Raw genomic sequence first — 57,671 nt, forward strand, 5'->3', positions numbered from 1 at the left:
AATCCTGAAATCCGGGGTGCCTCCTCCACATCACCACTATTACGTAAATTTTCTTGAAGAAGTTTACGGCTAACTGTCCAATGCGTCTTAAAAAGTTGGTTAAAGAGGCGTTGCTTTTGTTTGATGCTAAGTTGGTGATTATCAATCCTAACGTTATTCAATTCATTCAAAACCATAAATTTCTGATAGGTTAAGCTCTCTAATGGCAAGACATCTTCACCAATCAAATAAGTATCTGTTGTCTTCATTCGTTGAATAAAAGCGTTCGCTGACCCAATCCGATCTACTTTATCTTCAAAGTTCCAGGGCGTGATTTCACTAGAGTCTTTTTTTGTTTTACGCACCATCCATGCAAATTGTCCCGTCGCCGTTTGAGCTTGTTTTTCCGGTGTAATCATTGGACCTACGTAATAAGGAACTCTGAAACAAACTAATTCATCAAGTTTATATGAGTGTGCTCCCCGATGGGACACTACCGGATTTTCTGCTCCTAAGAAGGGGTAATACTGCTTCTGATTATTAATAATTAAATCTAATTCCTGTTGCTGAATCTGATATGGGATAACTCCATTTTCCTTAGTTCGCTGCTTGGGCATAAAGTTTTCCAAATCAATTTCATGACTGATTTTTTCAGCCAAATCACTGTGGTCGTCCTTCAAAACCTTACCGAGCTCCTTATAGAAGTCATCAGCAATTTCAGCCTTTCCTTTTTCATCGCCATCAATGTAGTGGTCGTAAGATAAACGAATGGCTTCACGCTTTTTGTCCTCTGTCTGTTCATCCGCATATTCTTTGAGCCATTTCAAGTGTTTAGCATGTGTATTATACTTTTCAACCATGCTTTGGGAGAAGTACTGCCCACTAGGAATAATCTCTGTTAGTTGAATGGCCGCTTGAAAATCAACTAGCTTCTCAATCAACTCATGGTCCGTTGTATCCAGCTCTCCTTCAATGTCAGGTAAGTTATCTTCAATATCAGCTAGACTAAAGGTCCACGTCTTTTGATCCGCCTTGGCAATATCTTTTCCCATTAACACATAGAGTTTTGTTTTCAATCCTAAAATAGATTTCGCTAGTTCTGTATACACCGGTTTATAATCTTTAGGACTAGTGGGTAAAGCCATTAACTGCTTAACCATTTCTCTTTGTCGGTCTGCTCGACTTCGTGAGGTATCCAAGACCAATTGAGTGATCTCGTCTAAATTCTCTGTTGGTAATACCGGACCTTCCTCATCAAAAAGTGTTTCCCAAAGCCCATTGATTTCATCAAACCGTTCCCCAAAATCTAACTTTCCTGGTTTAAACGTACTAGGTGCCCCATGGCGCAAGAAATTTCCACGATACTTAACAATGTGGTGAATTGCTAAATAAATCTCACGAATATCAAACTTGCGGTGTTTAGTCATCAATGCCCAACGTAAATGATAAATCGTTGGGTAAGCCTTATAGAAATCCTTATCTGGCAAATCATCGAATAAACGGTAAGGTTCTTGAAACCGTTCGTCCTGTGCAGCAAGGTTTGATTCCTTTTGACGGGCAAAGAAATTGGGATCAAGCGATGAGATTGGCCCATCGAAAATCTCACGCAACAATCGCAAACGCCACCGACGACGACTGAGCCGACGACGAGTCGTTCGGAATCCCCGGCGCTCTTCTGCCGTTTGGCCTTCTTCGAATAACCGTGTTCCTAGTCCCATCTGTCCTTTAACCCGGATAATATGGCCATTTTCATCGACCACACTCCAACCTATAGAGCTCGTTCCAATATCCAATCCAATACCATACTTTTTCTTCATGGCGATAACGTCCCACTTTCTTCCGTCAGCTTCTACTTTGGGTGTTATATTTCTGGCGGATAATCTCAGTTTATGCTGTTTTATCAGCCTTGTCTATATTTTCACGAGTAGTTAATTATTTGTAACTAAAACTATTATTTTCATGACTGATCATTCAACTACACAGCTAGCTTTTGTATGGCAAACTCATTATAAAAATATTAATATCAGCACCTTCTCGCCACCCATTTCTTCTATAGACTGCCCCCAATCGCCGTCCCCTCGCCCCTAAAATACTTTTAATTTTCCTGTTGACAAACTGAAGTCTGCCGACTAGTATTAGAGCCATATTAGAAATACACGAACGCAATACCAGGAAGAGTAGCGGTTCCCGCTAAGTTCAGAGACCACCGGTAGCTGAAAAGGTGGCTTACAACGGAACCGCGAAGATGAGCCTGGTGGCTAGCAATCAGTGAAAGCTGTTTGCCCGACTTGAAGCCCGTTACCGCTTCCGACTTTTGGCAACAGAAGTTACGGAGATGGTGGATGTGAGTCCCCCATAAATCAAGGTGGCACCGCGAGTGAAATCGTCCTTATGTTTAAGCATAAGGGCGATATTTTTTTACATATTTTTTGAGGAGATGTTTGGAATGAAACGTAAGGGAACTCTATTCACGATTGCAGCATTAAGTTTGTTAACACTGGCCGGTTGTGGCAGCCAGACCAGCAGTAGTAGTGCTAGCGGTAAGTACGCTGCCAGTCAGGTATTGAACTGGACCGAGTCATCCGAGCTGGCTTCCTCCGACCTCGCACAGGCCACCGACACGCTCAGCTTCACCGTTTTACAGAACACGCAAGAGGGGCTCTACCGGCTCAACAGCAAGGGGACGCCAGCCAACGCCCTTGCCACCAGCACCAAGGTCACGAACGGTGGCAAGACGTACACCTTCAACCTGCGCAAGGGGGTCAAATGGTCCAACGGTGATCCCGTACAGGCCAAAGACTTCGTTTATTCCTGGCAACGGACCGTCGCACCTAAGACTGCCTCGCAAGACGCTTTCTACCTCTTCCAAGTCAAGAACGCCGAAGCCGTCAACAAGGGGAAGAAGCCGCTGAGTGCCCTGGGCATCACCGCTACTGGCAAATACAAGCTGACTGTTCAGCTCACTAAGCCCGTTTCCTACTTCAAGAAACTATTGGCTTGGCCCCTCTTCTACCCGTTGAACCAAAAGGCCGTCGACAAATACGGCAAGAAATACGGCACTAGTTCCGCCACGACCGTCTACAACGGGCCATTCCGGTTGACCAAATGGAACGGGACCGGCAAGTCTTGGACCTTAGCGAAGAATCCAACCTACTGGGATAAGAAGGCCGTTCATTTGACCAAGATCAACGAGGTCGTGACCGAAAGTACCACGACCAGCTACAACCTCTTCAACGCCAAGAAGACCGACGAAACCTTGCTGAGTGGACAACAGATCAAAAACAACAAGAACAGCAAGGACTTCGTTAAACGCCTCCCAACTGGCTCCGAACGACTTGACCTAAACCAAAACAAGGTCAAAGCCTTCAAGAACACCGACGTCCGCAAGGCATTCTCATTAGCCATCGACCGTAGCCAACTGGTCAACGACGTGCTGCAAGACGGTTCCGTTGCCTCCAAAGGGTTCGTCCCATCCGGCATGGGGAACAACCCCAAGACTGGCGAAGCCTTCAACCAAGAGGCCTACGTCAAGACCGCATCAAGTTACAATTTGAAACAAGCCAAGACCCTACTGGCCAAGGGACTGAAGCAGACCGGTGACAAGAAGCTCAACGTCACCCTCTCCGTTTCCGACACCGACACCAACAAGCAGACCGCTGAGTTCCTCCAGAGCTCACTGGAAAAGCTGCCTAACGTCAAGGTCAGCATCAAGACAGTGCCTTACGTTCAACTGATCACGCAACAAAACAACGGAAACTACGAACTGACTCTGAGTGGCTGGCAATCCGTCTTCGCCGACCCAATCAACTTCCTGGATGTCTTTGAATCCACCTCTAGCTACAACACGACCGGCTGGAAGAGCACCGAATTCGACAACCTCCTCGATGAAGCCGAAAACCAAGACGGCAACAAACCAACTGAACGTTGGGCCAAATTGGTCAAGGCGGAACAGGTCTTGATGAACGAGCAAGGTACGATCCCACTGTATCAATCCGCCAAGTCACAACTGTTACGCAACACGGTCAAGAACATCAACTACAACCCAGCCGGTGTTCCTTATGACTTCAAGACGACTTACATTGCGAAGTAACCGCGTCTTGACCCTGTAAAATTAGTAAAGACTCCTGCGGCACCTCGATTTCTACAGGGCGGCAGTCATCGTTCCCCCCGTCGACGACTGCCGCCCTGATAAAGAAATTATATACAATAGAAGAAACAGGCCCCAACCGGCGTTTGAAGTGCGCTCCGGTTGGGGCCTGTTTCTGTATTTTTTAAACTGCTGGCTAAACGACTAAAACGGCCGTTAGCGCTGATCTGACAAGAATGATCGTCACTTATTTTACCGGCAACGTCCGCACCGTTTCTCGTTCGACCACCTGGATCGGCGTCACCTGTTGCGGGTGCTGGTCCGGTGCCAACAACTGACGAACGCCGGCGGCCCCCATGTCATAGAAGTTCTGCGACACGCTGGTCAGCTGTGGTTGCACCAACTCACACATCTCCGTGCCGTCAATGCTGACGATGGAAAGGTCCGTTGGCACGGCTAGGCCGAGATTGCGGGCCTGATTCAATACACCGATGGCCGCCATGTCGCTCCCAGCAACCACGCCCGTTAGACCAGACGTGACGCCGTACGCGGCCATCGCCTCACGCCCGGCCTCATAGCTGTAAACGCCCGGTTGAACCCACTCAGCTTGCGGCGTCACCCCCGCATCGCGCAGTGCGCTTTCGTAACCGGCCAACCGGAAGCGGCCCGTGTGCGAGTCACTGTCGACCGCTGCTAACCCAATCTGCCGGTGCCCCGCCTTTAACAAGGTCTGGGTCGCTTGGTAACCGACCTGCCAGTCATCCGACGCAATCGATGGCAAGTCACCATCATCAAAAGCAATTGACAGAAAGCAGTATGGCGTTTGGGCGCCCTGCAACAGCTGGAGATTCTCCGGGGTCAGATTGAGCGACAAGAGTAAGATTCCCATGACTGGCCGTTCAATCACCGTCAATAGGGCCTTGCGTTGGGCTTCGGGGTCAGTGATTCCAGCGTAAACGATGATCACGTGTAACCCGTGAGCTGCCGCGGTATCTTGAATCCCGGTAATGATCTGACTCGAAAAGTTAGTCTTGACCGAGTTGACGACGACAGCAATCACGTTGCTGTGCTGCGTCACCAGTTCCGCTGCCGCCGTATTCTTCCGGTAGCCCAATTTCAACGCAGCTGCCTGAACCTTTTCCGCCGTGGTCGGTCCGTAAAAAGCCGTCTTATTGGCCAATACCCGTGACACGGTTGCCGGTGATACGCCAGCCAACCGCGCAATATCCTTAATCGTCGCCGCCATCTGGCCGCCTCCTCTGCTTGTAACCCGATATTCTGTTTTCAATTTTACCCGTTTCCATTGGGAAATTAAAGCGAAATTCTTAATTTTAAGCAAACGTTTGTTTAATTGGTCTCAAGGCATTGTCAGCGCTTACTAAAAATGCTAGAATGTCCTTTGTAAGCGGTTGCGCAAAAACTTCAAGCAACCCATTCAGCGCTAATTCAGTAACTAATTTTAGGAGGGTTTCACATGGAAAAAAAGTGGTGGCAAAATGCCGTCGTCTATCAAGTTTATCCCCGTAGTTTTCAAGACAGTGATGGTGACGGGGTCGGTGATTTGGCCGGACTGACTGAACGCCTGCCGTACATTAAGAAGTTAGGGGCCGATGTCATCTGGCTCAACCCCATCTACAAGTCACCGGACCACGACAACGGTTACGACATCAGCGATTACCGGAGCGTGCAGCCCGTCTATGGCAACATGGCCCAGTTTGAAACGATGCTCGCCACCGCACACAAATTAGGTCTGAAACTCCTGATGGACTTGGTCGTCAACCACACCTCCGATCAACACGACTGGTTCCAAAAGAGTCGTCAGTCTAAGGACAATCCCTATTCCGACTACTACATCTGGCGCGACCCCGTTGACGGTCATGAACCCAACAACTGGGGCTCCTACTTCAACGGTTCGACCTGGACCTTTGAACCTAAACGAAACCAGTACTACTTGCACCTGTTCGCCCCTAGCCAACCCGACCTGAACTGGGAAAACCCGAAGGTCCATGATGAAGTTTGGGACCTCATGCGTTTCTGGCTCGACAAAGGCGTCGACGGCTTCCGGATGGACGTGATCAGTCTTATTTCTAAGCCAGCCGGTCTGCCTGACGCCCCTAAAGCACCCGGTGCCGTCTACGGTGATGTCGAAGCCGTGGTTGCTAACGGACCTAAACTAAACGACTACCTCCACGAAATGCACGACAAGGTGCTCTCCCACTACGACGTGATGACCGTCGGTGAAATGCCGGGGGCCACTGCCGAAGGGGCCATTACCTACACCGGCTTGGATGCCAACGAACTGAACATGATCTTCCAGTCCGCTCACGTTGGTTTATCTGCCAACCCCGACAAGCGTTTAGGCAAGTGGAACGATGCGCCCGTTAAGCTAACGGAATTAAAGAAAGCCTTATCCGACTGGCAATACGCCCTCGATGGTAAGGGCTGGAACAGTCTCTTCTGGGACAACCATGACCAACCCCGTGCCGTTTCACGTTTCGGTAATGACAGTGATCAGTACCGTGATGTTTCGGCGAAGATGTTGGCCACGACGCTACACATGCTCCAAGGAACGCCGTACGTCTATGAAGGCGAAGAACTCGGCATGACCAACGTTCACTACACCAGTCTCGATCAATACGAGGACTTGGAAAGTTTGAACGCCTACGATGAAAACGTCACGAAGGAAAAGATCGTCGACAAGGCAACCATGCTGAAATACCTCAGTCACATTTCACGGGACAACGCCCGGACGCCAATGCACTGGGATGATTCCAAGAACGCTGGCTTCACCACCGGGACACCTTGGTTCGCGCTGAACCCGAACTACACGACGATCAACGCCAAGGAAGAACTCGACCGCGACGATTCCGTCTTCAACTACTACCGGCAGTTGATTGCGCTTCGTCACAGCCACGATCTCATCGTTCTCGGGGATTACGAAGAACTCGATCCCGCTGACGACCAAGTCTTCGCCTACCGTCGGCACTACAACGGCCAAACCCTGCTGGTCATCAACAACTTCACCGACCAAACGGTGACCCGCGACTACGACCAAGGCAACGCCAGCGAAAAGCTGATTGGCAACTACGCCGACGACCAAGGCACCACGTTCCGCCCTTATGAATCCAAGGTTTACTTGTTTAAGTAATCCTGTTGGACCTCAGTGGCAGTATATTTTCGCATCGTTGACGACCAATCTCAGGTCAAGCTGAAGGAATGGTATTCTACTACCTAATTGCCACCACTTTTAGTAGCCGTGAGTGAGTCAAATTTGGACCCAGCCGTGGGATTTTTCAAGCGCTTTGCCTTGAAAAATGGCGTCTTTGAGACAGTGCTTTTCTGGCTCAAAGCGAGGTCAAAGACCGCTCCTCAGGCTTTGACCGTCCTCCCCACCGCGTTCCGGTCCAAATTTGGCGAACGGTAAGGCGGCTCTTCCACAATGTTGCATTTTTTAAGTTAATCAAAAATCACCTGCACCGTCACGACTGAGAGCGTGAGCTGCAGGTGATTTTTGTGATAGCGACGACCGCCTTCAAATGGGTGATGTATAGTCAGACCATTTCAACGTGGCGTTCGCCGCCTCACTAGTTGTAGTCTACCTTTTAGCGGGGCAGTGCGCCCCTAAATTCACTGAAAATGTTAAGTCATTTACCAACTGCTACAGCGGAAATAACGGCAGTTCTGCTAAATAGTCAATGTCGGTGCGTTTGACCGCATCGCCTTCCGCCAAGATGGCCAGCCGCCCGACCACCGTAGCACCTGCTTGACTCACCAGTTCTTCGGCCGCACTTAATGATCCCCCGCTGCTGATAACATCGTCGACAATGACGACGCGTTTAGCAACGAGTTTATCAGCATCCGCACCATCCAGTGCGAGAATCTGCGGCGCACTGGTCGTGATGGCCTTGACTGGCACCGTCAACGGCGCACGCATGTAATCCTTAACACTCTTACGCAACACGACGTATTCTTGATGTCCCGTCAGTCGGCTCAGTTCCTGCGCGAGGGGGATGCCCTTACTCTCCAGCGTCACGAAATAATCGAACGTTGCCGGCACCTTTTTCGCTAATGCCTCGGCCGCATAATCGGTCAATTCGGCATCTCCCAGCAACACGAACGAAGCAATTGCCATGGTATCGCTGATTGGCATCACCGGCAACCGCCGTGTAAGCGGCCCAACTTGTAATTCATACGTTTTGATCATGGTTTAAACCCCCAGTCCCAAAAGTGGCAGCACAAATTTCAACACAGCACCGGTCATCAGGCCGGCAAACGGATCGGCCACGGCCGTCACCACCAACGTGATTGCTGCTACCGTTGCGCCAGACCCCTGCATGGCCGTGGCGGCGTTTTCCGGAAAAATCACAGCCGTTCCCAGAATAAACAGGAACCCCGCAATGGACGCACTCGGAACGTATTTTCCTAACTTTGGTAACCACCCGATGGCTAAAATGGCGGCCATGATCAACATCATCATGATGCCGGCCACAACGGGTTCCGGGGCACTAGCCGTTGCAGAAATAATGGCTTCCACTGGGGCCCCACCCAACAGGCTCGTCCCCATGTCGGCGATGGATTGCGTGATGGTCAACAGGTTCAGGTTGACCGGGTTGGGCTTGATGCCCGTCATTTGCCCGGTGATCAGCCCATATGAAATGTTAGCGCCAATGTTCAAGCAGGCCAGACTCAACGCTCCCCGCACGACCCGCACGCTGAGCATCGGTTTGGTAAAGACGAACCGCCGCGCCGTCACGTGTTCTGGAAGTTCTGCGCGATAGTGTTCGATGAAGACGGCTGCTAGACTGGACCCCACCACGGAGATCACGATGGTCCACACCAGGTCCTTTGTGATCAAGTAGGTCGCCGTAGCGAGTGCGACCGACAGCCAGCCTGTCAATCGTTCCTGCTTCGCCATCCCCAATGCGATCTTGGCCAGCATAATCCCGACCCCGGCCATCATGCCGGCCATAATATTATTACCCAGGATGTCGACGATCTTGGTCAGCGTCCCGGTGACCCCAATCAGCAGCATGATGACGGAGCCACCTAGAATAATCGAAGTCCGTTCCCGCAAGTTACGACCAAGATTCCCGGTCAGTGCTAGTGATTCCGCCTGAAACGAGAGCGGTGCGACCGCACCAAAGGCCCCGTTGACCGCGGAAGCAAAAATGAACGAAAACATCGTTGGAAAAATAGCAAACCCTAGCGCCATCGCCATGATCCCTTGTGGAATCCCGTTTAAGACGACCCCAATGGCGGCTAGTAAGTCGGCCAACCAATGCATAGTAAGTTCCTCCCTGTATCGTAGTTAGATGCTTAACTTTACTGTCGGTTCTATCATTGATAATTCGTATTTCTATTTCATAATACGAGAACCAGACGCTTAAGTCCATCTATTTTTAATTTTTAACGAACATTCCATATTATTTTCTTTATTAAATTCGGTTATTATTTAACCAAACAAAAAGTGTGACTTGGATTTACCCGGTCACACAACCATTTATCATTCAAGTGATTAGCGGAGCAGATGATTCTCCAACGCGGCGACCCGGACCAACGACCACGCCGCTGGCAACTGGATGGCCAAAAGATTTCCGCAGGTCAACGCGTACACGTCCTGTGCCAACCGACCGGCGTGCGGATTACAGTGGTCCGGCGTATAGGTGTCCCAGACGGTGTGCTGGTCCAAAAGGTGCGTGAACAAGCGCTGTAACAATGCCTTTCCCGCTGGCAAAAAAAGCTGGTGCTCCGTCAACTGAGCTTGCAACAGCCAACACTGGGCCTGACTGGCCACCCCCTGGACCTTATCAGCCGTTACCGGGACGCCTTTGAGTCGTAGAACGGCCAGTGCAACCAAGTTGGCGGCTGTAGTGATCACATTGATGTGACTGGCTTGCGCGAGGTCGATCGCCAAGTACCAATCGGCTAACAACTCCTGTGAGGCTTGGGGAATCAGCGTCGCTACTTGGTCAAACAGCCGACCGTACACCGAATTTTCCAGCTGTGGCATCAGCTCTTCCAGCGTGCGTTGCGGGACAATTTTCATCAAATCATTTTCCTCATCTAAAAGTAGGAGGTCGACACCCCCAGCGGCCAGCGCGTGAACAGCGGCGCTTGGCGCAGTCGACCATGGCAGTAACGGGACAAAATCCGCCCCAGCTAGCTGCACGTTGAACTGTTTCACGTTGACTCCCCCCTTAAGTATCCTGAGTGTACCCCCTTCGACCCACTTGAAGGCAACCCATTTGCCCCATTTTAAGTGAAAATTCTTGCGTCACTTACAAGAATCACGTATCATAAAGCCATTACATTAGAGTTAGTCGAACGCTAACCCATCGAGGAGGAAGCCTAAATGTCCTATACCATTCATGAAGTTGCTCAGAAGATGGGCATTTCCACCTATACCATTCGTTACTATCACGACCACGGCATGTTGCCTTTCGTGAAACGTGATGAAAACAATAACCGGATTTTCGACGACAATGACCTCGAGTGGCTGAACATCATCGTGTGCCTGCGTGCGACCGGGATGCCCGTTGAACGCATCCACCACTACTTAGACTTGGTTCAGGAGGGGGAATGCACCGTTCCCGAACGCTACGAAATGATGAAGACCCAGCAGGAACGGACGCTGAGTGAAATCACGGCATTGAACAAGCACTTGGCGACCATCAACTTTAAGGTCGACCACTACGCGGATATTATTGCCAATCACAAACCGGATAACTTCGTCCCCAGCAACCTGCGCAACGCGTCTACTGCCGACAGGACGGCTTAACGCCCTCATGTCGTCTGCGGCGGCTAGAAATTTCGGCACCTGTCTCTTGTGCCCAGCCGCCTTCAAATTCTTAGCCTTAAACATGCAACGATCGTGCACTACTTGCGCGATCGTTTTTGTGTGTCTTCCGTCTCTGACTTTCAGCCAAGATTTCCACGATTTGTATTCGTTTTCATCCCCGTCACCACGCCTTTTAAATTCACAAGCAATTTCTCTTGTCCCCCCTTTACTAATATGCTAATATTATGAGCCTATGACCTACTTACCCACATTTTAAAAAGGGGGGTTGACCCTTGGAAGCTTCACACATGCCGCATTGGCGGCGTAATATTTACCTCTTCTTGACCAGTCAATTCTTATCTGGAATTACCAGTATGGTCGTCCAGTACGCTATTATTTGGTATCTGACTAAGCAGACTGGCTCAGCAACCGTTTTGAGTCTCGCAACATTGCTGGGAATGTTACCAATGGTGCTGTTGAGTCCGTTCGTGGGGCCCTTCGTTGATCGTTGGAACAAGAAGGGCCTGCTGATTGTGCCCGATGTGATTGCGGCCATCTTTGCCATTATTCTTTCCGTTGTGGGCACGCTCCAAGCAACCTTCCCCCTCTGGCTGATCTTTATTTCGCTGCTCGTGCGGTCCATCGCACAGACCTTCCAGATGCCAACGATTCAGTCGATCTTGCCGACCATGGTACCGGCGGATCAGTTGACGCAGATCAACGGTCAGTTAGGCATGGTTCAGTCGGCCAACATGATCATTTCACCGGCGTTGGGGGCGTTTCTCTTTGCGATTGTCCCGATGAACTATCTGATCCTCGTCGACGTATTAGGCGCCATCATTGGCATCAGCCTGCTGACGTTTGTGACGATTCCGGAACACCCAGTAATCGACGAGAAAGTCCACGTGCTCGCTGATGCTAAATTTGGGCTGAATAAACTACGGCACACACAGGGCCTCTGGGCCATCACCATGATTGGTGCGGCCTTCACACTGATGTTCATGCCCGCTGCCAGCCTCTACCCGCTGATGACTATGGGCTACTTCCACGGTACCGTGGGTCAAGCCGGCCTGATTGAAGTCATCTACTCCGTCGGCATGCTCGGCGGTGGCGCCATTATTGGCCTCTTTGGGAACTGGCGTGACCGGATGAAACCCATCTTCTGGGCGACCCTGGCCATGGGGGTGACCTTTGGCGGCAGCGGCTTTCTGCCAGGAAATCAAACCGGCTTCATCTGGTTTGTCGTCCTTAACGCGCTGGCTGGTGCCGTGACGCCGTTCTACAGTACCCTCTTAATGGCGATGATCCAGCAGAGTTTTCCACCCGAACAGTTGGGCCGCGTCTTGGGCGTGCTGAACTCACTGACCAGTGTGGCCGGCCCCGTCGGCTTGATCTTTGCCGGGCCCCTTGCGGATGCTATCGGCGTGGAAAAATTGTTCATCATCGGCGGTATCGGTTCTTTGCTCTGTGGCCTCGCCATGTGGTTGATGCCGAGTGCTCGCGGGTACGACCAACAACTACAAGCCCGTTTGACGGCCGATTCGGTACCCTCTGAAATTGAACCAGATTAACTTTACCAAACGCAAAAAAATACCGGGACAGTCTGAAAATCAGATTGTTCCGGTATTTTTTAGGTGTTCAACCAACATCATCATGGCAGTTTAGTCAGTCCCCTGACGTTGCGACCCCGCCATACATTCAGTGGTGTTGCTTACATCTTCTTCTCGAAGCCTTCCATTGGGGCAGCTTCGTTCTGGTAATCCACCGCCGTATTCGGATCCGTCGTGAAGTGCATGACCGAATAGAAGGCACCCTTCAGGTAGTCCTGCATGGCACGTGGAATCTTCAGCTCGTCCATTTCAGATGGGGAGAGTTGGTAGCGAATGCTGGCTTCATCCCCATCGACGACCTTTTCGACCCACTGTGGTTCCCGAATCATTTCGCGACCCATGGCGACCAAATCGGCACCTAAGGCCAAAACAGCTTCGGCATCAGCTGGCTTCTCAACGGAACCCACACCGATCAGTGGCTTACGACCAGCCAATTGCTTGACCAATTTCGCCATGATTGGTTCGTGGTCGGTCTTGTCGTTCAAGGATGTCCGGTGCGCGGACCCCATCGACGTGTGCACGTAATCCACATCGGAATCGGCTAGCATGTCGACAAAGGCCAGTGTATCAGCTAAACGAATCCCTGGCGTCTCGATTTCCTCCGGCGAAATGCGGTAGCCTAGTAAGAATGGCCGATCTGCGTTGGCCACGATTGCTTGGTGGACGCTAGCGATGACGGCTTTGGCAAAGCCCATCCGTGCCTCACGGTCACCGCCCCACTTGTCGGTCCGTTGATTAGAGTTGGGGGAGAAGAACTGTTGCAGCAAATACGTGTTGGCACCGTGGAGTTCGACCCCATCGAAACCAGCCGCAATGGCCCGGCGCGTGGCGTCACCAAACGCCACGATGATCTCATCGATCTCTGCTGCGGTTAACGCCCGTGGTTCCTGCGAATCAGCGGGGAATGCCGCCTTAACGGCACTCGCGCTAACGGGCTGTTGGCCCCGGAGAATGCTGTCGTTGGACTTCCGGCCGGCATGGAAGATCTGGAGCACGGCCTTGGTCCCATTCTGCTTCATGGCGTGCGCCAACCGCGTCAATCCAGGAATATCACCATCATCGGCAATGGACAGTTCACCCTCGAACCCCTTGCCGCTGGCGATCACGTTGGCAACTTCACCGATGATCATGCCCACACCACCGGCACGTTCACCATAGAAGTTGATTTCATCGTTAGTCACGCGACCATTGTAGAAGCTCGACATGGTGGTCGTTGGGGACATCACCATCCGGTTCTTCAGGGTCACACCGTTATCAAATTTAAAGGAATTCAGAAATTTATAAGTCATTTTTTAGTCGCACCTTTCTTTTGGGTACAGGTTTGGATTGCCGTCAATACGGGCTGGAGCGTCTCCCCCAGGGGCGAGAGCTGCCAGCACCCTTGTTTCACGTGAAACATAATGAGTTGGTGATGCCATAACCGCCACAAGCCATCGCAGCAGCGGAAACGTTGGTGCCAAGACAACTCGCGCCACAAACTAGTGCTGGTCCGCGGTCCATTTGCCAGTAAGAGTAAGAGTTGCCATTGCACCGGATGCGTCACCAGTGCCTGCGTCGTGGTCAAGCCACGAACTGTGGATATCATGTGCCACCTCCTTAACGAGACCTAGCATAACTGCTTCTGTGAGCAAAAAAAAGAAGGCACTTGAAAGTGCCCCCTTAGTTTAGATTTTGTAATTCAAACTACCGGTCATACCCATTCTAATAACAGGGGAACGAAAACTAGGCAACATGGCGATTAGGTCGCCTTACCGGCCGGCAGATATGGGCTGGATCGGTGCGAACGCGCCTGAGCCCATATCTGCCGACCTCTCGGCTTACATTGTGGTTTCAGACGACACTAAGATTAACTATAATTGTCGTGATCAAGTGGACCGAAAAACGTTAAGTAATCGTCCCTTACATCCGTTGTCGTGATAACACACAGTCAGCGCCGGAGGAGGCCAGGGATGGAGCCGGCCGTGAAGGTGAAGTTAGCTGGTGTTTCCAGCCAGCTTACTTCACGGGCGACTTTGGAGACACGTGGTCTTCGTGGCTTCAAAGCGAGCGATAAGACTGGCGCTCTTCCAGGCTGAAGCGTCCCCACAGCAGGCAGAATCCCTGGCAGCCGGAGTGCACTCAAGTTAACCTAACTTAATGGCGCGAGTGCGGATTACTACTGAGATAAGGACTGAATTTCATCTTTCAATCATTAATTGGTCGTTAAGATGTTGCTAAAGCCGCCGTGGTCGTGCGTGATTTCCATATCAGGAACCTGACTGGCCCGTTGCTCACCCCACACCGACATCTGCACCAGGATTTGTCCCAGGGACCGTCCCAAATCGGTCAGCTCATAAGTCACCTTGAATGGCGCCCGTTCACCGCTGATCTGACGGTTAATAATGCCATCGCTTTCCAGCTCACGCAGTTGTTGCGTCAGCACCTTTTGCGAAATGGCCGGTAATTCTTGACGAAGGTCACACGTTCGTTGCGGCCGATTGCCTAAATGGCAGAGTAATTGGGGCTTCCATTTACCACTAATGACACCCAATGTTGCTTCGACCCCGTTGTTGTAAGACTGTTTCACGTGATGACCTCCTCAGCTTTTTGTCCATTGTAACGCGTTAGGTGCCTTTTGGGGAGTAGGTACTTTTTGGTAACCATCACTTTGGGACGTTATTTCTATCGATAACGAATATTTTTTCATAAAAGTTAAATCACTTGCACTGTCCTCTGATTATTCATCATCACTATTTATCAGTAACCAGTGCAACAACTCTAGTAACCAGTTTATTGGATGCCCAAAATGAAGGCGCTATCATTGCCAATGAATCAAGCATTATACCAAACTTAACTCAATTAGATTGGAGACGATGATTTGACTGTACCTACTTTTATAATTTCACGCCAAACAACTGTAACAACTGACCACTTGGACCAACCGATTCTGCGCAATGCTGTTGCCATCCTGCAACGCGACATTCAACGGACAACGACGGACAACGCCACAGAAAATGTTATTCACTTACTCCAACAGCCAAGCACCCCAGTTACAGATAAGTTTATCATCAACTATATTAACTCCCAACAAGTCAATATTATTTCTGCTACTGCGCGTGGGCTGATGTACGGTGTTCTCGCCGTTTCACATGATATATTGGGAATCGATGATTTCTGGTATTTCATGGACACGCCCATAGAAACGCAACCAACGATTGCTTGGCAAGACTTTAGCCAACATCTTCCTCAATTTCGAACTAAATATCGCGGATGGTTTGTTAATGACGAGCTCTTAATCAGTACTTGGCACGATCATGATTCTAGTACTTACGTTTGGAAACGTATATACGAAACTCTTTTACGATTAGGAGGGAATCTCATCGTTCCGGGAACTGACAAGGAAAGTCGGCGACACCGAACCACTGCTCAAAATATGGGGTTAATGATTACCCATCATCATGCAGAACCTTTAGGTGCCAAAATGTTCGCCCGTGTTTATCCTAATTTAGAAGCTTCTTACTTAAAACACCCCAAGCTCTTTCAATATCTCTGGCGAACAAGTATCTTGGAACAACGTGGAACCCCGGTTCTTTATGGACTAGGATTTCGTGGTCAGGGAGATCGCCCTTTCTGGTTAGAAGATGGCGGCCGTGTCTGGTCAGATGCAGATAAAGCAACCGTCATCAACAATGTAATTCATATTCAATATGACCTGGTACATGAGCTGGATCCTGGTGCGCCTTGTGCGATTAACATTTATGGTGAACTTACTGCACTCTACAATAAGGGCTTGCTAGAGCTTCCAAATGATGTCATCGAAATTTGGGCTGACAGTGGTTATGGCAAAATGGTTTCTCGCCGTCAAGGTGATATCAACTTACGGTCACCCGTGCTCAGTACGTCCAATCCTCATCATCGTAATCGGGGAATTTACTATCATGTGACTTTTCATGACTTACAAGCCTCAAACTTTTTAACTCTGCTTCCAAACAGTCCAGAATTTGTTGCTAACGAATTAACAAAAGTCCGGGCAGCGAATTTTGATACCTTAGAACTCATTAACGTCGGTAACATCAAACCACATATTTTATTCATTCGTGAAGTAGCTCGATCTTGGAGGACAGATTATCAAGCAAAATCAAACAGCACCATTATTAGTAACTATGTTGCTCACTATTACAACGACGCTCAAGCCACTATTACACAATTATATCAAGATTATTTTCAGGCGATCATTCAGTACGGTCTACATGACGATGAACGAATTGGCGATGAATTTGCTCCTTATCTGACCCGTAAGCTAATTAAAGCATGGCTCGGTCACCATTCCCAACTAGACGAGATGAATTGGTTAACTGGTGATGTCCCCTTAAACACGCAACTAGATCAGATTAACCAATTGCTCACCACAGGCCTTCCTGCTTGGAATCTTTTACAACAGCAAGCCGTTCAAACACTAACCAAGCTTAATACACCTAATCGCCAACTGCTCTACAACGATCTATGGCTAAGTATTGTCACGCAAGTCCAATCTTTGCGGACCCTAAAGCTTACTATCACTGCCTATCAATTAGATCAACAAGGGCAACGCATCCATGCCTACTTAAAGGTCGACAGTGCTTTGTGTGAAAACTCACAAATTTTAACAACACGACACGAAAACCCAGTTACTAAATGGGCTGATTTTTACGACAATGACGCTTACACCAATATAAGCCTAACCGCAACCATGTTATCTCAGTTACGAGGCTACCTTCGTATTCTCGGTGATGGTCCTGATGAGGATCAGTGGAATCGTCAATACTTGATGGAACCTGCCGATGCTCGCGTCATGCTCCTGTCAAATACCCACTTGGCACTCACCGACCATGTTTTAGCTCAAAAGTTACGAGAACATTTTAGTGAATAGTCATAATTTATTTCCAATTAACTAAAAAAGGAAGTCATATATCATGGAAAATAAAAACACAGTTCATGATGGTTGGGACGAGTATTCGTCAAAAAAAATCTATCATAACCGCGGTAAAATCGGCATCGGTCGGTCATTAGGATTTGGTGTATTTTCCTTCTTCAGCATCTCCATGCAAGGTCTCGTCGGTGCTTGGTTACTCTTCTTTTACACAACCTTCTGTGGATTAAGTGCTGGACAAGGTGCCACTATTTTCTTAGTCGGCCGGGTTGCTGATGCCATCGCTTCACTAGTGATGGGTAATATTTCTGATAACATTTATAAATCTAAATTAGGTCGAATGTTTGGACGACGACACATTTTCATCCTTGCTGCTGCACCCTCAGTTTTATTTGCTATCACTCTATGGGTTGCTGGCATGAGCTACTGGTACTACATGATCACTTACGTAGTTACCACTGTTCTAATGTCTGTCTTACAAATCCCTTGGGAAACATTACCTAACGAAATGACGCAAGACTATAACGAGCGAACGACGCTTTCAACTACCCGGATGGTCATTGCCGGTCTAGGAAACATGTTGGCCCAATTTGTTCCTGCTCAGCTCTTCAAAATTTTCCCACAGACATCACCAACGCCTTATATCATCATGCAAATCATGTTTTCCGTTGTCACATTCTTCTTAGTCTTAATTACTTATCATACAACTTGGGAACACTTCGTCACCAAAGCTGAAGCAAAGAAACTTGATGCCGAAACTCGTCTAGAAAATGGTGGCAATGCTAGTTCATTAAAATCTGAACTTAAAAATTACTTCTCCACTTTTAAAATCAAAAGTTTCCGGACTCACATGGGAATCTACTTAAGCTCTTACTTTGCAACAATTTTATGGTCTACTGTGTTCGTCTACTATATCGTATTCGTTCTGGGAAAAACTACTAGTACCTCCGGATTTTTACAATCATTAAGCATTGTTTCTGTTCCTGTCACTATTATTGCTGGGATTGCCGTCACCAAAATCTCGCCCCGATCTTTATATCTATTCGGTTACTCTCTCATTCTGATCAGTTGTCTTGATTGGGCCTTTATTGCCCTTACTAATCCCGGCGCTATCATGACATGGTTAATTATTGGGATGCTCTGCTACGAAATTGGATTGTACATTCTCTACTTTGTTCCATGGAATGTTTTTCCCTTCATTCCTGATGTCGATACGCTAGTCACGGGAAAGAATCGAGCAGGATTATTTGCTTCTGTCATGGTTTTTATCAACCAAATCAGTCAAGGACTAGCCGCCGTAGTTGCCGGATATCTGCTTGACTTCGCTGGCTTCCGTCAATCCACCAGTGGTGCTGTCTCACAACCAGCCAGCGCTACCCATATGATTATGTTTATTGTCTCCGGTGGGGTTGGTATTATGATTTTACTGGCCATGTTCTTTGCAAGTCACTTTCATTTAAGCAAGAAAACATTCACAGTTTTATCTGATGAACTGACACGATTACAAAATGGTGGTGATATGGCTGATGTCAAGCCAGACACCAAACGAATTTGTGAACAGCTTACTGGCGTTCCTTACGATTCCATCACTTTCTGGAAGAAAAACCATCAATCAGCTGAATAGCTTTATAGTAAAAACACCCAAGCTTCATCGGTATGAAAGATGAAGTTTGGGTGTTTTTCTATATTATTTTTTGTTCACCAGTGATGTATCTTTCGCTAAGTATTCCAGATTCATGGCATCATTTAAGTCTACGTATCTTGCCTAAACTTTCCAGGTGTTACCCCTTCCTGTTCCTTAAAAGCTCGAATAAGATAAGTCTCTGAACTGAATCCACACTCACTCGCAATCTTAGTCAAAGGTAAATCTGGTTGTTCTAATAATAATTGTTTCGCTTGTTTTACACGATATACTGCTAACACTCGTCGAGGAGTCGTTCGATACGTCTCGTGAAACGCTTGTAGCATGTATTGAATACTGTAATTTGTCACATCTGCTAGCCGTTGATTTGTCAGTTCATCTCGATAATGGTTTCGAATTGTCTGCAACACACGAATTGCAATATTTTGCATACTGGTTGTAGCTGTCATTCTTGAATCAAGCAATGGCTTTAAAAGTAATAGAAATTCATAAACCAATTGTGAACCTATATCTCGTCGCCTCTGTGCCGCTAACCAAGTTGGTTGTTTTTTTCGAATAAATGCCATTGAATGACTACTGAGTACAGGGGCCTCCCAAACTGCCGTCATCATCTCAGGTAACATATCTGCCACCGCTTCACCATTAAACATCAACGTGCTTGTTTGCCAAAATGTGGTTATCTTCTGACAAGAATAAGTCATTTTAGGCCCTATCAGAACACCTGATCCTGCAGGTAAATATACTTTTCGCCCAGCTAATGTCAATTCACCCGTCCCCGTGTCACTCTGTAACCAAACATACTGATTGTCAGTCGTCGTCACCTTATCTGAAATCTGAAGTTGCTGACTACGTAAACTGGTAATCATAAAAGGAAAATCAGCTGTCTGATACGAGATATCTGCTTGAAGATTTGTCGCTAACATCAATTGATAACCCGTAACAGTAATTCTATTCCCATCACTTCCATAATGTCGCCGAGATTTATCATACCAATCCCCATGCGTTCCTTCAACCTGAATTGTCAACCGGTAATCATCTAACGGTAATCTCCCCGAAGCATAGCAAGGATTGACTTGATCCAATTGACTATAAAAATCTAAACGTGCATGTTGCACACGCTTTCCTGTTGCCGTTGTTAAACTAACCAATGCATAACCACTATGTATACCCGTTCGCCCCCATAGCGTTATTCCCCGACCACGAAAGGTCAGTGTCATACTTGCCCCCTTCAAGGTTTCTGTCCAGGCTAATGGAATTGGCTTAGCTGGTACAGGTTTTCCAACCTGCCAATCCCATGCCGTCCAATAGTTAGGGATACTTAATTTCAGCCCATTTACTGTTAGTGGCAACCAAACGTGCGTCGCACTGGCCTGATGAGGAAATGAACGTCGATCACCAAGATAGACAGGCTGCAAACCATGATCTGTTGGTAAAAACGTTACGTAGGCGCATTGTGAATCATATGTCCGTGACAACGGTGGGCAAAAGATTCCCCTATATGTCCACGGACCAGTTAAATGGTCCGCCGTACAATAAATGTTATCATTACGCTCCCAACTTGTTTTTCGAGATGCCAAGAAAAAGTAGTGACCATCTTGATAAAACAATGCTGGCGCTTCAGTTCCTGGTGCAATATTATCGGCAACTTTAGCTACTACCGATAAACCATTTGTTGCTAGTCGATAAATATCACCTTCATGCGTTAGCAAATAGTTAACGCCGTCATTATCTGTAAACGCTCCAATATGCCACATACGGATTGGATCACCCTTAAATAATAACGGCCCCCGAAACTGAAACGCATCTGTCAAGTGCTCTGCTGTAGCAACACCAACGCAAGGATCAAATCCACGAATATCGTCAGTATGCATTAACATCACATACCCACCAGTTGACAACTGCATCACCTTCACACGCTCACCAATTCTGTTCGAACCTAATAAACCACTAGACTGTGGACCCAAAGCCAATCCTGTGTTGACCCAGTGCTCAAGATCCACTGACATGTAACGTGAGAACCCTGTAAAACCATACTTAGTCTCATATCGATTTTCTCCAAACAGATAGTACCTCCCATGTTCTACTAACAAGCATCCCCCGGCCGAATTTACCAATTCATGGTTCTGATCAAACCATGGAACACCATTCATAATCGTTGGCATTTAATCGACCTCCTTTTTATGTCATCCTTGCACACAATAATAAATCGTCATTCCTTGCCAACAGCAATCAATACTTTTATTAACTTATTTCTCTTGTTATTGTCATTTCGTATAGCCAACATCCTATACACCGTTAGAGAAGTTCATTCACTAAATCACTGCTTTCTCTGCCACTAGTGTAATCTATGGGGCATACTTAAAAAACGCAGTCATATACTGGTTTAATTATACCGACATTAACGTGAAAACGGTAACAAATAATCTATTCGTTCTATAGAACTACAGAACTACATTTATCCAAATAGGGCTCCCAATCTCCAACTTTAATTGGATGCCATTACTGTAGTCTTTAGCTTTCAAGTGATAAAGTGTAGAATTAAAACAATTTATCTGTTGGGAGGGATTTTCATGGCAAAACCAAATCAATTACATCCCGGTGATCACGTTGCCCTCGTGAGCCTATCCAGTGGCATCATGGGCGAGGATTTCGCCGCACACGAGTATCACCGCGGGCAACAACGCCTCCGCGACTTAGGACTCGTTCCCGTCGCCATGCCGAACGCCTTAAAGGGCCTCGACTATCTCAATGCCCATCCCGAGGCACGAGCAGCCGACCTGAAGACCGCTTTTACCACTGCCAATATTGCCGGCATCTTCTGTGCCATCGGCGGTGACGATACCTACCGGCTGGCCCCCTACCTCTTTGACGACCCCGAATTTGTCGCCGCCGTTGCAGCGCATCCCAAGCTGTTCACCGGCTTCTCCGACACGACCGTCGATCACTTGATGCTCTACCGATTGGGCCTCACTACCTACTACGGTCCCAACGTCATCAACGATTTGGCCGAGCTGGATACGGACCTTCTTCCCTATACCAAACGCACGCTGACCCACTACCTTGAAAATACCGAAACCACGCCAATCACCAGCAGTCCCGTCTGGTATGAAGAGCGCACGGATTTCTCGACCGCTGCCATTGATACCCCCCGAATCAGCCATCCCGAGACCCGTGGTTATCAGGTGTTACGCGGTCAGGGCCAAGTGACCGGTCGCCTACTCGGTGGTTGTATCGACAGTCTGAACAGTCTGCTGACCGACAAGCACTACCCCGACGAACCCGTTATCGCGCGGCAATACGGTCTCCTTCCCCGGCCTGAAGAATGGCGCGGCAAGATTCTATTTCTAGAGACCAGCGAGGAAAAACCAACTCCAGCCGCTTACCGGACCATGCTCCAAAATTTAAAACAAGCTGGTATTCTCCGCAACGTTAAGGCCATTATCACGGGAAAACCGCAAAATGAGGTTTACTATGACGACTACTGCCGCGCTCTCCTGGATGTGACCCAGGACCTCACCGTACCAATTATGACCAATTTCAACTTTGGCCACGCCTATCCGCGAACCGCCCTCCCTTATGGTTTGAGTGCCAGACTCAATTTCGATACCAAAACGTTGACCGTCACGGAACCCTTCTTTGCTGGGGAGGTGACGCGATGACTTCTTGGCGAGATGACCGCATTCAAGCCGCAATCGACGGGACGAATCCCATGGTCATGGCGACGCTCCCTGGTGGCTTTGCCGTCTATGGTGACACGCAATTTCTTCCCGGTTATGCCATTCTCCTGCCCAAACGAAACGTGGCCGCGCTCAACGACCTGACGCTGGCTGAGAGTACTGCCTTTCTTCAAAGTATGCGTGTGTTGGGCGATGCCGTCTTACAAGCGACTGGCTGTGCGCGCGTTAATTATGACATTCTTGGCAACACCGATAACTTTCTCCATGCCCACGTCTTCCCCCGCTATGCGACCGAACCCGTGGAACGCCGCGTTAAACCGGTCTGGCTATATTCGCCGGACCACTGGTTTAATGACCGTTACGCTTACGATGCCCAACGAGATGGCGCGTTGCGACAACGAATTACTGAACTATTAATTAATAACTAGATATTATTAATAACAAACAATTATTATTAATGTCATTTAGCCTTATAAAAAGCCGGCAGAAAATTCTCAAAATTGAGGATTCTCTGCCGGCTTTTTTCACATCATTTACCCCGCGGGTACCGCCATGACATCGGTATCGACAATGCCAAAACGCCGTCGCATGACCGCCTCGATTTCTTCGCCCAACCGGTAGCTGTCCTGGACCTCCATGTGGGGGTCGACCGCAATCACCACATCTAGCGTGACCACGTTGCCGTTGTAGTGGGCTTTGAGTTCCAAGACCGCTTCGACCGCGGCAAATTCTGCGATGGCCTTACCAAACTGCTGCTCAACTTGCGGGTCGAAGTAATCAGCGAGGTTCAAGCTGCTCTCCCGGAAGATCCGAATGCCAGCTGTTAATATGAAGAGGCCAACCAACATACTGGCAACACCATCCAACCAGGTCACCCGAAACGCCAGTGCACCTCCGATAGCAACCATCGTGCCCAGACTGGTCACGGCGTCACTCAGACTATCCCGCGCCGCAGCGGTCAAGGCAGCATTCTGCAGCTGCCGTCCAGCACGCCTGTTCAGCCACCACACACCCAGCATGATGACCGTTGCCACGGCCCCTCCCAGCAACGTAATGGGTTGCGGCACTTCTTGATCGGCAGGATTCATCAGACTCTTGACCCCGCTATACATGACGCTGGCCGCAATCGCAATCATCACGACCCCGGTGATCATGGTAAAGACCGTTTCGTAGTGAAAACGCGTTAACTGTAGACGTTGACCGCTGGTCGGTGAATCTTCCGGCAACGGTTGCCCCATCAAGTCATCGTCATGAATGTCCCTGGCAATGTAAATACCAATCAGCAGCAAGACCGACGAAATAATACCAGAAAGGTTATTGAAGGCGTCGGCCCGTAACGTCTGTGAGTGCCCCACAATGGCCAAATAGAATTCAATGACCGAAATTGCGAGGTAAGCGCCCACGTTGAGGTAAAGATAACGCTGGGCACCCTTTAACTTCGTCAGTTCACGTTGCTGAGTCGCCTGCCATTCTGCCTGTTCCGCTTGTCGATGCGCTTTTAAATCTTTCATACACGGTCCCCCTACATTTATCTAATTTATTGCGTAATCCCCTGACCCCATTATACCCACTTGCGGTTAAGCAGTTCGCTAACTTCCTCACTAAATCACCTAACCTACGAAAGAAATTGTGTCGACTTTCATTAACGATTTTTACCTTTTGAAAGCGATAATAAAATTTTCTTTGCCCAACAAAAATGCCGTCAAACCAGTGCTACTACCTAGTTTCCTCGGCCAACTAACAAACAATTCAACGAAACCGGTTGCAAACTGTAAATCTTTCGGTTATAATTGCTTTGTGAAATTGATACCAATGATTTTCAAAACTTCCGAAAGAAGGCATTTGTATAATGGCTGAACGTAGTTATGACTTTTTGATGCCCAGTGTCAACTTTTTTGGCCCTGGTGTAATTAACAAGATTGGTGAACGTGCAAAGATGTTAGGGATGAAGAAGCCCGTCATCGTCACCGATAAGTTCCTTGAAGGACTCAAGGATGGTGCCGTTGAACAAACTTTGAAATCCTTAGACGCCGCTGGTGTAGATTACGTTGTTTACAACAATGTTGAACCTAACCCTAAGATTCGGAATATTAAAGAAGTTAAGAAACTTTACGAAGAATCCGGTGCGGACTCCATCATTACTGTTGGTGGGGGCTCTGCTCATGATACTGGTAAAGGTGCCGGCATTATCTTGACGAACGGTGACGATATCACCAAATTAGCCGGGATCGAAACGCTCGACAAGGCTTTACCACCACTGATTGCCGTTAACACAACTGCTGGGACGGGTTCAGAATTGACTCGTCACGCCGTTATCACGAACGAAGAAACCCACTTGAAGTTCGTTGTTGTTTCATGGCGGAACATTCCGTTGGTTTCCTTCAACGACCCTACTTTGATGTTAGACGTTCCTAAGGGCTTAACTGCCGCTACTGGGATGGACGCCTTCGTTCAATCCATCGAACCTTACGTTTCCGTTGACCACAACCCAATCACCGACTCACAATGTATCGAAGCCATCAAGTTGATTGAAACTTCCTTACGTGAAGCCGTTGCTAACGGCCACAACTTGGACGCACGGACCAAGATGGTTGAAGCTGAAATGTTAGCCGGGATGGCCTTCAACAACGCCAACTTAGGTTACGTTCACGCCATGGCTCACCAATTGGGTGGTCAATACGATGCCCCACATGGTGTTTGCTGTGCTTTACTCTTGCCTTACGTTGAAGAATACAACATCATCGCTTGCCCAGAACGCTTTGCTGAATTAGCAAAGATCATGGGTGAAAACACCGATGGTTTGTCCACGCGTGACGCCGCTGAATTGTCCATCAAGGCCATGAAGCAAATGTCACAAGACGTTGGTATTCCTAAGTCAATCAAGGAAATCGGTGCTAAGCCTGAAGACTTTGAATTGATGGCTGAAAATGCGTTGAAGGATGGGAACGCCTTCTCTAACCCTCGTAAGGGGACTAAAGAAGATATCGTTAAGATCTTCCAAGCAGCCTACGACGCAAAGTAACCAATGGTGCTTGAGTCTTGAACCGCTGACGGCTTTAGCCAGTTAAGCGCGACAGCTCAGGCTACCCAATTTCAACAGCGTTGCCCTCATCAACGCTGTTCGCGCGCCATGACTACCTCATGCGCAACTCTACGGCCACTTGGTTACCCCCTCTTGGTCGCCAACTAAACTTAACCATAAACACCGGCCAATCGCAGTTGACTGCACAGCTACCCGATTGCTGGTGTTTAAAAAAGAAGGGACCATCTCTGCCAGAACGTGGAGATGGTCTCTTCGTACATACAACTAAGGGATGCAAGGTGAACTTCAAGATTCGTGCCGTTCAACTGGGCGCACTCCGGCTGCCAGGGATTCCGCCTGCTGTGGGGACGCTTCAGCCTGGAAGAACACCAGTCTTCTCGCTCGCTTTGAAGCCACGAAAACCACGTGTCTCCAAAGTCGCCCGTGCTGTAAGCTGGCTGAAAAAACGCCAGCTAACACCACTTTCACGGCCGGCTCCATCCCTGACCTCCTCCGGCGCTGACGGTGTTTTATCACGACAACAGTTGTCGGTCACGGATACCTGACATTTTCGGTCCAATTGATAACGATGAGCTGGCTGGAAACACCATTTAAGGGGAAGAGGACAGCAGATATGGGGCCAGATACATCATTCTACTTAGTCAGCAAGTACACTAATTATTGGCTTAGTAGAAAAGCAAGCTTGTCGGGCTCGTGACTTGCGCGACTTTAAGTTGTATTCGCATCAATTCCGCCCCTATCTGCCGACCGGTAAGGCGACTCAGCCATCGCGTTGCCTCGCTTTAATCTCAAGTTTATGTTTAGAATAGATATGATTGGTGTTTTGGTAGGTTCACCCTTTAGTAAATCAATCCATCACATCTTAATTTTCAAGAAGGGACTCACTCTTATGCAAAAATACTTAACCTTTGACTGCTATGGCACACTCCTACAGGAATCCGGGACCTACGATACGGTTGCCCAAGTGGCCCGTAAAATCGGCGTCGACCCCCAGCTGGCCCGTGACCGTTTCGTGACCTATCAGGCCGACCGAAATAACATGCACCCCTACGTGGACTATGATTTGTTGACTCGCAACAACCTGATTCATCTCGACTATCAGTTCGGCCTCAAGCACCAATTTGAACGCTACTACGTTGACGTCTTGACGGCCCACCGGAATCTAAAACCGTTCCCCGAGGTCATTCGGACACTGCAAGCGCTCCAACAACGCGACTACCACTTGATCATGATGTCCAATTCGTCGTGGGATATCATTCCGGCCAATGCCGCCGCTCTGCAGGTTCCCTTTGACATCTGGACCGCCGAGGACGTTCACGCCTACAAACCGGACCTGCACTTCTTCAAGACCGTTGCTGACCATTACGGCTTCACCCCCGAAAACCATTGGCACATCGCCGAAGGTTACGCCAGCGATATCGTCCCCGCCGACCAACTCGGCTGGAAATCCATCTGGATCAACCGCGGCAATGCGGCGCCAACCACACCGGCGACCCCTACTCATGCCGTCGCAACCTTGGACAAGGTCTTGGATTGGCTGTAAGTTGCTAGCACGCGTAGACTGCCAGTCAGTTTTAAATGCACCACTGCCAAATTGAAATTATTCACCGATATTTAAACGAGTCTGGGATAAAACTCCCAGACTCGTTTTGTGCGCCGAATATCTATGACTGAAACGTGGGACCAAAGGCAGTCAACTCCGCTTAACCCCGATAGACAAACAATCCAAGCCCGGGATTATTCGTCTATCGAAGCATCGTTCATGCTCATTGACTAACCGCCTTTTGTCCCACTCTCGTAGTCTAAAGTGGCGCCACGCGATATCGTAACACCGTCTTGGCCTTCTCCGGTGCCGTTCGCCGCGTATCAGTCAGGTAAATTTCACGGTGCCAATACTCACCCATGGTCGGGATAACCTTGAGCTGGTTTTCCTGTAACACCGTCTGAAGTTGCGCAAACGTCGCCGGTTCGTCATCGAAGGGACCGTGATGAATCGTCTGTAAGACTGGCCCCTCCGCATAAGTTTCCCATGTCAAATCGCCGAAATACGGATTGGTTTTCTTCTCCATGACCCGTTTCACAGCCGCCTGAAAGTCCGCTGCCGTTAACCGGTCGGGCTGCCGCAACATAATCTTGTACTGCAATGCGGCCTTATTCAGTGCCGGCCCACGTGACCCATCGCTGGTCGTCCAAACGCCTTCCAGCGGATACACCGTGTACTCATAGGGCGCGCCCAGTTCCCCGCGCTTCAAAGCCATGCGCAAGTCATAAGCCACTGGGTACAGGGCACCAATGTGCGTCGCAAAATCCGGCTGATTGGGGTCACCTTTCCCAGTGACCGTGATAAAATTCAATGCCGGTAACGTCAGTAACGTCGGCTTCTTGGGCAGATACCAGTCCTTTTCGGCTTTGCGCCATTCGTGTTTCATCCAATCCCTCCTTAACGTCTTTTATCCCAGTTTACCAAAAAATCGCTCCCCTTATTCGGTTAGCGATTTTTTTGTCATTTTTCTAAGGATTGAACCTACCAAAACCAGCTTGGACCGTCCTGCCCATCGCGTTTCAGTCCAAATTTGGCGAACGGTAAGGTAGCCAGTTTAGCCATGCGACATGCTACAGCTGTTGGCCAACTTTCAAACCGGAGTTACTTTTCAACTAAGGGGACCAACATCTCACCGTGAACGCCGGTTTCGTCTTGGCCAGTCACGTAGGAGGTGTTCGGCCCCCCGACGTAGGCATAATCCGTCAATTGGGGCAAAATCTCGCCAAACGCTGGGCCTTCGAGCGCATTGTACAGTCCCATTTGGTCGGCGGCCGTCCCAGTGATGACCAAATACTTGCCGGCGGGAAAGGCGATCAACCGTTGATCAGCGGTTGCAGCCGTATCGGCGCTGACCTGCCGCCCCGCATAATAGTGAAACTCACCGTTGATGGCCTCGTTGACGGCAAAGGGATAATCGTTGAGTCCCGTCAATTGGTCCAGTGCATGCTCGGCGTTGACCTTTTGCCAAAACGCGGCCTTCTGTTGTCCCATGGTAGAAAAATCCCCCGTTAAGACCGTACCCAAGCCTAAAACCGTAAACGCCGCTTTCGTTTCAATCGTGTAATCTGTCATATTGTGATAGCCTCCTTAAGCTGTTAGACTCAGTATAAGGACTAATAGTTTCAAAAACTGACACTGTTTGGAGGCATTCGATGACTAAAACAGCTCGGATCAATACCATGATGCGCTACATCAATAATCGACAATACTTTACCATTCATGAACTCATGACCCAGTTTCAGGTTTCCCGGAGCACAGTTATTCGTGACCTCAATAGCATTCAAGAACTGGGCATGCCATTAACCGCCAGTGTTGGCCGCGATGGTGGCTACGCTGTCATGCAGAACCAACTACTGCCAGCCGTTCAATTTAACAGTGAAGAGCTCAAGGCCCTCTTCGTGAGCTTTCTTGCTACGCTCAACACTCAGTTGCCCTACTTACAGAATCGCAATACGCTGACAGAAAAATTAGTGGCCATCGCTTCGCAGACCCAGCAAGACGACCTGTTGACCTTGCAGGAACTGCTGGTATTCAGTCATACGAATCCGGCCAATACCCGCTTGACCGAACTCACGGATTTTGCACCAGCAATGCTTAAAACGTTGCTGAACACTTGCTTGACTAGCCGCCAACTGCAACTCACGCTTGCCGCGGGGACACAAACCGTCTGGGTCCGCCACGTCTTTAACCGCCAAGATAATTGGGTCGTTGACGCCTGGGACCTCAGCAACCAGCAGTTTTGTGAAATCAAGATAGCCGACATTCAACAGGTCCGCCCCGTCTCCCGTGAGCAAACGTTGGACGTGGCCGCCATCACCGCTGCCATCAAAGCCGCTCGTCCGGCACCCAACGTCATCATTAAGCTGAACGCGCCGGCCATTCAACAATTCCGGCAACATCCCCACCCAACCACGCCGCTCCAATTTCTGGACCCGTTTCAGCAAACCGCCCGCCTCGAATGCTTTCTGGACGTACACCAACCGCAACAAGTTACTGACTTTAGCCATTGGTTCCTTTACTTGGGGAGTGACGCACAATTGACGGCCGCACCAACCGAACTGACAACCGCAATCCGCCAGGAAGCACGCGGCATTATCGACCAGTTGCCGTGACGTTTCACGTGGAATAATTCTGCTCATTCACTATAATATTTTTTGTTTCGGTCGTAGCTTCCACCTCACAAGTCTGCTACACTCAACTCAGGCGACACATTTGACTAATCAAGTGTTGCTTCCTTGAGGAGGAGTTTCCTATTGAAGAAATCAGTCATCACCGTTAAATTTTTCAGTCTCTGCTTGGTCATCAGCTTTTTAGTCACTGTCGGCTTCCCCCTAACAGCACGGGCAGACACTTGGAAAACCATTCAGTGGATCACCCTTACTGAAGATGTGACGGTCAACAAACTTAACAATTCCAGCCATAAGGTCGTCGGTCAATCGGTCGCCAAGTCCGGGAAGTACTACCTCCTGCGACGTGAAAAAAACGTCTGGGTCCTCCATTCGGGGAAGTATACGACCAATGCGACCTACACCTATGTCGTGAAGCGCAGTCCCAACGTTTTTCACTGGTACGCGCATGGTAAGCACCCCACGAAGCCCGCTAATTTTAAATTTGCTAAATTCAGTAAATTCTCAACTACCGCTTATCGTCCGGGTTATGCGGACATCTACATGGAGGGCTCCCAAAAGTTTTTCAGCGATGCGGCGCACAAGCAGTTGGCCTTCAAGGTAACTGACAATCTCCATCCCTTGCAGGTCAAGCAAAGTGCCACGTCCAGCAAGACACTAGACGTTTTATTCAACGGGAAAAGGGCACAGGTCACCCCCAAAAACAGGGACTCGCTGACCGTTAAGCCTTACAATTCAGAAAAACTCGACTATGAAACGGTGATTTCTCAGGTGCCACCATATTCAGCCAAGGCCGTCTTACCCAAGAATTTCAACATGAAGAAGATTACTTGGTGGGAGCAGGACGGTTGGCAAGACGGTGACGATGTCAGCACCGCCTATCGTTTGGTGCATGGTGGCTGGGTCTCTATTGGTTACTAACTGACAATTCGTCACATCAAAAATAACCCATCAAGGCGGAACAGGAGCTCCAACCTTGATGGATTATTAAATTTAATGACTACTCGTCGCTTTTCCTATGATCTGCATTCAAAAACGACTAACTCCGCACATACCCGAAGTTAGTCGTTTTTGAATGCCCGCGATTTAACCTACCGCAACAAGTACCCACCGTCGACTGGCAACATGACCCCAGTCACATAGTCTGACGCACTGCTGGCCAGAAAAACCATGGGTCCCATCAGATCCGCTGGCACTCCCCACTCACCGTTGGGAATGTGCCCCGCAATTTCTGGTCCCCGAACCGCGTCTTCCTGTAGCGGCTTGGTCATGTCCGTGCTGATATAGCCCGGCGCTAAACCATTGACCTGCACGTGATACGGCGCTAGCGCATCTGCATAGGACTTGGTCAGGCCAACCACCCCGTGCTTGCTAGCGGCATATGGAAAGATTCGTTTGCCAGCGCGGTACGACTGCATTGACCCAATGTTAATGATCTTCCCGTGGTGTTGGTCGGCCATGACCTTGGCGGCCGCGTGGGACAAGTAATAGGTCGCATTCAAATTGGTGTCGATCACCTTGCGCCAGTCCTCATCCTTAAAATCGAGAACGTCGTTGCGAATCTGAATCCCTGCATTATTGACCAGAATGTCCAACTGGCCAAATTCCTTGAGTGTTGCCGCGACCGCTTTCTCGGCAGCCCCCGGCACAGTGATATCTTGCTGGAGAAAACTAATGCGTCGCCCATAGCTTTCGACGATTTGCCGAATATCATCCCAACCGCGTTGCGAGTGGCTCACGACCATAATATCCGCGCCATATTCCGCTAACGCCATCGAATAGTACTTGCCCAGGCCGTGAGCGCCACCAGTAATCAGTGCCACTTGACCGTCTAATGAAAAGCTCTGTCGATCAAATTTTGTCATTGTTTTATGCTCCTATCTTCGCGTGTATTCAAGGTTCGCATGCGCCTGCTGACAGACGTGGCCCTCAATTGCGCGTAAAAACTCATTGTACAAATACCCATTTTGAAGCGGTAACACCACATCGAGGGCGTAAACGTCCAGCCGAAAAATATGCGTGCCCCCCTGTGGTCGCGGCCCCGTGTAATGCCGCGTGAGATCGTAGCCCTGCTGCCGAAATGCCGCTGGCTGGCGAATCGTATCGATAATATTTGCCATGCTATTGGTCCCCTGAACGAAGCTTTCAGCCTGACTCGCGGCGACCGGCACGACCACTGTGCTGTCCCGAACCGGTAAGTTGGCACCCAACCAGTGAATCCAGGAATAGCCCACGATGGGAATCGTATCGTGGTCGATGACGCTAAATGCCACCGTTTGCGCGGTCGCTGGTAAATCATTCACCGTAAACGGAAAGGAGCGCAAGTTGATACCGTCGATCAGCTGCGCGGCAGGTTGATTGATGCCATATTGGTCCGGCAAGGTCGGCAAGGCAAATGGAAACTGGATATCCATCTTAATCCGTCGCCTTCTTCAATAACGGCTTCCCGGCTTGATCAACCAATACCGTCATCCCCGACCCCAACGTCGAATACATCCCTAGTAGGTATTGCACCCCCGTCTCCTTGTCGGTAATGATCTGCACCTGCGTGGCGCCCTTCACCTTAGGGGTTTCCACTTCGAACCGCGTTTCCTTTGCCATCGTCAATTCCTCCTTAGAAATCACAACAATCCAATCGTTAGATAAGTTCAGTGTACCATTTTGACCAGCAAAAAAGCTCAGGTCACCACCCGAGCTTTGGTTTAATGCAATTTAATTATTGTGACTGAAGGTTGAAAACGGCCATCCCTGTTCTAACAATAATACTGGGCAACCTAGTGGTCCCTTTCGCCTTACCGGCCGGCAGATATGGGCTGGACCGGTGCGAACACAACTTGAAGCCTCGAAAGAGCCGAGTCTACAAGCTTGGTTTTCTACTAAGCCAGTAAGAAAATCACTTACTGACTAAGTAGAACGACGCGCCTGAGCCCATATCCGCCGACCTCTCGGCTTACATTGTTGTTCGCAGACAACACTGAAAATAACTGTAATCATCATTATCAAGTGAACCGAAAAATGTTAGATAACTGCAACTTACAGCCGTTGTCTTGATAAAACACCGTCAGCGCCGGAGGAGGCCAGGGATGGAGCCAGCCGTGAAAGTGAAGTTAGTTGGTGTTTCTCAGCCAGCTTACTTCACGGGCGCCTTTGGAGACACGTGGTTTTCGTCGCTTCAAAGCGAGCGAGAAGACTGGTGGTCTTCCAGTCTAAAGCGTCCCCACAGCAGGCGGAATCCCTGGCCGCCGCAGTGCGCCTAATTTAACGGTACAACTAATCGACGACAACAGTGCCTTATTTTGCCTGGTGCCGCAATTCCATTTCGATTTCTTCCAGTGACTTGCCCCGCGTTTCGGGAACCAAGTAGTGGACGAAGAACATGGACAATACGGCGAACACGGCAAAGACCGCGAATGGACCACCGACGTTGTTGTGGAAGTAGGCCAACATGACCAGGAAGAATTGTGACACCAAGAAATTCCCAATCCAGTTGGCAGCGGACCCAATCGACGACCCGATTCCCCGAACACTCAATGGGAAGATTTCCCCAATAGTGACCCAGGCAATTGGCCCCCAGGAAATGGCGAACCCGAAGATGTAAATCGCGATTAAAATCATCGTTGGAATCGCTGCTGCATGAATGTTGACGGTAAAGTTTAGAATTGCCAAAATTCCTAGTGAAACGGCCATGACGATCGACCCAAACATCAGGAAGGTCTTCCGATTGAACTTGTCCATGATAAACGTTGCCAAGACGGTCACCACGAAGTTCACGATTCCAATCCCAACGGAGATCCAGATAGCACTTCCCTCGGCAAAGCCAAACCCTTTAATGAAGACTTGGGGCAAGAAGTAAATGACCGAGTTGATCCCAACCAACTGTTGCAGCAACATGATTCCGACGGCAACGATCACGGCCGGCCGGGCAATCGTAAACAGTTCCTTGACGCCACCCTTAGGCTGATGGGCAACCATTTCGATATCGGTCAATTCCTTTTGGGGATCATCGGTCGTATTTTTACGTAACATCTTCAATACGCTCAAGGCTTCTTCAGTGTGACCCTTTTCAGCCAAGAAACGTGGTGATTCGGGAAGCATTAAGCCCCCAATCAGTAACATCGCAGCTGGGATCAACGCGGAACCCAACATCCACCGCCAGTCACGCACGCCCAACAGGTTGTGGTTCAAGAACCCCAGGTTGGACACGTACGCTAACAAGATCCCCAGCGTAATCATGAGTTGGAAGAGGGTGCCGAGTGAGCCCCGCCGTTCTGCAGGTGCCAATTCTGCCAAGTACGCTGGCGTCAATGCAGAAGCAGAACCCACGGCCAGACCTAAGATAATGCGGGCGATTACCATGGACCAGAAGCCCACAGCGACCATGGACAGTGAGGACCCCAGCAGGAACAGAATTGCGGCTATAATCAAGAGGCGTTTACGACCATAGCGGTCAGCTAACGGCCCCACGCCTAGCGCTCCGACGGACGATCCAATCAACACGGACGACGTGATGAACCCAGTCTGGGCAATATTCAGGTTAAAATTGTTTTCAATCAGTGGTGAGGCCCCAGAAATAATACCAGTATCAAATCCAAATAGGAGGCCTCCTAACGCACCAAATGTGAAAATAAAAAACGTACTTAAATGTCGATTCATGACTAATGTCCTCACCTTTCATAAATAATCAGCAGATATAAGATAACACTTGCGGCTTTCTATGTAAACGCTTACGATAGTGATTTAACAGCGTTTCTACCTAGTTAACCGTCAGAACTAGGTAGAAATCAGTCTATACCAATTTATGTAAAGAATGTGTAAAAACGTCCGAACCGTCATTCGGAAATCCAAGCTGTGTAGACCAATCACGTGATTAATTACACGTTCTGCCGGCCAAAAAAAATATAAAAAAATTCGTCGACGATTTCCGCCAACGAACCTGATTCGTGATTATCCTGAATGAACTCGTCTTTACGCCACCGTCATCTTACCATCCATGATCATGTAGGTCTTATCGGCAAACTCCTGTAGCCGCAAATCATGTGTCACCACCACGATGGCCTTGTTGTGCTGCTTGGCCAAGTCGCGCAGTAATTGCCCCACGACCTTGACCCGGTCACTGTCGAGCGCCGCGGTCGGTTCGTCGGCAAGAATGATATCTGGATTTTGATACAGTGCTCGCGCAATGGCGACCCGCTGCGTTTGCCCACCGGAAAGCTCGGCGGGAAACTGATTGACCAATTGACCGATTCCTAATTGGTCTAACAAGTCCGCCAACTCGGCCGCATTCAGGTTTCCCTGCGGTTTGACCCGGTCGACCAGCTTGAACTGATCCTTCACGGTGAGGTATGGCACCAGGTTGTAGGCTTGTAAAATAAAGCCAATTTGGTTGAGTCGTAGTGCATCCCGGTCCTTACCAGATAACTCCTGCAAGGTCTTGTTCTCCACGACGACCGAACCAGATGTGGGCGTCTGAATCCCCCCAGCAATCGTCAGGAAGGTACTCTTCCCTGACCCGGACGGTCCCAGAACCAGACTCACTTCACCGGCGCTGGCCTCGAAGCTGATATCGTGAAGCACGATCACTTCGTTGGTCGCATGGCCGAATTTTTTATTCACGTTGGTTAAGGTTAATGCTGGCATCACTTATCCTCCAATCACGCTGACGGGGTCAACGTTTAAAATAATCTTGACGGGAATCAGGGCACCAATCACGCCGGTCAACAGAATCCCAGCCGTGACACCGCCTAATAGTGGTAGGTTGAAGCTCATCGGGACCCCCGCGGGAAGTGCCAGTACGGTCGCTAGTGTCAGTGCAGTGCCAATCACCAGCCCCCCCACGACTAGTAGGAGCGCTTGGCTAATGGTCGTGGTGACCAGCACCTTGGCGGGAATTCCCTGCGCCCGCAACACCGCATAGTTCGGCAACTTTTGCATGGTTAAAATGTACAGGAAGACGGCGATTACGACCATCGCAATAATCATCAGAAAGGCGATCATGAAGGTAAACGTCGTGTTCTGCGCAGAATAGCCGGGGAGCTTGTTGATAAATTGACTCATACTCAGCGTGCTCAACCCATGTTGTGCCGAAAAGTTGGCATCGTTGGACACGATCCCGTTAGCTTTGTAATTGCTCGTCACGTGACTCAACGTTCGCCAAGTCCCTAGGGAACCATAAACCACCGGGGCGACGCTCATCTTCGCATTGTGCGTAAACCCAACGATGGTATATTGGCCACTAGTCGAATTTAGCGTGACCTTGTCGCCCAGCGCGTAGCCATTGTCCTTAAAGCTATCATCGACCATGATTTGATTGGCTTTGACCGGCTTATGGCCGTGTGTGACCTTGACCGTTTGATAGATAAATTGCTGGCGTGAAATCCCCAAAAACTGTGCAGATAGTTTAGCCTGCCCTTTGGCCTTTGCCACGACCCCCGCCTGCCCCAAGTAGGCTTCGTGTTTAGTCATGGCGACCTTGTTGGCCGTTGTGCTGGTAATCAACGATTGCGATATGCTGTCGTTGGCGTCCTTATCGAGGGCGACCCGGCTGGCATCCCACGATGAGATGGCCTGCGTGTTCTGTTGGGCCAGTCCATAAGCCAGACCACTCAGGACGAACACCAGGTACGTCACCAAGACGATCATGCCGATGATCAGCCCATACCGCAGCTTTTCGTGGCGAATTTCCTTTAAAGCTAAAAACATTAACGTTCCTCCTCTAACAGCAACAAGACTTGCTGAAAACGGGCTAGTGCTGCGTCTCTATCGGCAGGTTGCAGCATAATTTCTTTAATCGTGGCGTGGCTCAACGTCATCGCGGCCCAATCCGCAGCGGGCAACGTCACCGGTACCGGCCGTTCCGGCAGGAGGCTCTCGTTTTCGCTGTAGTGCCGACGAATCAACTGGTCGTACTGACTATTGGTGAAGTGATCGACAAATTGTTCGACCGCCTCATAGTAGGGTTGCGGCTGAAATTGCCCACTGGGGGTCACATCAAAGTCGCGGTGAATCTCCTGCATGGCCGTGTGATAGAGATATTGATAAGCATCAGTCAGGTCATCGAAATACTTGTAAAAGGCCCCCCGCGCGATTCCAGCGGCGGTCACGATCCGGGCCACCTGGGCATCGGCCAATCCGTGTTCGGAAAATTCAGTCAACAGGGCCGCGGTCACCCGTGTCCGTTTCTCAGCAGTTAAATGATCAAACGTGGTTGAAGGCATAAGCCGTCTCCTTTCGGTAACCCCAAATTTAAGTCGTTACGTTATCAAAGTGACACGATGTCACTTATGTACAAAAAGCAGTTTACCATTCAAGTGACACCGTGTCAACTCGAAGCAAAAATAAAATCGGCAATGCGGTTGTACTAGTTGCTCATTGCCGATCAATTATTAGTTTTTTAAGTTTCCAAGCATCGACCATGCCTGTTCCAGCAACAACACTGGGACTAAAATTGGACAACCTGGTGGTCCCTTTCGCCTTACCGGCCGGCAGATATGGGCTGGATCGGTGCGACGCGCCTGAGCCCATATCTGCCGACCTCCCGGCTTACATCGTATTCTCGGACGACACTGAGAATAATTATAACTGTCGCTATCATTTATCGCCCAAAGTATTAGGTAGCTGTGATTTACAGCTGTTATCGTGATAAAAGCCAACCAGCGCCGGAGGAGGCCAGGGATGGAGCCGGCCGTGAAGGTGAAGTTAGCTGGTGTTTCTCAGCCAGCTTACTTCACGGGCGACTTTGGAGACACGCGGTCTTCGTGGCTTCAAAGCGAGCGAGAAGACTGGTGTTCTTCCAGTCTGAAGCGTCCCCACAGCAGGTGGAATCCCTGGCAGCCGCAGTGCGCCCAATTTAGCCTAATTTAATGGCACGGATGCTTCCCAATACTAGGATGAGATTCGAATTTCATTTTCAGTTGGTTTAAGCTTTGTCAGGTATACTGACGAAATACTCTATGGTAGAAACGCGCCTGAGCCGGACCATTTTGAACAAGTCACCTTTTATTGCTCTACATTTAGATGCTCCGGTTCGCCAATCAGCAGGTGCCCAGCAATGGCGATGGCCAGAAAGACGACCGCCACGCCACACACACCGGTCCAGCCAGCGTGACTCCACGCCCAAGTCGCTGACAACGTCCCAATCGCCCCGCCGAGAAAGTAACTGAACATGAACACGGAATTGTTCCGACTACTCTCACGTCGATTCAACGACTGGACGATGGCCTGGTTGGAGACCTGACTGAACTGCGTCCCCAAATCCAGTAGGACGATGCCGACAATCAGGCCGAACAGCCAGTGACCTATCAGCCAAAAAATAACAAACGCCACACCAGAGAAAACCATGCCCAGTCCGACCGTCAATCGTGGTGAACGTTGGTCGACCAGGTTGCCGATCATCGGTGCGGCCAAGACCCCGGCAATCCCCAGTAGTCCTAGTAAGCCAGCCACATTACTGCCTAAATGGTATTGCGCCGCCAGGTAGAACGCCAGTGTCGACCAGAGGACGTTGGACATGCCAAACAGGCAGAACCCATTGATGGCCGAGCCCCGGAGCTCGCGTTGGGTCATGAACAATTTCGGCAACATTCCAATCACCTTTAAATAGTTCAGATCCTGATGCCCACGTGCATCGTGCGGCAGGCGGAAATGAACGATGGCCAGAAAAATCAGGTCAATCGCCGCCGCAATCAGGTAGATGTCCTGCCACGGCATCACACTTCCCAGCAGGCCACTGAACGACCGCGACAGTAGAATCCCCGTCAGCAAGCCACTGAGGACGATGCCCAAGACCTTCCCCCGCTGTAAATTGGGAGCCAGGTACCCGGCATAGGGAATAATAATCTGCGGCGCGACTGAGGTGATCCCGACCAGCGTCGTGGCGACCGCAAAGACGCCGGCATTGGGAGACCAGAATGCGAGTAACATGGAGAGAATCGATAACATCATCATAAATTGAATCAAATGATAGCGATCAAAGATATCGCCCAACGGGACAATCAGGAGCAGGCCAAACGCGTATCCCAGCTGCGTTAACATGGCCAACATCCCGACAACGGCCTTCGATAGGTTAAAGTCCGCCGCAATTAAGTTCTCGATGGGTTGAATAAAGTTCAAATTGGCCACGATGACCCCGGTCACCACAGCCATTAAAAGAATGGTACGACGCGATAATGCTGCTTGTGTCTTCACTGAAAAAACCTCCTCAAACCAGTGTAGCCTTTTTCACTGGGATTGAAAACCAGCCCGAAAATGGTAGCGGTTACGCTCTAAACTGAGCTTAAAGCGGATTCAAAACTACTGCGTGTTCTGGCAGTCATTTCCGCCCAGGCTCCCAGTCCCAGTCGAATTCGTCGCAATTTTTGAATTAATTGGTTAAATTAGGTTAACCGCCTAACCTGCCCGTAAATCAACGATAATTGGACTTGTGAATTTCAAAAATATTAATTTATTTAAGACCAGCGATTAATTTTAGAATGCAGACCAGCCGCCCTTTCTGGCCGATTTAAGCGTTATTTTAACGCCTTATACTTTGTGAAATTCCGGCAAAAGGGTTGCAAATATTTATGGAATCGTTTACAATTACCCTTGTAAAGTTAGTTAAGCGATTAACATGTTTTACCTTTAGTAACCGAACTATCCATAAACGCTTTAACCACAGCAATCATAGAACTGTTTTTTATTTACAAATTTTGTTAATCGCTTAACTACAGTCGAAAAGGAGTGAACGCATTGCTATTCGTAAATTTAGATTCATTCGATGCTCAGGACTACGAACGCGTTCAAGAGGCAGTTTCCTTCCTCAAGAACACGGATTTAACGGCAACTCCCCTGGGTCGCAGCCATCAAGATGGCGACAGATTCTACGTCCAAACATTGGAATACGAGACCGAGCCCATTGAGGATTTCGACTTTGAAATTCACAACAAGCGTCTGGACCTACACTACATCGTGGCCGGTGAGGAACGCATCGACGTTGCCCCCGACACGAACTACGTTGGCATCAGCGATTACAACGATGACCGCGACATTCAATACGTCCAACGGCCAACGGCTTTTAATCAAATTCTCCTGCACCAGGGTGACTTCGTTTTGATTGGCATGCACGAACCGCACCGGACCAACGGCCTCATCGAGCACCCCACTCACGTTAGAAAAATCGTTCTGAAATTAGGCAGATAAGGAGCTTCTCATCATGGATACTACTGCGACACATGGAAAATGGACCGGTCGCCAGATCATGGTCCTCGCCGGTATTTGGCTGGCGTTCTTAATTAGTTTCATCACTCGGCTGTCATGGGCAACCATCATGCCTTCAGCTATTGATTCCCTACATTTCACCGTTCAACAAGGGAATTCCTACTTAACCGCATTCTACATTGGGTACGCCATCACGGTGCTGCCTGGTGGGATGCTCGCCGATAAATTCGGTTACAAGAAGTTATTGCTCTCCGCCGTTGCCGGGAACTTGATCGTCATGGTTGCCATGGTCTTCATGCACGGTTACTGGGATGGGTTGGCTCTCCGGTTCGTCTTAGGGCTGGTCAGTGGTCCTGACTTATCCGCTTGTTTAGGGATTATCACCGAATGGTTCGATGGTAAGAAGCGGGCCACCGCAACTGGGATTTTCAACACGTGTACCTCATTTGGGTTGACCGTCATTAACTTGTACGCCCCAACAGTCATGGTCCACTATGGCTGGCGTGCTGCCTTGGGTGTGACTGCCCTCTTCCCACTGGCTGCTTTGATCTTCTCTTACTTCGCCTTAAAGGGCAATCCGCCATTCCCACAACAGTTTGGTGTTAAGGAAGCTAACGGGAAAATCGAACAAGAATCTTCAATGTCTCGTTTACGTAAAGCCATCAACAACCGTTCCGTTTGGATGTTAGCGATTACTGGTTTATTCGCTACTGGTGCCAAATGGGGCGTTACCAACTGGGCGAACCTCTTCATCGTGAAGAGCTTGAAGTTCAGTCTGGTTACTGCCGGAACTGCGATGTCCATCTTCGGGATCACGTCCGTTATCTCCATGGTCGTTGCTGGTTGGATCTCCGACCACTCTAAGTTATCTCGTCACATCTGGGCCGCTATCTTCATGGCCATCTTCACCCCAACCATTATTGGGTTCGCATTGACACCACATGGTAGTTTAGGTCTATTGTACTTCTGGACCGGTGCCATGGGGGTTGGGGCCTTCATGTTCAGTACCATCACCAACAACTTGTCCGTTGAAGTCGCACCTGCCGACCAACGGGGGACCGTTTCTGGGTTCATCAACGTCTTCAACCAAGTTGGGTCTTTCTTGGCCCCCGTCCTACTGGGCCAGTTGTTAGCTTCAACGGGTAGTTACGTGACGTCATACTTAACTATCTCAGTCTTCCCGATTGTCGCTGTGATCGCCTTACTCTTCGTACGTGAGTCCGACGCAGATAAAAACAAATAATTATACTAAAAGGAGAAATTACTCATGGAATTTGGATTAAGCAAGAGTCACCAACGCAACGAAAAGGTCGAAAAACGGATTCAAACTGCTTTGGACTGGTTAGACGCCCGTTCAACTGAAGAACTATTGGCAGAACCAATTGGCCCTAAGGTCATCGCTGACGGCGTTGAACTTCGTTTCCAAGAATACGACACCCGTGACTACGCTGAAATGACTTACGAAACCCACCGTGACCACATCGACATCCACTACATGATCAGTGGTGCTGAATGGGTTCGTTGGGCCGACGAAGGCACTGCTGAAGCCGTTAGTCCTTACGACCCAGAAGAAGAAATCCAACGCTTCGGTCACCCTGCTTTCCACAGTAAAGCCCTCCTGACTGACCGTCACTACGCTATCTTCGACCCATCCGACTTACATGCCGCTCATGGGATGGTCGATGGCGAGGTTGGTCACAACCACAAACTTTGCGTTAAGATCGCCATCAACTAAGGTTTTACTAGCGCTCCCCCTTTTTCACAGCGCACACCATTAAAAAGTCATCAATGACCCGAATTTGGTCGTTGATGACTTTTTTCGTGCGTTGGCATAGGACCAGTGTCCGCAGATTGGCCGCTACCGGTTGCCAGGGACGCCACTTGCTATTGAAGAGCCTAAAACGGAAAACCAAAGTTATAGTACACAATTTGCGCGGCTCGATAAAAATCTTCATCACGCATGGTTTCAATGTAATCGATTTGGCGATTAGCGTTAGCCGATGCATCAAATGAATAGACTTGCGCAGCCACAACTTGACCATGAATTTGGTAGCCGTCGCCCAAGGTCAGATAACCAGGTAAGTCCCTAATTGTAGATGTAATTGGGGCAACAATAACAAAACCCGTGCTCTGATTGTAAAGATCACTACTGAGCACAAGGGCCGGGCGACGTTTTTTAATTTTTCGGCCACGTTGTGGATCAAAATCAATCCAGATGAGATCTTTTGTTTAGGCACATATATGTCATTATTTTACTTCTCTTCAATTAACGTCAGGCCACTCCTCAGTCATGGACCTTGAATCTTTTTTTGAGGCGTATGGATTTTCCATTTTGGGGACTAACGTGAAGGATTCACCGTCCGTGGCAGGAATTAGTAGCCAACGTTGGCCTTTCTTAAAACGATCATCCTTTGGCAAACTCAGCGCTAAAGAGTTACCACGACTTACTGTTTTTACTTCCATCATGATAAAGTTCCTCCTTGTTAGTCACTAGAATAGACTGACACTTATTTCGTATTGAATCGTGATGACCTTTTACTCTTATATCTATTTCTGAGTATAAGAATAAAATCAACTGGTATATTAACAATCAAGATCCAAATCAGCGTGTATAAATCCCACCCGAATAGCGGTACATTAATCATAATCGTCACAAGTAAGAAAGCCACCAGCTCAAGCACTGGTTCATTAAACCACTTTCGATGACTGCCTGCCCTTTTTAAAAGACGGGGTCTTACCAGAAAGATCATAACGGATAGTAGTAATAACAAGCCAATTGTCTTTAACCACATTATTTTTGCCCCCTTACAAACATCATTAGATCAATTACAATTATTTTCTTGACTGGTCTTGATTAATGATATTCTCAGTATTCACAATTATCGTACTACTCAATTTTTTACAGCACTACTTACTGAGTACTGAACTTCTAACAGTTTCTGCATGTGCCCGAGGAGTTACAACCTTTCCTAGCATGGTAAAAACCGACATAACTTGACCTTAACAATAACCTTTTTTCAACAGATTACAATGCAATATACGGTGTAAATAATATCGGTAGCATTTTATAATTTGAGACTTATAGCCCTTAAACCATTTTTTATGTTTCAAGATTCGGCGGACACCAACATGTTCAAACTGAGATTATACTATCGCTCTTTTTGCTATTCTGTTGCAGCTATTATTTACCTTCAAAGGAACGGGATTGCTCTCAAAAAATGCATTTCAACGCTCAAAAGCCACTGCTTAAAAGTTGCCGAAAATTATTTGGATAAAAGTATAACGAAAAATGGTTCCTAGAAATCATGAACTGATCTCTAGGAACCATTTTCAATTACTGGAGCTCAAAATAAGTTCACACGTTAACTCTATTCGCGCGCCGCATGATCCTTAGACTTCGCGTTGTTTTGGCCGTAATAAGCGTTAGCCCCGTGCTTGCGCAGGTAATGCTTGTCCAGCAAGTATTGTGGCAATTCGCGGTTAGCCCGGGTCAATTGGGCCGTGTGGTAGTCTTCTTCAGCGACAACTTCGAGCACCTTGGCGTTGTAAACGGCCTTGTCAGGGGTTGGGCCCCAAGCGAAGGGACCATGTTGACTCACCAGAGCGGCAGGAACGGCTTCGTAGTCGATGCCCCGTTCGTTAAACGTCTTGACGATGGTCTTCCCCGTGTTACCTTCGTAGTCCTCTTCGATTTCCTCTTTGGTCAAAGCATCTGCGGCGGGTACATCCCCGTAGAACGTATCTGCATGCGTCGTGTTCATGGCCGGAATGTCCATCTTAGCTGCGGCAAAAGAAACAGCCCAAGGTGAGTGGGTGTGCACGATTCCCCCGATATTTGGAAAATGGTTGTACAGGTACGTGTGGGTTGGCGTATCGCTTGACGGGTTCATGTCGCCTTCAACGACCTTACCGTCCTTCACGTTCACAACGACCATGTCTTCTGGCTTTAAGTCGTTGTAGTCGACACCAGAAGGTTTGATGACGTACAAGCCCTTCTCCCGGTCGATACCGGAGACGTTGCCCCAAGTGAATGAGACCAGACCGAGTTGTGGTAAGCGCATGTTAGCGTCGTAGACTTCTTGTTTGAGTTTTTCAAGCATAGGTTGTTCGCTCCTTATTTTCTGTGTCTTGCTGGCGGTCGCTATGACCGGCAGAGATAGGTGTATTTTAGTCAAACTGGGTTGCGCTAGAAATCAGTTTATTCGTTGTTGATTTTCCAGCTGAAATCAACATGGGTAGAGACCGTGTGGCGACGAACAATTCCACATCTGATAACCTGTGATATCCACGCTTGTCATGGCAGAGATCAATCAGAGCCGGAGGAGGCCAGGGATGGAGCCAGCCGTGAAAATGGTGTTAACTGGCGCTTTTCCAGCCAGTTTACAGCATGGGCGACTTTGAAGACACACAGGTTTCGTGGGGCTTCAAATCGAGTCGGAGGACCGCTTCACAGTCCGGAGCGTCCCCACAGCAGGCGGAATCCCTGGCAGCCGCAGTGCGGTCATTCAGCAGTAAGTGTACCGGTTAACGTCGACACACTGACCCCATTATTTTTCTGCGAAACTAGTCGGCGATAGCTTCTTGTTCAATACCGACTTTGGCGAAGAGGTCGTCGAAGAACTGCTTGGCCTTCTTGATCTCACCCACGGGATCAGCCGTGGTCCCCGTCCACATTTCAACGGTGTAGCTCCCAGAATAATCTAGCCGGGCCAACATCCGCAGGCAGCCCTCGAAGTCCACGCAGCCTTCGCCGAAGGGAACTTCCTTGAACTTACCTTTAAACGTTGGGGTCACAGCTAGCGTGTCCTTCAAATGGATAGCCGCAACGTCTTCCAAGTTATTCTCCAAGTCCTCAGCCACATTATTTTCTGGCCAAGCGCTGATGTTGCCCAAGTCAGGGTAGCCTTGCAGGAAGGGACTCTTGATCATGGTCTTGTAGTGCGCGATTTTGGTCAGGGAGTTGATGAACGGGTCATCCATGGTTTCAATGGACAACGTGACCAGCTTCTTCGCGGCCATTTCAACACACTTGCGCAAGTTTTCCACGAAGTATTCGCGGCTTTCGACCGTCTTCTTTTCGTAGTAAACATCGTAGCCGGCTAACTGGATGTTCTTGATTCCCAAGTCAACGGCGAGGTCGATGGCCTTTTGCATGATCTCCAAGGACTTGGCACGGATTGCCGGGTCCGCAGAGCCCAGTGGGAAACGCCGGTGACCGGACAACATCATGGTGTTGATGCGGCTGTTGGTTGCCCACATCGCGTTTCTGAAGTCGGCCCGCTGTTCGCGCGTCCAGTCCAGTCGAGCTAACCGTTCGTCACTTTCATCGATAGAGAATTCCAAAAAGTTAAAGCCCAATTCATGAACTAAGTTAAACTTCTCTTTCCAAGTTAAATCTTGGGGTAATGCTTTTTCGTAAATGCCTAATGCGTTAACTGTCACTGTTCTGCTCCTTCTTGAAATGCTTTGAGACTGCTCCAACTGCCGTCCAACGCCGTCAATAGTGAGACGTAGGCGGTATACTTTTGGTCGTAAATTTTCACTTGGTCGGCACGAGGTTCATAGCGCGCCTTGACGTGTGACATCTTCGCCGCAGCGTCTTCTAAGCTCGCATACCGGCCACTGCCGACTGCCGAGGTGATGGCGCCACCCAGACCACCAAGTTCGTTGGATGCGACCAACTCGATTGGCAGGTTCAGGATATCCGCAAACATTTGCACCCAGCTTGGAGAATTCGTGCCCCCACCGGACATGCGGACGACTTGCGGCTGGTGACCCAGCACCTTCAATAGCGATTGCACGTGGTACCGGTGGGCAAAGGCAATGCCTTCGTAGACCGCGCGGACCATTTCGGACTTCGTGGTATTGCTCCGCAGGCCGATAAAGGAACCGGTCGCTTCGGGGTCGGAATTGCTCCCATAGAGGAACGGGAAGTAGATCAGCTTGGCAAAGGTCGCGTCCGTGTTCTGCAGGAACACTTCGAGGTCGTCATAGATCGACTTTCCCTGTGCCTTGGCGTCGCGGGTCTCGGCAGTCATCAACATCTTGATAATGATGGCCAGGTTCCCCGCGGAGGTCGGACTTGACGCTTCGATCAGCTTCTTGCCGGTCGGAAAAATCGAGTTCATCAGCCCGCTGTCTTCTGGGGCCATCGTGTCATTGGGGAAGATGTTCATGTTCCAGGTGCCGGCAATCAGACTGAACTTATCGTTGTCCAAAACGCCGGTCGCAATGGCGCAGGCATCAATGTCGAACATCCCACCGAAGACGGGGGTACCCGCCTTGATCCCGGTCATCTTTTCGGCTGCCGGTGACACGACCCCGCATTGATCCGTGGCGTGGACCAGTTTTGGCATCTTATCAAACATTTCCGGAATCCCGAAGAAGTCGAAGAGTCGCTGGTCATAAGTCTCCGTGTCCAAATTAACAAAGTTATTGCCGGACGCATCGCCAATTTCTTGGTAAACGTCGCCCGTCATCAGGAACCGAATGAAGTCCTTGTTGGACAACACCGCCCCAATCTGTGCGTAGTGTTCCGGCTCGTGTTCTTTCAGCCACCGTAAGATAACCGGGGCTTGGCTAGGCATCACGTGTTGGTGGCTGATGGCATAGATATCGCTAACGCTACTTTCAAAGGTCGTCGCGAGTTTTTCGGCACGGCTGTCGGCCGATAGAATGCCATCCATGAAGATCTGCTGGTCGTGGTCCAGGACGTAGAGCCCTTTCCCGTGACCGACCGTCGAAATGCCGCTAATTTGGTCACCCGTTAAGTGGGCCTTGGCCAGCGCATCGTGTGCCGCTGCCCCCAGCGCCGTCCACAACTCAGCGAGGTTCGTTTCGTGAAATCCCGCCTTGCGTTCACGGTTCTTCGTGGGAAAAGCGGAGACTGCTAATTGGTCCCCCTGGTCGTTAAAGATGGCCACTTTGGTGTTGGTGCCACCGTTATCGATCGTTAAAAAGTAGCTTGCCATGTTCAGCCACACTCCTTATTTATAAACTAATTGCGTACACCGCGACCTGATTGGCTTCACGGTTGGCAGACAACAGGTAGGTTTGCCCGTTCTTGTTGTAAACGTTGACGTTGCTTGGTCCCATCTTTTCGTCGATCAACTGGGCGTCTAATTTGTCGCTGGTGATCAATTCGAGGTTTTGCTTGCCAGCACGCCAGCCGAAGATGAAGTAATCACGGTCGCCCAACTTGCCACCCCAGATAGCGTGGCCAAATGGCGTATCCGCTTCGCTGCGGGAAATCGTGTTGAAGTTGTGGTCGGAAATGCGGAGATATGGGCCGTGGAAGCCTTCAATGGTCAGGTATTCCTCTTCGCCATCTTGGTTGATGTCGGCACTAAAAATGTCGGACGTTTCAACGTCCGATAATTGCGTTAACTGCCAATCTTGATCAGCGGTTGGTGGCACGAGCTTGAAGATACCTTGTACACCGGTGATCAGGGAGTAACCGTCCATGCGCTTGTAGCCGTGGTTCTTGGTCAAACGGAAATCCAGGGCGTGGAGGTCATCGACCGTTTCGGTAGCATCGTTGTATTCGCCGACCCAAACTTTACCAGGATCAGTCCAATCGTCCGTGTCCTTCTTGGAGTTTGCGATGGAACAACCCACGTACCAGTAACCGGAACCATCGTACTTAGGGAGGATGTCAAACCGGTGGACGTAAGGGAAATCGCCCACGATAGTTTGATCCCAGTCGGTGCCGTTAAAGGTTTCCTTCACGATCCGGCAAGCGGCGGAGTTAAAGCCTGGGTAAAACCGTTGGGTGGCTAAGAAGTTCAACGTGCCAGGAATTTGGACCATGGTCATGGTGCCCCCAACGTCAGGCCAAACCGTTGTCCGGGCAAAGTCGTTGTTCAAGTCGTACGCGTAGCAAGGCTTCTTCTCTTCGGAAGCCACAACGATATAGTCTTTATCGTCATGTTGTAGTCGCATGATTGCGTAGCAGTGATCTAATTCATCTTTAAAAACCTTATCGAATTTCACAGTTGTTCCTCCATTTGTTTTTTCTCTTGTAGTTAACCGGTTAACAATAGTCGAGTCTTATCTTACGGTTTCTCATTTTAAATGTCAATTGGGGGTGGGAATAGCCGGTCACACGTAACTCACAATGGCCATCGACTGCCTGTCCCACCAAATTTAGCGGGCCAAAGTCGTGGCAATCAGTTTCTACCATAGAGACGTTGTAACCCAGGTAGCCGAACAACATTGCAGCTAAGCCTACCAATTCTTTCATTTTCAACGTACTCTCAGTCGAAGGCGGTCAGGGACGTAACCCCGTGTCGGTGTGCTTAGGTCGGCCGTTCTTGCCGGCCTTAGCACACGGGCCGAGCTTTGAGACTCGTAATTTGAGGCTCAAAGTCGCCCTGAAGACCGCTTCTCAGGCTTCAGGTCTGCCCCACCGGGTGGAGTCCCTGACCGCCGAAGACGAAACTGAAAGACCAGGTAAAAATAAAAGGGATTGGCGAAGCTTAGCTCCCCCAATCCCTTTACACGAAGACTAAGCGTTTACGTGGTTAAGTGCTTTACCGTCGTTAATGAATGAAATTAAGTTCTTGGAAGCTTCTTGCGCGATTGCAATCCGGGCTTCTAAAGTCCCAGTCCCAGCATGTGGCGACATGATAACGTTGTCCAAGGCCCGTAAGTCGGCGGAAACGTTTGGTTCGTTTTCGAAGACGTCTAAGCCGGCACCGGCAATTTCGCCATTCTTCAAAGCGTCAACTAAGTCAGCTTCCTTGACCAAGACACCACGAGCGGCGTTGATCAGGTAAGCGGTGTTCTTCATCTTACTGAAGACGTCGGCGTTGAAGATGCCCACCGTTGATGGTAAGGCTGGGGCGTGTAACGTGATAACATCGGCAGTCTTAACTAACGTGTCGAAGTCAACGTACTTCACATCCAGCTTCTTTTCCAAGTCACTGTCGAGTTGACGAACATCGTTGTAGATCACGTTCATGCCCAAAGCTTGGCAGAAACGACCAACTTCGGAACCGATGCGGCCCATGCCGTAGATCCCTAAGGTCTTGCCTTGAAGGCTCATGCCCATGTACTTCTTTTCGGAAACGTCCATCCAGTTACCTTCACGAACAACCTTGTCGTAGAAGAACAAGCGACGAACCGTTGCCAAGAGTAAAGCAAAGGTCATTTCAGCGGTTGGGACCCGGACGCCCATTGGGCAGTTAGAAACGACGATACCCTTTTCCTTAGCGTAGGCGATGTCCACGTGGTCAAACCCAACACCGTTAGTCGTGATGATCTTCAGGTTCTTACCAGCATCGATCAATTCACGGTCGGCCTTCGTTCCCATTAACAGCAAGCCATCAAAGTCGGCTAAGTTGTTTAAGATCCATTCGCGGGTTTCCTTCTCGGGGTCGTAAGTGACATCAAAGGCTGCACGTAAATCCGTCAGGCCTTCTTCAGGGATGATTCCGGTAACTAGAACTTTTGCTTTACTCATGGTGTATTCTCCTTAGAAATATTTTTTAAATTCAATGCGTCCCAACCACGTTTTGAAAATCATCGCTAGTAATACGGTTAACAAAAATAGTAGTTTTCCGTCATATCTTTCTGATAAAGAAATATACCGTCAATCTAGCGAGTAACTTTATATCTACTAGAAGCAAGCGGTTTCAACCTTTTCTAAAAAAATATGGCGACCGTATTGAATTAGTGGTAATCTTAAACGTGGTTAAGCGCTTAACTACCTTACAAATGAATTCTATAGCTATCTCGCAGATTTGTCAATCACTTCTCGCGATTGAATGTGAATCTTTTACCATTTCACAACCCAGTCGGCGCTAGTAACGCTGATTATTCCCGGCACATCGGCAAAGTAATTGCCTACTACATAGATCAATTTCACAATTTAACTTTAACAGTGGTTTTTAAAGTTAAGATGGTGGTAGAATTACTTAACAACCTAATCAGTTTTTCAAAAAAAATAGATGAAATTGCGTGTTGACAACGGTTTCAAACGTTCAAGCATGCTAAAATGATGATATGTTAATCAACAGACTATAAACTTTCATCGGGGACACCCCGTCCTTACGGTGACTAACGGAACTCAGTGGAGGCTCATTTTGGAAAAATTTACCATTAAAGACATCGCGAAGCTTGGAGAAGTCTCCACAGCTACCGTTTCGAACTTTCTAAACGGAAATTACGCGAAAATGTCCGTCGCGACCCGCGACAAACTGGCTAGTATCATCAATAAAACGGATTACCATCCCAGCACCACAGCCCGGAATCTCGCTAAGAACGAGAATAAAACGATTGGGATCTCGGTCGCTGACATCACCAACCCGTTCACTTCGCCCGTGATCTCTGGCTTATCCGAACGGTGCGAAAAGTATGGCTACAAGATGGTCTTTACCAATTCGAACAATGACGAGCGCCGAGAGATTGAAAATATCAACCGCCTGCGTGAAGAGGAAGTTGCTGGGCTGATCATTGACCCGGTCAATCCCGACAGCAGTATTTACAACCAACTGTCAAACAGTTATACGGTCATCGTCGACCGGCAAGCACGGCGAAACATGGTCGATACCATTGTGACCGACAACATGAACTCCGTGGATACCATGGTCAAGAAGATGGTGGCCAAAGGTTACGACGATCTCTATTTCGTCAGCTGGCCATTGGATGGCGTCAGCACGCGGCTGAACCGCTACGCCGGCTTCAAACTCGCAACGAATTATTTGAACGACGACCACCTGATCACGGTGCCCTACAACACGTCACTCAACAAGAGCAGTGACTTCGACCAAACGCTGGCCAACATTCTGGCCAACAAGGGCGATAAGAAGATCGGCTTTTTCACCATGAACTCCCGGACGTTGCTCCAACTGTTAAAGTCGGCGCAACGGTTAAACTACAACTACGCCGAAGACTTTGGCGTGGCCACCTACGAAGAGTTCGAGTGGATGCAACTGATGAACCCCGGTATCAGTTGTGTGCGCCAAGATTCCTTTGCCATCGGCTGTGCCGCGATGGACCTGCTGAAAACCAAGCTGGAAACCAAGTACGACAATGAGCCCGAACCCCAAGTTAAGCTGATTCCGACTGATTTAATCGTCCGGGACAGCTTCTAAATTTACCGATAAGAGATTGGCCTGCTTCTGGGTGCCAATCTCTTTTTTAACCACCATTAATTCTGGTATACTAAAAGCTCATCGGGGAGGAACTTTTTATGAATAAATTAATCATCACAACCGTCCTAGTGGCTGGACTAGCTGGTGGCCTCATTCCCACCACAACGGCCCACGCTGCCAAATGGACCACTGGTGCACCCAAAGCCATTCAGGGGGCGTGGACGAAACAAGCCCGCGTAAATGGCTACTTGGGCTACCAAACTACCGTGACCACCGATGCCGTCATGTTGAGTCCCAAGTGGCTGTACGCCATGTCCGACCGGGGCCATCGCGACTATGGCGGCAATCACTTAGCCTATCAGCGTACCGGCAACGCCTACCGGTTAAAATCATACGATCGTCTTGAACAACAGTGGACCTACACGCGCATTCACCGGGCGGGCAAGACCATTACCGCTCAGGAATACGGCTACCGCAAAGCTGGCCGAGCGTTTAGAACCACAACGAGACCCAGCTACCGTTTACACTACTCGCCAAAATTGAGCACACCATTGCTTAAATAGGCGGCGATACCTAGCATCATGATGGCCATTAAAAAAGCAGATCAGGCCGCTACGCCTCATCTGCTTTTTTAAGTTAACTCGTGATTTCGATTTATTTTCCCTGCAATTTGTCTAACTGGGGGGCAATCAACCGCGACCACACGCTCTTGAGGACCACATACCCGATGATGACCCCGACTAAGGCGCTCATGAAGAAACTTGGTAGGAATAACCAGACGGCACCAGTCGTCCCCATCAGCCAGGCGGCCACTGGATAGGCCACAAAGGCCCCGATAATTCCTGAACCGATTAGTTCACCACACACAGCGGCTAACAGTTTTCCGGTCAGGCGAAATAGCCAGCCGCTCAAAAATGCGCCAATCATACTGCCAGGAAAGGCCAACACAGTCCCAGTTCCCATAATATTACGAATCAATGAGGTCAAAAACGCTTGGGCCAGTGCCCACCACGGTCCCACTAAGGCCCCAGAAATCAGGTTGATCATGTGCTGGACGGGCGCCACCTTGGCCACCCCGATATTAAATGAAAACAAGCTACCGCCAATGACAGCTAACGCCACTAACATGGCCGTCAACGTCATCGGATAAATCTTCTTGGACATAACTTTCGCTCCCCGCTTCAATTTCCAAAAAAGACGTCCCCCACGCAGAGTAGAGACGTCGCCAATTTCAGCGGAACGGTCACTTCCCTACGCGAGTACTAGCTCACAGGTTCTAAGGGATTGGACGAATCCATCTCAGCCGCATGGCACCCCTAGTGTCTTTCTTAGTTAGTGCCACTATACCGGGTTAACGTGGGAAAGGCAACACATTACGAGCTGTACTAATGCGTGGTAAAAACGATCAGCTTGCTGGGTATCGTCCGGCCGTTTAATCGTCGATTGGAACCAATTATCGGGTGAAACGAAAGTCGGTCTGATTCCTGTCATTTCTCCTCAATGACCTGTATAGTGTACTTATCAGTTAAGTTGGTGATTCTCTACCGCAAGTGAGAGCTATAAAATTGGTGATTCTCTACCGCAAGTGAGAGCTATAAAATTGGTGATTCTCTACCGTAAGTGAGAGCTTTGTTCAAAGGAGCTGCCTATCAGCTCCTTTTTTTTTACAAAAATCCATGATTACCTGGAGGTCTTATGAAACTCGTTTACGTTGACAATCGCTATATTTCTTACTTACAAAAATTCGACAGCCGTGTTTTACAGAACAAAAGTCACCGACCTTACATCGGTCCAATTCTAATCGTCAATCACCATGAATACTTTGCGCCTTTTGAAACCGCTAAACCCGGTAAGAGTGTAAATAAACGGCTCGCATTTACGATCCACGAAAACCAATCGCCGACTAGCCCCGCGCTTAGTTTTCTATTAATTAACGACATGATTCCCATTGCCCATAAAAATTACATGCCAATTGAGATGCAACATTTAAAAGAGACCCAGTCAAAAAAGTTCAATCTGCTCTTAAAGGAACAAAACTTCGCTAGAGCCAACTAACAGCGTATTTTACAAAAAGCGCTTAGCGTCTACCACAAGCGCTTATCTGCCAAAATCCCCTTCTTCAATCAAATGTGCTTGGACTTTAGGCTTCTTGAACATACCTATCTGAAATTTTAATTTGATGATGCCATCAGAAACGGATACCTTTACTTAGTCCCCCTGACTGAGTAAAGGTATCCGTTTCTTTTACGGCCAATTTCAAAATTTGTTACAACGTTTTACCTAAAGCCCTTGCGCGGTTTCTCGAAATCATTTAAACTATGGAATACGATAGTTATGTAAACGCTTAAACAATAAAGGGGCCGTCTCATGAAAATTAGTAAAAAAGTCTGGTTCGATGCAATTGGGGTGGGTCTGTTCACCCTCGTCTACAGTTTGATTATGAGTGGCTTCTCCCTCTGGATGGGGTCTGCTGCTTTCGTCGCCGTCTCCTACTTCTTCGGTGCCGGCTTCCCTAAGGATAAACTCTGGAACATTCTGGTCAGCTTCGCCCTCGGTATTGTCTGGGGACTGCTCGCATTTCGACTGCTCCAGGTTCCCGCCATTAGTGGCCTTTGGGCGAGTTCACTCATGTTTGGCTTGCTGACCTTTGTGGTGCTGTTCCTCCAAGGAACCATCATGAAATTCACCATTGTTCCGGCCTGGCTGATTGCGTGGGGAACGACCATGCTGATCATTACCAACATCTCCGTTCACAATTGGTCACTCTTCGTTTTCCAATTGTACGCGTCCATGTTGCTCGGAATCTTCGTGATTGGCTACGCATCGGATCTATTTAATCGGATTATGTTTCACTTTTTCCCGGAAAAGAAGCCGGTGGAAAAGGTCGATGCTGAGCCCGCTAAGAATGAATAAATATTCAATGTAACGTATGAGATTAAAAAGACTAACTGGTTATTCCACGCTGTGTGGATCGCCGGTTAGTCTTTTTTTAATGCACATCTTACTGCTTAACTCACAATCTGATCCGCCTTCAACGCATCAACAAACGTCTGTACCGGGTCATTTTCCGAATAACGGGCCATGAGTTCTTCATAGTTGCCTTGAAAGATACAATGTTGATTGGCAATGAAAATCACGTGGCAGGGGACATTTTGGAGTTCGAACAGGTTATGGCCCGTAAAAATGACCTGACTACAGGTCGCTAAATCGCTCAATAGACCTAGAATCTTTCGCGCACTGATGGGGTCTAGCCCGCTGGTGGGTTCATCAAACAAATACAGGGCGCGTTTCAGTGTACACATTGCATAAATAATCAGTAACCGGCGTTCCCCACCTGACATATCGCGATATTTTTCATTGAGGAGCGCCACCACATTTTCCTGATACACAGCGGTTAAAAACTCATCCGTGCGTTGCGTCCCCGGATTCAAGTCCCGAAAAATATCCAGGATATTCTGCCCCGTCATTGCTGGGAGCATCGGGACGCCCTGCATCTGATAAATAATCTCGGCACTCGACAGTAACGGGTCAATCGTGCCCGCCTGTGGGTCGACCAAGCCTGAAATCATATCAAAAATCGTGGATTTGCCAACCCCATTTTTGCCGATGATGCAGTTCATCCTGCCATCGACCGTCGAAAAGCTCAGGTCGGTATAAACCGTTTTCTTGCCCGCATAGGTAAAACTAACGTGCTCAACTTTAATCATATCCGTTCACCCTCTAGACCCGTTGACTCTTGGAAATAATCGGCATGTGCGTCATACACAGATAGCCGATCACACAGTCAACCACGCCGACACCCACGACCCAGCCCCAACCTGCCAACGTTGGTGCCAGCACATTGCCGACCACATCGCTGGTCAGAATAGTTGGATTCAGCATCGTCAAAACGCGTAACGGTAAAAATGACGTGGTGTAGCTGTACGTCAACACAGCCAGTAGTAGCACCCCACCGGAAATCGCGGTCATCGATGGCGGCTTGATTGGCATCAATAATAGCGGACTAAGGATCCCGCAGGTCGGGAAGTAAATAACGGTGATAATGAATACGACTTCCAGTAAAAGTAGCGGGGATAAGTTATGAAAGGCCACCATCGCCAGCAGCGTGAATCCCAGGCACTCAATCAACGTAATAAAATAAAACAGAATCTCCGGTGCCAACATCAGGTAGTTGCGCCGTTCAACAATAAAATAATACATCTTCAAAAAGCCACTCTCTCGCCGACCGTACACCATCAAGATGACACTATTCAGTGCATTTGACAGGACGACGTATGACAAGTATGGCGTCAACAGAATAATCAATTTCTCAGTATTATCCGTTTGTTGGGCCATGATATTTTTCCAATTAGACATAGCGAAAAAAAGTAGCGGAAAAATCACAGCATAGACGAATGCCAGGCGATTATCCAACATCTCTTCTAAATCAAATTTCATCAGCGCGCGAATCTTTTTCATTTGCCACCACTCCCCCATTCCTCTTGCTCGTATCCTAGCACGCATCCGCGAAAGGACGTGGCAAACGTATCTGACCCCCCCAGTTTTTTCGGTGAACTACCACGCGCCAAAACAAGTTGCGACAACTAATCTTTACGACATGTATTTTCACATCCACATTAGACAGCCTATTTCACCTACCAGGTCTGGCGCCGCCAGTTTTCAAATTTTGACTAGTTTGACCGATCAGTCGGTTCCGGCTTTTTAGTGCTTGTCACAACTGCCAGTCCACTGACGATTTTTTAACTATCAAAAGTCATATATAGTTGACATTTTGACAGTCCGCTTCTATACTGAAAATGTCATATATATCTAACATTTAAACAGGAGGTGACCTCCGTGAACCGCGTTAAAGAGTTTCGCAAAGCTGCTGGACTGACGCAATTTCAGTTGGCCCAGCAAGTGGCCGTTGCACGGCAAACCATTAACCTGGTCGAAAACGACAAGTACAACCCCTCGCTCGACCTTTGCATTCGGCTCGCCAAGGCCCTCCACACGGACCTTAATCAGTTATTCTGGGAGGAATAGTTATGCAAAACGGGGAAACTTTACGCAATCGGATCGTTAAGCATTTTTTCAACATTTCCGGGGATTTTGACGAATATAAGCAACAAGAAGTGAATCGGATTGGGACCAACGCCATGATGATGTGCTTGCCCGCCTTTTTAATTGCACCCATCATCGCCTGCTTTTGGGCAACGACTTCTCCTGACTACGCGTTAGCCGGACTGGTCATCTTCAACGCCGTCTACTTTGGGGCCGTTATCTGTCCTTACATCGCGGTGGCTAGTCGGCGCGCCCATCTGACCGATCACGAGGTTGACGTTCGCGACATGCCAGCCGCTTACAAGCACATTCTAAGAGCCGCACTGGGCTATGCCCTTTACTTCATGACCGTCATGTATTTGATGCAGGTATTTCTCAATACGGCTTTCGATGGGGCTAGTTTTATACCGCAATTACTTAACATCGGGAATATCAAGACCGCAATCTTCGATGGTATTTTCTTTGGTGTTATCATGGGCGTTACTGATTTAGTTCGGCTTAAGAAACAACAGTAATTTTTTCAGATATAAGTTCATTTATTCCGGGGGGAATTATCATGAAAAGCAGGGAGAATTTTCGTGATCGCATCGTTAAATGCTTTTTCAGTATTTCAGGGGATTTTGATGAGTATAAACGACAAGAAGCCAATCGGATTGGGACCAACGCCATGCTACTGTGTCTGCTGATACTTTTACTGCCACCGGTCGTAGCTGCCTTTTGGATCGATACTGCACCTGCTAACGCCTTGATTGGTCTTCTGTTATTCGACCTTTGCTGCGTCAATTTTATTGTTTTTCCCTATATTTTGGTGGCTAGCCGCCGCGCACACCTCACTGATCACGAAGTCAACGTACATGACTTGCCGGCCGCTCGTCGGCACGACCTGAAATGTGCGCTTGGTTATGGTCTTTACGCTGGCGTTTTCCTGTACCTTGAGCAAGCCATCATTAATAGCATTTTTGACGGCACCAACTTTATTCGAGAATTACTTGCCATTACCAACATTAAAACCGGTGTTTTGTCTGGACTGACTACCGGCATCCTTATGGAAGTTGTGTTTTTGATTCGGCTTAAAAAACAGCAGTAACGACTAAGAATTTCCGGAAATTTCTAACGTTCAAAGTGAATTTTACTTACACGAAGAAGGCCCAATCGACAGCCGCGTTAATTCTTTAGTAAAATTCTAAATACCCATCAAATTATTAAAAGAACTAATAAGAGAACCATCAAAGTAGACGTTAACCCTACCTTGATGGTTCTCTTATTTTCAATAACTTTGGGGGACTTTAATACTATTCAGCATCATTTCCCATTTTCTGCTCATACCGACTACGCAACGCCCCCAACTTAACTTCGACCACTTCATTGTGATTGATGCGGGCAAAGGCTAGTGTCTCGTTCATCAAACGCTGGATGGTCGCATCATCTTGGTGTTGCTTAACGGCGTTTTCAGCCGCCAAAAATTTC

The 57,671-nt window shown here is 48.8% G+C and carries 53 protein-coding genes and 1 riboswitch (2 of these 54 cut by a window edge); of the genes, 22 read left to right on the forward strand and 31 right to left on the reverse strand.

Annotated elements, in window-relative coordinates; genetic code table 11:
* Window positions 1-1,796: the beginning of a type II CRISPR RNA-guided endonuclease Cas9 gene (gene cas9 / locus FAY32_RS04100; protein ID WP_143462192.1), read on the reverse strand. The gene continues 2,287 nt to the left of window position 1, outside the view; only the first 1,796 of its 4,083 coding nucleotides appear in the window; it begins with the start codon at window positions 1,794-1,796; its stop codon lies off the left edge, out of view.
* Between the two features lie 629 nt (window positions 1,797-2,425).
* On the opposite strand from cas9, the gene FAY32_RS04105 reads away from it, so the two are divergent.
* Window positions 2,426-4,069: a peptide ABC transporter substrate-binding protein gene (locus tag FAY32_RS04105; protein WP_143462193.1), complete on the forward strand. Its 1,644-nt coding sequence runs from the start codon at window positions 2,426-2,428 to the stop codon at window positions 4,067-4,069.
* Between the two features lie 244 nt (window positions 4,070-4,313).
* On the opposite strand, the gene FAY32_RS04110 is transcribed toward FAY32_RS04105, so the two are convergent.
* On the reverse strand, window positions 4,314-5,312 hold the full coding sequence (locus FAY32_RS04110; protein WP_143462194.1) for a LacI family DNA-binding transcriptional regulator: 999 nt from the start codon (window positions 5,310-5,312) through the stop codon (window positions 4,314-4,316).
* A 228-nt stretch (window positions 5,313-5,540) separates the two neighbouring features.
* On the opposite strand from FAY32_RS04110, the gene FAY32_RS04115 reads away from it, so the two are divergent.
* Complete coding sequence (locus FAY32_RS04115) at window positions 5,541-7,214, forward strand: glycoside hydrolase family 13 protein (RefSeq protein ID WP_143462195.1); 1,674 nt, start codon at window positions 5,541-5,543, stop codon at window positions 7,212-7,214.
* Between the two features lie 510 nt (window positions 7,215-7,724).
* Here the strand turns inward: FAY32_RS04115 and FAY32_RS04120 are convergent.
* The 3 genes from FAY32_RS04120 to FAY32_RS04130 all read right to left on the reverse strand — a co-directional run bounded on the left by FAY32_RS04120 (window position 7,725) and on the right by FAY32_RS04130 (window position 10,250).
* Entirely contained in the window at window positions 7,725-8,270 is a 546-nt protein-coding gene (locus FAY32_RS04120) for a phosphoribosyltransferase family protein (RefSeq protein WP_143462196.1), read from the reverse strand.
* 3 nt (window positions 8,271-8,273) lie between these two features.
* Entirely contained in the window at window positions 8,274-9,350 is a 1,077-nt protein-coding gene (locus FAY32_RS04125; protein WP_143462197.1) for an NCS2 family permease, read from the reverse strand.
* 231 nt (window positions 9,351-9,581) lie between these two features.
* Window positions 9,582-10,250, reverse strand: a complete 669-nt coding sequence (locus tag FAY32_RS04130; protein WP_143462198.1) for a hypothetical protein — start codon at window positions 10,248-10,250, stop codon at window positions 9,582-9,584.
* A 168-nt stretch (window positions 10,251-10,418) separates the two neighbouring features.
* Here FAY32_RS04130 and FAY32_RS04135 point away from each other — a divergent pair, with 168 nt between their 5' ends.
* Both FAY32_RS04135 and FAY32_RS04140 read left to right on the forward strand, forming a co-directional pair.
* A complete protein-coding gene (locus tag FAY32_RS04135; protein WP_143462199.1) occupies window positions 10,419-10,844 on the forward strand; it encodes a MerR family transcriptional regulator in 426 nt (141 codons plus the stop codon).
* Window positions 10,845-11,152: 308 nt separating this feature from the next.
* Window positions 11,153-12,415 carry an MFS transporter gene (locus FAY32_RS04140; protein ID WP_143462363.1) on the forward strand — a complete coding sequence of 421 codons (1,263 nt, stop codon included), beginning with the start codon at window positions 11,153-11,155 and terminating at the stop codon, window positions 12,413-12,415.
* Between the two features lie 140 nt (window positions 12,416-12,555).
* On the opposite strand, the gene FAY32_RS04145 is transcribed toward FAY32_RS04140, so the two are convergent.
* The 3 genes from FAY32_RS04145 to FAY32_RS04160 all read right to left on the reverse strand — a co-directional run bounded on the left by FAY32_RS04145 (window position 12,556) and on the right by FAY32_RS04160 (window position 15,020).
* Entirely contained in the window at window positions 12,556-13,743 is a 1,188-nt protein-coding gene (locus FAY32_RS04145; protein WP_143462200.1) for an NADH-dependent flavin oxidoreductase, read from the reverse strand.
* Window positions 13,740-14,039 (reverse strand): hypothetical protein, encoded by a 300-nt coding sequence (locus FAY32_RS04150; RefSeq protein ID WP_143462201.1) that lies wholly within the window; start codon window positions 14,037-14,039, stop codon window positions 13,740-13,742. Before FAY32_RS04150 ends, FAY32_RS04145 begins: the two co-directional genes overlap by 4 nt.
* A gap of 606 nt (window positions 14,040-14,645) precedes the next feature.
* Complete coding sequence (locus tag FAY32_RS04160; protein ID WP_143462203.1) at window positions 14,646-15,020, reverse strand: winged helix-turn-helix transcriptional regulator; 375 nt, start codon at window positions 15,018-15,020, stop codon at window positions 14,646-14,648.
* Window positions 15,021-15,311: 291 nt separating this feature from the next.
* Here FAY32_RS04160 and FAY32_RS04165 point away from each other — a divergent pair, with 291 nt between their 5' ends.
* Together FAY32_RS04165 and FAY32_RS04170 are read left to right on the forward strand one after the other, a co-directional pair.
* Window positions 15,312-17,342, forward strand: a complete 2,031-nt coding sequence (locus FAY32_RS04165; RefSeq protein WP_143462204.1) for a glycosyl hydrolase 115 family protein — start codon at window positions 15,312-15,314, stop codon at window positions 17,340-17,342.
* 43 nt (window positions 17,343-17,385) lie between these two features.
* Window positions 17,386-18,966: an MFS transporter gene (locus FAY32_RS04170; RefSeq protein ID WP_143462205.1), complete on the forward strand. Its 1,581-nt coding sequence runs from the start codon at window positions 17,386-17,388 to the stop codon at window positions 18,964-18,966.
* A gap of 128 nt (window positions 18,967-19,094) precedes the next feature.
* Here the strand turns inward: FAY32_RS04170 and FAY32_RS04175 are convergent, their stop codons facing one another.
* Window positions 19,095-21,146, reverse strand: coding sequence for a helix-turn-helix domain-containing protein (locus FAY32_RS04175; protein ID WP_143462206.1), 2,052 nt, complete (start codon window positions 21,144-21,146; stop codon window positions 19,095-19,097).
* A gap of 408 nt (window positions 21,147-21,554) precedes the next feature.
* On the opposite strand from FAY32_RS04175, the gene FAY32_RS04180 reads away from it, so the two are divergent.
* Entirely contained in the window at window positions 21,555-22,643 is a 1,089-nt protein-coding gene (locus tag FAY32_RS04180; RefSeq protein WP_143462207.1) for a S66 family peptidase, read from the forward strand.
* Window positions 22,640-23,089, forward strand: a complete 450-nt coding sequence (locus FAY32_RS04185; RefSeq protein ID WP_143462208.1) for an HIT family protein — start codon at window positions 22,640-22,642, stop codon at window positions 23,087-23,089. The genes FAY32_RS04180 and FAY32_RS04185 overlap by 4 nt, the downstream gene beginning before the upstream one ends.
* A 105-nt stretch (window positions 23,090-23,194) precedes the next feature.
* On the opposite strand, the gene FAY32_RS04190 is transcribed toward FAY32_RS04185, so the two are convergent.
* Window positions 23,195-24,172: a cation diffusion facilitator family transporter gene (locus FAY32_RS04190; protein ID WP_143462209.1), complete on the reverse strand. Its 978-nt coding sequence runs from the start codon at window positions 24,170-24,172 to the stop codon at window positions 23,195-23,197.
* Between the two features lie 338 nt (window positions 24,173-24,510).
* Between FAY32_RS04190 and FAY32_RS04195 the strand changes: the two genes are divergently transcribed.
* On the forward strand, window positions 24,511-25,683 hold the full coding sequence (locus tag FAY32_RS04195) for an iron-containing alcohol dehydrogenase (protein WP_143462210.1): 1,173 nt from the start codon (window positions 24,511-24,513) through the stop codon (window positions 25,681-25,683).
* A gap of 910 nt (window positions 25,684-26,593) precedes the next feature.
* Window positions 26,594-27,247 carry an HAD family hydrolase gene (locus FAY32_RS04200; RefSeq protein ID WP_143462211.1) on the forward strand — a complete coding sequence of 218 codons (654 nt, stop codon included), beginning with the start codon at window positions 26,594-26,596 and terminating at the stop codon, window positions 27,245-27,247.
* Between the two features lie 259 nt (window positions 27,248-27,506).
* Here the strand turns inward: FAY32_RS04200 and FAY32_RS04205 are convergent, their stop codons facing one another.
* Together FAY32_RS04205 and FAY32_RS04210 are read right to left on the reverse strand one after the other, a co-directional pair.
* Entirely contained in the window at window positions 27,507-28,133 is a 627-nt protein-coding gene (locus FAY32_RS04205; protein WP_143462212.1) for a GyrI-like domain-containing protein, read from the reverse strand.
* Between the two features lie 215 nt (window positions 28,134-28,348).
* A complete protein-coding gene (locus FAY32_RS04210) occupies window positions 28,349-28,819 on the reverse strand; it encodes a GyrI-like domain-containing protein (protein WP_143462213.1) in 471 nt (156 codons plus the stop codon).
* An 80-nt stretch (window positions 28,820-28,899) separates the two neighbouring features.
* Between FAY32_RS04210 and FAY32_RS04215 the strand changes: the two genes are divergently transcribed.
* Window positions 28,900-29,859: a helix-turn-helix transcriptional regulator gene (locus FAY32_RS04215; protein WP_143462214.1), complete on the forward strand. Its 960-nt coding sequence runs from the start codon at window positions 28,900-28,902 to the stop codon at window positions 29,857-29,859.
* 141 nt (window positions 29,860-30,000) lie between these two features.
* Window positions 30,001-30,795 (forward strand): hypothetical protein, encoded by a 795-nt coding sequence (locus FAY32_RS04220; protein ID WP_143462215.1) that lies wholly within the window; start codon window positions 30,001-30,003, stop codon window positions 30,793-30,795.
* Window positions 30,796-30,965: 170 nt separating this feature from the next.
* Here FAY32_RS04220 and FAY32_RS04225 read toward each other — a convergent pair whose 3' ends face one another.
* The 8 genes from FAY32_RS04225 to FAY32_RS04260 form a co-directional block, all read right to left on the reverse strand.
* Entirely contained in the window at window positions 30,966-31,739 is a 774-nt protein-coding gene (locus FAY32_RS04225) for an SDR family NAD(P)-dependent oxidoreductase (protein WP_143462216.1), read from the reverse strand.
* 12 nt (window positions 31,740-31,751) lie between these two features.
* Complete coding sequence (locus FAY32_RS04230; RefSeq protein WP_143462217.1) at window positions 31,752-32,288, reverse strand: YbhB/YbcL family Raf kinase inhibitor-like protein; 537 nt, start codon at window positions 32,286-32,288, stop codon at window positions 31,752-31,754.
* Window position 32,289: 1 nt separating this feature from the next.
* Window positions 32,290-32,475, reverse strand: coding sequence for a DUF6440 family protein (locus FAY32_RS04235; RefSeq protein WP_143462218.1), 186 nt, complete (start codon window positions 32,473-32,475; stop codon window positions 32,290-32,292).
* Between the two features lie 690 nt (window positions 32,476-33,165).
* Window positions 33,166-34,527 (reverse strand): sugar porter family MFS transporter, encoded by a 1,362-nt coding sequence (locus tag FAY32_RS04240; protein ID WP_143462219.1) that lies wholly within the window; start codon window positions 34,525-34,527, stop codon window positions 33,166-33,168.
* Window positions 34,528-34,839: 312 nt separating this feature from the next.
* Entirely contained in the window at window positions 34,840-35,511 is a 672-nt protein-coding gene (locus tag FAY32_RS04245) for an ABC transporter ATP-binding protein (protein WP_143462220.1), read from the reverse strand.
* A gap of 3 nt (window positions 35,512-35,514) precedes the next feature.
* Window positions 35,515-36,573: an ABC transporter permease gene (locus FAY32_RS04250; protein ID WP_143462221.1), complete on the reverse strand. Its 1,059-nt coding sequence runs from the start codon at window positions 36,571-36,573 to the stop codon at window positions 35,515-35,517.
* Window positions 36,573-37,088: a TetR/AcrR family transcriptional regulator gene (locus FAY32_RS04255; RefSeq protein ID WP_143462222.1), complete on the reverse strand. Its 516-nt coding sequence runs from the start codon at window positions 37,086-37,088 to the stop codon at window positions 36,573-36,575. The genes FAY32_RS04250 and FAY32_RS04255 overlap by 1 nt, the downstream gene beginning before the upstream one ends.
* Window positions 37,089-37,869: 781 nt before the next feature.
* Complete coding sequence (locus tag FAY32_RS04260) at window positions 37,870-39,057, reverse strand: MFS transporter (RefSeq protein ID WP_225428281.1); 1,188 nt, start codon at window positions 39,055-39,057, stop codon at window positions 37,870-37,872.
* A 531-nt stretch (window positions 39,058-39,588) separates the two neighbouring features.
* On the opposite strand from FAY32_RS04260, the gene FAY32_RS04265 reads away from it, so the two are divergent.
* From FAY32_RS04265 to FAY32_RS04275, 3 genes are read left to right on the forward strand one after another with little or no spacing between them, the layout of a single operon-like run.
* A complete protein-coding gene (locus FAY32_RS04265; RefSeq protein WP_225428282.1) occupies window positions 39,589-40,047 on the forward strand; it encodes a YhcH/YjgK/YiaL family protein in 459 nt (152 codons plus the stop codon).
* Window positions 40,048-40,060: 13 nt separating this feature from the next.
* The gene (locus FAY32_RS04270; protein WP_143462224.1) at window positions 40,061-41,308 is read left to right on the forward strand and encodes an MFS transporter; all 1,248 of its coding nucleotides are present in this window, start codon (window positions 40,061-40,063) and stop codon (window positions 41,306-41,308) included.
* A gap of 24 nt (window positions 41,309-41,332) precedes the next feature.
* Entirely contained in the window at window positions 41,333-41,800 is a 468-nt protein-coding gene (locus tag FAY32_RS04275) for a YhcH/YjgK/YiaL family protein (protein WP_143462225.1), read from the forward strand.
* 161 nt (window positions 41,801-41,961) lie between these two features.
* Here FAY32_RS04275 and FAY32_RS04280 read toward each other — a convergent pair whose 3' ends face one another.
* The 7 genes from FAY32_RS04280 to FAY32_RS04310 form a co-directional block, all read right to left on the reverse strand.
* A complete protein-coding gene (locus FAY32_RS04280) occupies window positions 41,962-42,282 on the reverse strand; it encodes a type II toxin-antitoxin system PemK/MazF family toxin (RefSeq protein WP_143462226.1) in 321 nt (106 codons plus the stop codon).
* Window positions 42,283-42,327: 45 nt separating this feature from the next.
* Window positions 42,328-42,531, reverse strand: coding sequence for a type II toxin-antitoxin system PemI/MazE family antitoxin (mazE, locus tag FAY32_RS04285; protein WP_143462227.1), 204 nt, complete (start codon window positions 42,529-42,531; stop codon window positions 42,328-42,330).
* 902 nt (window positions 42,532-43,433) lie between these two features.
* Window positions 43,434-44,165, reverse strand: a complete 732-nt coding sequence (locus tag FAY32_RS04290) for an L-ribulose-5-phosphate 4-epimerase (protein WP_143462228.1) — start codon at window positions 44,163-44,165, stop codon at window positions 43,434-43,436.
* 463 nt (window positions 44,166-44,628) lie between these two features.
* Complete coding sequence (locus tag FAY32_RS04295; RefSeq protein WP_143462229.1) at window positions 44,629-45,507, reverse strand: L-ribulose-5-phosphate 3-epimerase; 879 nt, start codon at window positions 45,505-45,507, stop codon at window positions 44,629-44,631.
* Window positions 45,504-47,036 carry an FGGY-family carbohydrate kinase gene (locus FAY32_RS04300; protein ID WP_143462230.1) on the reverse strand — a complete coding sequence of 511 codons (1,533 nt, stop codon included), beginning with the start codon at window positions 47,034-47,036 and terminating at the stop codon, window positions 45,504-45,506. The genes FAY32_RS04295 and FAY32_RS04300 overlap by 4 nt, the downstream gene beginning before the upstream one ends.
* 19 nt (window positions 47,037-47,055) lie before the next feature.
* Entirely contained in the window at window positions 47,056-48,057 is a 1,002-nt protein-coding gene (locus tag FAY32_RS04305) for a hypothetical protein (RefSeq protein WP_143462231.1), read from the reverse strand.
* 514 nt (window positions 48,058-48,571) lie between these two features.
* On the reverse strand, window positions 48,572-49,528 hold the full coding sequence (locus tag FAY32_RS04310; protein WP_143462232.1) for an NAD(P)-dependent oxidoreductase: 957 nt from the start codon (window positions 49,526-49,528) through the stop codon (window positions 48,572-48,574).
* A gap of 622 nt (window positions 49,529-50,150) precedes the next feature.
* Between FAY32_RS04310 and FAY32_RS04315 the strand changes: the two genes are divergently transcribed.
* Together FAY32_RS04315 and FAY32_RS04320 are read left to right on the forward strand one after the other, a co-directional pair.
* The gene (locus tag FAY32_RS04315; protein ID WP_143462233.1) at window positions 50,151-51,161 is read left to right on the forward strand and encodes a LacI family DNA-binding transcriptional regulator; all 1,011 of its coding nucleotides are present in this window, start codon (window positions 50,151-50,153) and stop codon (window positions 51,159-51,161) included.
* A 98-nt stretch (window positions 51,162-51,259) separates the two neighbouring features.
* Complete coding sequence (locus tag FAY32_RS04320; protein WP_143462234.1) at window positions 51,260-51,724, forward strand: hypothetical protein; 465 nt, start codon at window positions 51,260-51,262, stop codon at window positions 51,722-51,724.
* Between the two features lie 91 nt (window positions 51,725-51,815).
* On the opposite strand, the gene thiW is transcribed toward FAY32_RS04320, so the two are convergent.
* The gene (gene thiW / locus FAY32_RS04325; RefSeq protein WP_125685473.1) at window positions 51,816-52,325 is read right to left on the reverse strand and encodes an energy coupling factor transporter S component ThiW; all 510 of its coding nucleotides are present in this window, start codon (window positions 52,323-52,325) and stop codon (window positions 51,816-51,818) included.
* Between the two features lie 67 nt (window positions 52,326-52,392).
* Window positions 52,393-52,489, reverse strand: a riboswitch (TPP riboswitch).
* A 367-nt stretch (window positions 52,490-52,856) separates the two neighbouring features.
* On the opposite strand from thiW, the gene FAY32_RS04330 reads away from it, so the two are divergent.
* Both FAY32_RS04330 and FAY32_RS04335 read left to right on the forward strand, forming a co-directional pair.
* Entirely contained in the window at window positions 52,857-53,216 is a 360-nt protein-coding gene (locus FAY32_RS04330; RefSeq protein WP_143462235.1) for a type III toxin-antitoxin system ToxN/AbiQ family toxin, read from the forward strand.
* Between the two features lie 312 nt (window positions 53,217-53,528).
* On the forward strand, window positions 53,529-54,074 hold the full coding sequence (locus FAY32_RS04335; RefSeq protein WP_143462236.1) for a DUF1097 domain-containing protein: 546 nt from the start codon (window positions 53,529-53,531) through the stop codon (window positions 54,072-54,074).
* 95 nt (window positions 54,075-54,169) lie between these two features.
* Here FAY32_RS04335 and FAY32_RS04340 read toward each other — a convergent pair whose 3' ends face one another.
* Together FAY32_RS04340 and FAY32_RS04345 are read right to left on the reverse strand one after the other, a co-directional pair.
* Window positions 54,170-54,868 (reverse strand): ATP-binding cassette domain-containing protein, encoded by a 699-nt coding sequence (locus FAY32_RS04340; RefSeq protein ID WP_143462237.1) that lies wholly within the window; start codon window positions 54,866-54,868, stop codon window positions 54,170-54,172.
* A 13-nt stretch (window positions 54,869-54,881) separates the two neighbouring features.
* Window positions 54,882-55,619, reverse strand: coding sequence for a hypothetical protein (locus tag FAY32_RS04345; protein ID WP_143462238.1), 738 nt, complete (start codon window positions 55,617-55,619; stop codon window positions 54,882-54,884).
* Between the two features lie 378 nt (window positions 55,620-55,997).
* Between FAY32_RS04345 and FAY32_RS04350 the strand changes: the two genes are divergently transcribed.
* Genes FAY32_RS04350 through FAY32_RS04360 form a run of 3 tightly spaced genes read left to right on the forward strand, consistent with a single transcriptional unit; the run spans window position 55,998 to window position 57,291 of the window.
* Window positions 55,998-56,186: a helix-turn-helix transcriptional regulator gene (locus tag FAY32_RS04350; RefSeq protein ID WP_143462239.1), complete on the forward strand. Its 189-nt coding sequence runs from the start codon at window positions 55,998-56,000 to the stop codon at window positions 56,184-56,186.
* A gap of 2 nt (window positions 56,187-56,188) precedes the next feature.
* Complete coding sequence (locus FAY32_RS04355; RefSeq protein ID WP_143462240.1) at window positions 56,189-56,719, forward strand: DUF3278 domain-containing protein; 531 nt, start codon at window positions 56,189-56,191, stop codon at window positions 56,717-56,719.
* 41 nt (window positions 56,720-56,760) lie between these two features.
* The gene (locus tag FAY32_RS04360) at window positions 56,761-57,291 is read left to right on the forward strand and encodes a DUF3278 domain-containing protein (protein WP_143462241.1); all 531 of its coding nucleotides are present in this window, start codon (window positions 56,761-56,763) and stop codon (window positions 57,289-57,291) included.
* Window positions 57,292-57,496: 205 nt separating this feature from the next.
* Here the strand turns inward: FAY32_RS04360 and FAY32_RS04365 are convergent, their stop codons facing one another.
* Window positions 57,497-57,671: the end of a helix-turn-helix domain-containing protein gene (locus FAY32_RS04365; RefSeq protein WP_143462242.1), read on the reverse strand. 719 nt of this gene lie beyond the right edge of the window; only the last 175 of its 894 coding nucleotides appear in the window; its start codon lies beyond the right edge, outside the window; the stop codon is at window positions 57,497-57,499.

This window comes from Levilactobacillus enshiensis (assembly GCF_007115095.1).
Taxonomy (GTDB): Bacteria; Bacillota; Bacilli; order Lactobacillales; family Lactobacillaceae; genus Levilactobacillus; species Levilactobacillus enshiensis.

What these genes read in the sequence shown, in the direction of transcription:
- FAY32_RS04245 (WP_143462220.1), bottom strand. Translation starts at nt 35,511, where the DNA reads ATGCCAGCATTAACCTTAACCAACGTGAATAAAAAATTCGGCCATGCG.
- FAY32_RS04340 (WP_143462237.1), bottom strand. Translation starts at nt 54,868, where the DNA reads ATGATTAAAGTTGAGCACGTTAGTTTTACCTATGCGGGCAAGAAAACG.
- FAY32_RS04270 (WP_143462224.1), top strand. Translation starts at nt 40,061, where the DNA reads ATGGATACTACTGCGACACATGGAAAATGGACCGGTCGCCAGATCATG.
- FAY32_RS04230 (WP_143462217.1), bottom strand. Translation starts at nt 32,288, where the DNA reads ATGGATATCCAGTTTCCATTTGCCTTGCCGACCTTGCCGGACCAATAT.
- FAY32_RS04170 (WP_143462205.1), top strand. Translation starts at nt 17,386, where the DNA reads ATGGAAAATAAAAACACAGTTCATGATGGTTGGGACGAGTATTCGTCA.
- FAY32_RS04125 (WP_143462197.1), bottom strand. Translation starts at nt 9,350, where the DNA reads ATGCATTGGTTGGCCGACTTACTAGCCGCCATTGGGGTCGTCTTAAAC.
- FAY32_RS04360 (WP_143462241.1), top strand. Translation starts at nt 56,761, where the DNA reads ATGAAAAGCAGGGAGAATTTTCGTGATCGCATCGTTAAATGCTTTTTC.
- FAY32_RS04150 (WP_143462201.1), bottom strand. Translation starts at nt 14,039, where the DNA reads ATGATATCCACAGTTCGTGGCTTGACCACGACGCAGGCACTGGTGACG.
- thiW (WP_125685473.1), bottom strand. Translation starts at nt 52,325, where the DNA reads ATGTCCAAGAAGATTTATCCGATGACGTTGACGGCCATGTTAGTGGCG.
- mazE (WP_143462227.1), bottom strand. Translation starts at nt 42,531, where the DNA reads ATGATGGAAGTAAAAACAGTAAGTCGTGGTAACTCTTTAGCGCTGAGT.
- FAY32_RS04330 (WP_143462235.1), top strand. Translation starts at nt 52,857, where the DNA reads ATGAAACTCGTTTACGTTGACAATCGCTATATTTCTTACTTACAAAAA.
- FAY32_RS04335 (WP_143462236.1), top strand. Translation starts at nt 53,529, where the DNA reads ATGAAAATTAGTAAAAAAGTCTGGTTCGATGCAATTGGGGTGGGTCTG.
- FAY32_RS04175 (WP_143462206.1), bottom strand. Translation starts at nt 21,146, where the DNA reads ATGCCAACGATTATGAATGGTGTTCCATGGTTTGATCAGAACCATGAA.
- FAY32_RS04320 (WP_143462234.1), top strand. Translation starts at nt 51,260, where the DNA reads ATGAATAAATTAATCATCACAACCGTCCTAGTGGCTGGACTAGCTGGT.
- FAY32_RS04255 (WP_143462222.1), bottom strand. Translation starts at nt 37,088, where the DNA reads ATGCCTTCAACCACGTTTGATCATTTAACTGCTGAGAAACGGACACGG.
- FAY32_RS04185 (WP_143462208.1), top strand. Translation starts at nt 22,640, where the DNA reads ATGACTTCTTGGCGAGATGACCGCATTCAAGCCGCAATCGACGGGACG.
- FAY32_RS04180 (WP_143462207.1), top strand. Translation starts at nt 21,555, where the DNA reads ATGGCAAAACCAAATCAATTACATCCCGGTGATCACGTTGCCCTCGTG.
- FAY32_RS04345 (WP_143462238.1), bottom strand. Translation starts at nt 55,619, where the DNA reads ATGAAAAAGATTCGCGCGCTGATGAAATTTGATTTAGAAGAGATGTTG.
- FAY32_RS04145 (WP_143462200.1), bottom strand. Translation starts at nt 13,743, where the DNA reads ATGACTTATAAATTTCTGAATTCCTTTAAATTTGATAACGGTGTGACC.
- FAY32_RS04200 (WP_143462211.1), top strand. Translation starts at nt 26,594, where the DNA reads ATGCAAAAATACTTAACCTTTGACTGCTATGGCACACTCCTACAGGAA.
- FAY32_RS04190 (WP_143462209.1), bottom strand. Translation starts at nt 24,172, where the DNA reads ATGAAAGATTTAAAAGCGCATCGACAAGCGGAACAGGCAGAATGGCAG.
- FAY32_RS04105 (WP_143462193.1), top strand. Translation starts at nt 2,426, where the DNA reads ATGAAACGTAAGGGAACTCTATTCACGATTGCAGCATTAAGTTTGTTA.
- FAY32_RS04240 (WP_143462219.1), bottom strand. Translation starts at nt 34,527, where the DNA reads ATGAATCGACATTTAAGTACGTTTTTTATTTTCACATTTGGTGCGTTA.
- FAY32_RS04110 (WP_143462194.1), bottom strand. Translation starts at nt 5,312, where the DNA reads ATGGCGGCGACGATTAAGGATATTGCGCGGTTGGCTGGCGTATCACCG.
- FAY32_RS04290 (WP_143462228.1), bottom strand. Translation starts at nt 44,165, where the DNA reads ATGCTTGAAAAACTCAAACAAGAAGTCTACGACGCTAACATGCGCTTA.
- FAY32_RS04225 (WP_143462216.1), bottom strand. Translation starts at nt 31,739, where the DNA reads ATGACAAAATTTGATCGACAGAGCTTTTCATTAGACGGTCAAGTGGCA.
- FAY32_RS04355 (WP_143462240.1), top strand. Translation starts at nt 56,189, where the DNA reads ATGCAAAACGGGGAAACTTTACGCAATCGGATCGTTAAGCATTTTTTC.
- FAY32_RS04215 (WP_143462214.1), top strand. Translation starts at nt 28,900, where the DNA reads ATGACTAAAACAGCTCGGATCAATACCATGATGCGCTACATCAATAAT.
- FAY32_RS04140 (WP_143462363.1), top strand. Translation starts at nt 11,153, where the DNA reads ATGCCGCATTGGCGGCGTAATATTTACCTCTTCTTGACCAGTCAATTC.
- FAY32_RS04120 (WP_143462196.1), bottom strand. Translation starts at nt 8,270, where the DNA reads ATGATCAAAACGTATGAATTACAAGTTGGGCCGCTTACACGGCGGTTG.
- FAY32_RS04300 (WP_143462230.1), bottom strand. Translation starts at nt 47,036, where the DNA reads ATGGCAAGCTACTTTTTAACGATCGATAACGGTGGCACCAACACCAAA.
- FAY32_RS04135 (WP_143462199.1), top strand. Translation starts at nt 10,419, where the DNA reads ATGTCCTATACCATTCATGAAGTTGCTCAGAAGATGGGCATTTCCACC.
- FAY32_RS04250 (WP_143462221.1), bottom strand. Translation starts at nt 36,573, where the DNA reads ATGTTTTTAGCTTTAAAGGAAATTCGCCACGAAAAGCTGCGGTATGGG.
- FAY32_RS04275 (WP_143462225.1), top strand. Translation starts at nt 41,333, where the DNA reads ATGGAATTTGGATTAAGCAAGAGTCACCAACGCAACGAAAAGGTCGAA.
- FAY32_RS04210 (WP_143462213.1), bottom strand. Translation starts at nt 28,819, where the DNA reads ATGACAGATTACACGATTGAAACGAAAGCGGCGTTTACGGTTTTAGGC.
- FAY32_RS04115 (WP_143462195.1), top strand. Translation starts at nt 5,541, where the DNA reads ATGGAAAAAAAGTGGTGGCAAAATGCCGTCGTCTATCAAGTTTATCCC.
- FAY32_RS04310 (WP_143462232.1), bottom strand. Translation starts at nt 49,528, where the DNA reads ATGAGTAAAGCAAAAGTTCTAGTTACCGGAATCATCCCTGAAGAAGGC.
- FAY32_RS04195 (WP_143462210.1), top strand. Translation starts at nt 24,511, where the DNA reads ATGGCTGAACGTAGTTATGACTTTTTGATGCCCAGTGTCAACTTTTTT.
- FAY32_RS04205 (WP_143462212.1), bottom strand. Translation starts at nt 28,133, where the DNA reads ATGAAACACGAATGGCGCAAAGCCGAAAAGGACTGGTATCTGCCCAAG.
- FAY32_RS04235 (WP_143462218.1), bottom strand. Translation starts at nt 32,475, where the DNA reads ATGGCAAAGGAAACGCGGTTCGAAGTGGAAACCCCTAAGGTGAAGGGC.